A 56,220-nucleotide genomic window follows, 5' to 3' on the forward strand; every position below is an offset into this window, starting at 1 on the left:
GGCTCAACCTGATCGAGGGCTTCTTCTCCAAATTTGCTCGCTCGGTGTTGCGCCACATCCGGGTGACATCAAAACACGAGCTGAAGCAACGCATCATGGCCGGCATCGACGACGTGAACCGCCATCCGGTCATCCACACCTGGTCCTATAAACTCGCCGAGGCCGCCTGATATGATTCGAACCAAGGAAACGCTCGACTAGACGATCGTTTCCGTGAAACCTGCATCCTGGGATCAGGCTGATCGATGGAAGGGAAGGTTTATTGGCGGATTCCTCGTTTTGCGGTCGGCGAAACGAGGAGCTGTATCATGGCAGGATGGCGGCGAGCGGTCGAATTGGCAATGAGCGGTGAAGAGATTGCGACGTTGACGACGCTGTCGCGGTCGCGAACTGAGCTGGCGAGCCGGGTGTCGCGCGCGCAGATGCTGCTGGCGTATCGGGAAAATCCGTCGTTCTGCGCAGTGGGCCAAAGACTTGGGGTCCATCATCAGACGGTGCAGCGCTGTGTCGAGCGAGCATTGGTCGATGGCCCGATGGCGGCCCTCGACGATCGCCCGCGGCCAGGCAAGGAGCCTACCATCACGCCTGAGACCAAAGCCTGGTTGGTGTCGCTGGCGTGCGACAAGGCCAAGGACCACGGCTATCCGCATGAGTTGTGGACGACGCGGCTTTTGGCGCGCCATGCGCGCGAACACGGGCCGGGGGCGGGGCATGTGTGTCTGGCCAATTTGGTCCAGGGCACGATGTGCAAGATCCTCGGCCAGGAGAACATCAAGCCGCACAAGGTACGCTACTATCTTGAAAATCGTGACGCCGAGTTCGAGCAGAAGATGGCGGAGGTCCTGTGCGTCTATCGTGAAGTCGAAGTCCTGAAGAAAGCCGCCGCCAAGGGAAAGCGGCGGGGAAAGCCGGTGACGATCGTCTCCTGTGACGAGAAGCCGGGAATCCAGGCTATCGCAACGACGGCGACGGATTTGCCGCCCAAGCCTGGCGTCCACGCCACCTTTGCGCGCGACCATGAATACAAACGCCATGGCACGCTCAGCCTGCTGGCTGGGATTGATCTGCTCACGGGCCAGGTCCACGCCCTCGTCAAGGATCGCCACCGCAGTCGAGAGTTCATCGAACTCCTCAGGCTTATCGATGCCACCTATCCGCCGAACACGGCGATCAAGCTGATTCTCGACAATCATTCTGCACACATCTCGAGAGAAACAAGAGCCTGGCTCGCCACCCGACCAGCCGGGCGCTTCGAGTTCACCTTCACGCCCAAGCACGGCTCGTGGCTCAATCTCATCGAGGGGTTCTTCTCCAAGTTCGCCCGTTCAGTCCTGCGCCACATCCGGGTCGCCTCAAAACATGAACGCAAGGAGCGCATCATGGCCGGCATCGACGACGTCAATCGCCATCCCGTCATCCACAGATGGTCCTATAAGCTCGCAGAAGCCGCCTGATATTCAAACCAAGAAATCGCTAACCTAGTCTTCGTACGTTCAGGCCGGGGGTTTTGCGCCGCGAACTCAGAGCCTGCTTGCAAAGCAGGACGCGTGTCTGCTGACCGGAACACTCGAGATCACGGGTATTCTAGTTGAGAGCCACGGTAATTCTGTTTTGTCGGTGCATGCGGGGAAATGCCTTCGTCAGCTGATCGTCAGCCAGGCGGTCTATTCAAATATGCTTCGCATTCGCGCTTGGATCGGAGATGGGAATATGACGGGCATTAGCCAGCCTGGCAAATCGCACGTTGGGGCTACTCGAGCCGACGAATCGAGCAGTTCGCGCTCGGCATCAAGTCTCGCCCATGCGGAAGACAGCCAATCGTTCGCCTCCGTCGTGGAGCGGATGCGCTCTGGACCTCAAGGTAGAGCGGCGCCGGTCGCCAGACAGCTGCAAACTTCGGAAGTGGCAGTCCCCATATCTTGGACAGGCGATGAGAAGGCAACAAAGCAACAAATGGACCGCCTTTTGGCGGAGCTTGACACTTGCCGTATTGCGGCCGCGCGCGCGCAAAACCCTTCGGAGGAACAAGAGCTGATTGATCAGCTCGTCAAGGCAGGCTCAAAAGTTCTGGAGTACTACGCAAGCCTACCCCATCACGAAGCGCGCAGAAGTCTGTCCGACGACCAGGCTCGCCGCCTCCGCGACGACGTCCTCGACGCAGGGGACAAATGCAATAAGTTAGCGACCTCGACCATCTACGCCTTGGAGGAGAGCAGGAAGGGTGCGGCCGTCGTGCTCGACCGAATGGTCCAATCCGGCGCTGCCCCCGCTCAGCTGAGCCGTGCGATTTCGAGCGTAGCAAACCGCTATGCGGCCTGCTTGGAGTGGTGGGGAAAAAAGGCATTGCGCTCAGAGCACATGCAGGGCGTTTGCGCCGCCACCATCAATTTACCAAGTACATCAGCCGAGATGCGGCAGGCCGAACAAGCCGGCCTGCGGCTGCACACCGGGTGGGCACTGTTTATGAAGTGCATGCAGCTGCAATCGCGGGTCGCTCTCGCACAGGTCATGATTGAGCCGCAGGCCAGTACCTTCGAACCAGCCATGAAAGATATCGTCATGGCTGAGAATGGACGGGCACGTCTGCTGGGGACCTTCATTGAGGACGTTTTTCCGGCATTCCGCTCGACGTCCAACGCTGTTCTATACAGCAAAGGACGCGCGCTCGACGCTGCGCACTGCGCGGTTTTGGAAGGCGTCATGGAGCGGCTTTCGGAGTTTGCGTTGGGCTTGCAGGACATGGTCTCCAAGCTAAGCGGTGCCACAACAGGTGCCGACCTGCCATTGGAATTGTTGGCTCAGATTGGGGAAGACGCGTGGGTCACTGCGGATGAGATCACGCGCTTCGTGGAACTGCAGCCGAACATGTCGGCCACCATGGCATCAACGGCCGACGCTGCGGCTGCGATAGCGGCCAGCACCGCCGGCGAGGCTTTGGTGGCCGAAGCCTCCACACCGCGCAGGAAGGGGAGAGGCAAGCGCTCACCCGCCGCTGGCGCCATGAGCTCGGCGCCTGGGCGGACGCAGCGACAGGTCGCTACGGCTGAGGAGGCAGCGGCGTTAGGCGCCAAGGTTGTCGTGCTCTCGGACCTCGGTACGAGGAGGCTCGCGAGCGCGGAGGAGGCGCATGCGAGGGCGTCATCGTCGGCGAGCGCACATTTGGCGATCTGGCAAGCACCGCCGTCGTTGGAAGCACTGACGGGGCTTATCGAGCGGCTGGACAAACTCTTGCAATTCGATCTGGCTGGTCAGCAAAGAGCCGTCTCGCAGGCCCGTCAGATGAAACCCGAAGACGTCGAACACGTCGTGGACACCGTGGTCGGGCGCCTTAAAATCCAGGCCGCCGAGATGCAAGCCTGTGTGACCGCGTTGGAGGACCCTCGTCGACGGGTCCTACTCAAGCCTGCGCAAGTGCGCGAAGTGCACGACAAAATAGTCCAGCTCAAGGTGATGCGGTCTGAGGCGCAGGGATTGGCCAAGGCTCTGAACGAGCGAAAGGCCTCGACCTCAACTGATTGCATGAAGACTTACGCCTTTCCGTGCCAGAACTACCTTGAACACTTGCTTGCGGCCGAGGAGTTGGTGCCCGCGGATCTGCCCCGCGCGTTAAAGAGTGAGCCAGGGGTGCTATTTGAGATCAAGCTGCAGCCCAAGGCGCTGCGCATTGGTGTATTGCCGAGCCCGATGTGGGTGCACATCCATACAAACCGGCCGGTATATGCGCGGCAGCTGCTAACGCTCGATGACGCCGATTTCGCTGCTTGCCACGTCAAGTCCAATACGCAACGCGGCTACAATCAGCAGTGGCAGAACGCCCGGGCTGCCATGGGTCACGAAAACGTCGTGGTTCACCGCGGTAAGCTCACGCCTGCATTCTGTAAGTCCTTGTTGGCCACAGTGCATAGTGACATCCCGCGCTATCGAGTTGCAGAGGCGGATCAACAATCGACGCAGGCCGCTCGACATGGGGGCTAGCCTCGCGGCAGAGTACCGATTGTGGTGACTTCAGGCAGACCTCCGAAATCCGGACCCGGCGGTCCCTAATCAGGCTCGTGGGCCTACAGCAGCTCGTAGCCTGGAAGCTTCTAAGACGAAGCCCATTCGCTCTCGGCGCATGGCCAGTTCTGCCGGCCGGCCCAAGTCGACCAAGCTTGCGCTCAACGCAACCTTGCGCACTTATGTGGCGGAGAGACTTGCCGGCGGCGTTGTAGCCCCGAGCGGAGCTTATATTCCGGGCCCCGCCGTTCGGTGGAACGGCCGCCGGCATGGCCGGCGAAAGGATCGACGATGGGCCAAAGCATGGAGCCCTGAGCAGATTGCCCGACGCTCGCTGATCGACCTCCCGGACGACAAGACGATGCGCATCAGCCACGAAGCCATCTATCAGGCTCTCTTCGTTCAGGGCCGCGGTGTACTGCGCAGCGAGCTGATGGCCTGCTTACGAACCGGGCGCGTGTTGCGCGTGCCCAGGGGACGCGTACGCAGGCGGGGCAAGGGCTTTGTCTCGCCGGAGATCATGATCCGCGAGCGACCCGCTGAAGCAGCCGATCGAGCAGTGCCGGGACATTGGGAGGGAGACCTCATTCTCGGTCTTGGCAGCTCGGCGATCGGCACGTTGGTCGAGCGCACGACGCGCTTGACAATGCTACTGCACCTTCCCCGACTGGCGGGGCATGGCGAAGTTCCACGTAAGAAGAACGGACCTGCACTCGCGGGACACGGAGCGGAAGCCGTGCGTGACGCGATCTCGCGCACCATCATCACTTTGCCCGAAGAGCTACGTCGCACGCTGACTTGGGATCAAGGAGCGGAAATGGCTCAGCACGACCGCCTCAAGATCGATGCGGGTATCCAAGTCTACTTCTGCGATCCTCAAAGCCCTTGGCAACGCGGCACTAACGAGAACACCAACGGCTTGCTGCGGCAGTACTTCCCGAAAGGCACAGACCTGAGCATCCACAGCGCCGACGAGATATCCGCTGTAGCAGCGGTCCTGAATGCCCGGCCGAGAAAGACACTGGGCTGGAAAACGCCGGCAGAAGCGCTTGACGAATTATTATCATGAGTGAAAAATTGGGTGTTGCGACGACCGTTTGAATCCGCCGTTCTATCCAACGGAGCTGTGGAAGTTGTTCACGTACTTCGACGAACGTATCGGAGCCTGGCTCCGACGGAAGTACAAGCCGCTCAAAAGGCACCGGGGACGGGGCTTGCGGCGGCTGAACGGCATTGCGAAGCGCAACCCCTCGCTCTTCGTCCACTGGGCGCGCCTTGGTCACGCAACGGTTGGGTAACAGAGCCGGATGATGCGAGAGTATCACGTCCGGTTCTGTGAGGGGCTGAGGGTGAAACTCCCTCGGCCCACTCGACAGTTCTTCTGCGGCGAAGAGTTCTTCCAGCACCGCCTGGTGTTCGATCGCTCCTCATTGACGCGCTGGCGCCAGCGCATGGGCGAGGAGAAGCTGCAAGCCCTGCTGCAGGAGAGCCTTGCGGTCGCCACCAAGACCGAAGCGATCAAGCCGTCCGATCCCAACGGCGCCATCGTCGACACCACGGTGCAGCCCAAGAACGTGATGTTCCCAACCGACGCACGACTTCTGAACCGCGCCCGTGAGATCCTGGTGCGGCTCGCCAAGGCCGCCGGCATCACGCTGCGTCAGGCCTACGGGCGGGTCGGCAAGTTCGCGCTGATCAATCACCAGCGCTATGCCCATGCCAAGCAGTTCAAGCGCGCCAACCGGGCCTTGAAGACGCTCCGAACCTATCTGGGTCGCGTCATCCGTGACATCGGCCGCAAGCTCGGTGGCAACGCTGACCTGCTCGGTGGGATCGGGTTGGAGCGCATGCTGGCGCGGGCGCGACGGGTGCTTGAACAGAAGCAGCACCAGCGTGGACCGAAGGTCTACTCGCTGCACGCTCCGGAGGTGGAGTGCATCGGCAAGGGCAAGGCCCACCGGCCCTACGAGTTCGGGGTCAAGGTTTCCGTTGCCACCACGCTATCGCACGCCAGGGGTGGCCAGTTCGTCACCCATGTGAATGCGAATTTCACGGATCGTGAGCGTTGATTTCGGACGATCGTGAGCACTGAACTCAGACGATCGTGAGCAGCCCGCTACGGCCGATGGGGAGATAGAGTCAGGGTGACGGCTGCCCGTCAAGGGCGATGGTTTTGGCGCTGCGTTTTCGCATGCTTTCACCGGAGAGCTGGAGGCGGTGGGCGTTATGCACGAGGCGATCGAGAATGGCGTCGGCGACCGTGGGGTCCCCGATGGCTCCATGCCAGGTGTCTACGGGGAGCTGACTTGTGACGATTGTGGGTGCGCGGCCATGGCGGTCCTCGAGGATCTCGAGCAGGTCGCGGCGTTCGGCGGCAGTGAGCACGGACAAGCCCCAATCGTCCAAGATCAACAGCTGAGCGCGGCCGAGACTTTTGAGGAGCCGGGGGTAACGTCCGTCCCCGCGAGCGAGCGCGAGGGCTTCGAAGAGCCTCGGGACGCGATGATAGAGAACGGAGCGATTGTCGCGGCAGGCCTTGTGGCCGAGAGCACCGGCTAACCAACTTTTGCCCAGGCCGGTGGCGCCGGTGACGAGCAGGTTCTCGTGGCGATCGATCCAGCGGCCTTCGACGAGCTTGGCGAAAACGGCGCGATCGATGCCACGCGGGGTACGCAGATCAACGTCTTCGACGCAAGCATTCTGGCGCAACGCGGCGATCTTGAGGCGCATGGTGAGCCGCCTGGTGTCGCGTTCGGCGGCTTCGCGGTCGACCAACAGGCCGATCCGATCTTCGAACGGCATGGCTTCGAGATCGGGTAATCGGCGCTGCTCCTCGAAGGCCTTGGCCATTCCGCTGAGGCCGAGCTCGATCAGCCGTTCGTGGGTTGGGTGGTTGAGCATGCATGGTCTCCTTTGCTTCAGTGGAAGTAGTCGCGGCCGCGGATGTTGCCGTGGCGCAGGGGTTGGTGCTCGAAAGGCTCGTCGTCGAAGAGAGAGCGATCGAGACCGTTCTGGAGAATCGATCGGATGGAGGCGACGGAGCGCGCCTTGATGAGGATGCCGCGCCGGCAGGCCGCGTCGACGCGTTCGGCGCCGTAGCTTTTGGCCAGCGCCAGAATGCCGAGGCAGGTTCGAAAGCCCTGTTCTGGATGAGGCCGGGCTTCGATCACGGCCTGGAAGAACGCTGCAGTCGAAGGGCCGATTCGCTCGCCGGCGGCGATCACCGCGGCGGGGGTCCATTTGCCGTAGCGGCGATGCGCGCTGGGCATGTGGTCGGCGATGGTGGTGTGTCCGCGCCGGTTGGGGGCGCAGGCATGGCTGGCGATGCGCCGAGGATTTTCGCGCGGTAGCCGACCGGGTGGAGCAGACGCTCGGTCTTACCGACCAGCCGCGCGCCATCGTCATCCATGAGAAAGATGGGCGAAGGCACGCCCATGTTGTCTGGTCCCGCATCGACGCAGACATGATGCGGGCGATTAATCTGCCATTTTACAAGACAAAGCTCATGGAGCTCTCGAAGGAGCTCTTTCTCGAAAACGGCTGGGAGCTGCCCAACGGCTATCGGGTGGACAAAGGGAAGAACCCCCTTAACTTCACACTCGCGGAGTGGCAGCAGGCCAAGCGCCTCGGGATCGATCCCCGCGAAGTGAAACAGACGCTCCAAGGCGCCTGGCAGGCCTCCGACAATTTGCAGGCGTTTCAGCACGCGCTCGAAGAGCGCGGCTACTTCCTTGCTCGGGGCGACCGACGTGGCTTCGTCGTCATCGACCTGGAGAACAAGGTCTATTCCCTCTCGCGCTATGCCGGAGTGAAGAACAAGGACCTTAAGTCGAAGCTGAGCGAGCCCGAACGTCTGCCCGATGTCGGGCAGACGCAAAGGCTCGTGTATCAGCGCGTGAGCAGACAGCTACGCGCCTACATCGCGCAGAAGAAAGCCGAGCTCAAAAAGGAAATGGAGCCGTTGCGGACGCAGGCGATGGATATCTCCCGGCGCCAGCGCGTAGATCGCAAAGTGACGGAGCTCAAGCTTCGCGAGCGCGAAAGAAACGAGGTGAAAGAACGCGCCGGACGTTTCCGGCGCGGACTCGGTATGATTTTCGACGTGTTGACCGGGCGGTTGTTCAAGCTGCGCCGCCAGAACGAGCAGGAAGCCGCCAAGGCTTACCTGCGCGACAAGGCGCACCGCGAACAGTCAAGCAACACGCAGCTCAGAGAGCGTCAGAAGATTCAGCTCAAAATCGATGCCCTGAAAAGCCAGCATCGCGACGCACGCGTCGCGCTGGCGCGTCAGGTCGGCCAGACCTTGCAGGATCTTCGCCGCAATGAGCATGAGCGCGAGCATGGCCGCGAGCGCGAAGGACCCGAGCTCGAAATGTAAAGGAGGCGTCAGATGAATTCTCTCGTTCCGTTAGCGAACCCCTCCAGTCTGCCCGCGCCTGTGCCTCTCGGCACGGCAGCGTGGCAGTCACCCGCGCAAGTGTCTTCCCATGAACCGGGCGCGGTCTGGATGGGCCTGCTGCCCGGTGACCGCCCGGCGGGGTGGCGCGACGACACGCATGTGAACGTCATAGCCACCAACCGCAGCGGCAAAGGCGTATCGATTCTCATCCCCAACCTTATCCTGTGGCCCGGCTCGGCCTTCGTTCTCGACCCGAAGGGAGAGAACGCGCTTGTAACGGCACGCCGCCGCGCGAGCGGTTCGGCGTATTGCGAAGGCCTCGGTCAGAAGGTGCACATTCTCGACCCGTTTGACGAGGTGCGCCGACATGACGATGCGTTTGCCGACCTCAAGGCGCAGTTCAATCCACTCGACTTGCTCAACCCCTCCAATCCAGAAGCGGTTCAGACGGCAGCCGCCATTGCGGACAGTCTCATTGTCGTCGAGAACGCAGGTGACCCATTCTGGGCGGAAACGGCCCGGGCTCTGCTTTCGGGGCTGATGCTCCACGTGGCGTCCAGCTCGTCCTTTAAATCGTCCGAGCGCCATCTCGGCCTTGTGCGGCGCCTTATCATGGAGGGCGATGCTCAGGCACGGAAACTCGCGGCGCTGGCAGCGCCTGACAAGAAGGCGCCAAGCGGCATCACGTTCCTTGCAACTGCCATGGAGCGCAATCCAGCCTTTGGCGGAGTCGTGTCGCAAACCGGTGCCATGCTGACCGACCTCTCGAGCTCGCCGCGCACGCTCACCGGCGTTCTCGCGTCTGCTCGCACCGCCACTGACTTCCTGGCCGATGAGCAGATGCAGCGTTGCGTCTCAAAATCCACCTTCGCGCTATCGGACTTGAAGACAACCGCCAAAGGCATGACGCTGTACGTCTGCCTGCCGCAGCGGATGATGGAAACGCATTACCGCTGGCTGCGGATGATGACCACGCTGTTCACCCGGGAGATGGAACGCACGCGGGGACAGCCTGCCGCAGGTTATCCGGTGCTTGCCGTGCTCGACGAGTTTCCGCTCCTGCGCCGAATGCGTTCGCTTGAGAACGCGGCGGCGCAGATTGCGGGATACGGCGTAAAGCTGATGTTCGTCTCCCAGACGCTCGCCCAGCTCAAAGACCTTTACAAGGATAATTGGGAAACGCTTGTCGCCAATGCCGGTACGAAGCTGTTCTTCTGCAATGACGACCATTTCTCGCGGGACTATGTCTCGAAGCTCGTCGGCGAGTGCGAGGTCATTCGCCAGATTCGCTCGGACAACAACGCCGAGAGCCTGACATCGACCATGACCGACACGACGGGGTTTAGTCAAAGCACCGGACTTTCGGTTGGGACGGGCTTGTCGATAACCAACAATCCCAACGGCACCACGGGCACATCCTCAAGCAATTGGGGCGAGACTCAGGGCCACGCCCATTCCACCTCGACCAGCGAGAGCTCGGCGACGAGCCGCTCGCGCACTCAGGGTGTTTCGGAGAGCATTCAGAAGCGGCCCCTGATCACGCCCGATGAAGTGGGCCGCCTGTTCGGCAACCCCAAGTCCATGCGCGGCCTTGGGCTGCTGCCGGGCATGCAGCCGCTGGCGGTCGCGTGCGTCGCGTATTTTCGCTTCGAGCTATTCCGGGGCTTGTTCGATCCGCATCCGGACCATCCCCGGCCTCCAACGCTTAAGCAGCTTGTCGTGGTGCGGCGCCAGGAAGAGCGGCAGCGGGCAATGGCGATCTGGCGGAATCAGAAGGAGGACGAGAAGCGCGCCGCCGAGGGCTACCGCCGTGCGCGCCTGTCTTATCTTGAGGAAGTGGCGAAGGAACGCCGTCAGGCAGAAGAGGCGCATTTGGCCGTGATGGTGGAAGAGAAGGCACGGCGCAAAGCTGCGCGGCGTGCGTCCATCGAGGAAAACCTCATTATCGCGGCGACTGCAATTGTGGGCGGACTTGCCCTGTTCGGCGTGTGCTATGGGGTGCTCTGTTGGTTGCGATGGATGTATCCGAGCAATGGATTCTGCCACCACGAAGTCACGGCATGGGCAAGGTTCTGGTGCTACGAACTGATGCCTCGATAAGGGTGTCGCGCTTAATCGGCTGCTTCGCGCTCCACATCCGTGCCGCGATTTCGCGTTCTTCCTCGCCCATCACGTCGAGGTAGATGGCGGTGGTTTTGATATCCGCATGGCCAAGCCAGCGCTGGACAAGGTTCAGCGGCACGCCGCTGCGGATGGCATGTATCCCGAAGCTGTGCCGCAGGCCTTTAGCCGTTGCATGCGGGCCGCCGGTAATGCCGGCGGCCTTCATCACGTCTTTGACCAGCGTCCATGCGCGGCTGCGCGACCATGGCCAAAGCCGGTCCTCTGGCTCCGCTGCATGATGCACCTCGGCAATACGCGCGAATAATTCGGGAGGCAATGGAATCTCGCGGACGACGATCTTCTTGCGCTTTTTGAGCGAGCGGACGGCAACGTATCCGGTCTCGCGCTCCACTGCGGACGCAATGACGGAAAGGGCCTCCGAGATCCTGCACCCGGCATTTGCGAGAAGGAGACAGAACGTCCCGACCTCCGGACGGGGCCAGGTCGCGGCGCGCTCGATGAATCGAGCGCGTTCGGACGGTGTCAGGTACTTCCGTCCCCCGGACCGGGTGTAGAGACTGCCGTCATAAGGCGATGAACTGCGCATGGTGGCTCCCGCGTCGGCAGAACGACGTGGAGCGACAGTTTTGCCTATTCTGTTGAGTGGCCCGGAAGCGCCCGATTTTACGAGCGTTTCAGCGATTTAATGCTCGCATTGTTAACATCACGATCCGATTTAGGCAACGATAAGACAGGCCCATCCTTGCAGACAGGACACTTTAGGCAATTCTGTCTTGCGGCTCCCAAGCGTCTGAACAAGCCTCACGGAATCCGCCGGAGGCGTTTTTGATTCTTGTTTGTTCAATCAAGGGAGCTGCAAGTGACTGACCCGGAACACGTCCGCTCTGTGGCGGAGGAGAACTACCGGCGCAACCAGCAAACGCCGATGGCAAGCGAGCAGGCCATTCCTGACGCCATCACCCGCAACACTTACAACGCCGAACTTGCCCGCCAGCGGGCGAATGACGGCAAGTGAACCATCTGGGGCGCTGCTTTCGGGCAGCGCCCTTTTCATTCATGGGGATGATACGATGACACGCGCATGGATTGCGGCGCTGGCGCTCGCGGCGTTGTGGCCGCTGGAGACAAGTGCCCAGCAAATCGAATGGAAACAGGTCCTGAACACGCCAAAAGGCCTAAACTTGCCCAGGGACCGCAAGGTGGACATCCTCGGCATTGCGCCGGGAGATACCTACGACGAAGCCAAGACAAAGCTCAACGCATTGCTGGCGGAAGATGCCAAGCTCGCGGGGCCAGCGGCTCCGAAGAGCGGTGACGCGGTCACCCAAATGGAGCGTGCCGCGTCCGGCCAGATGTTCGGCGTGGCGAGGCGTGGGCCGCTCATGGAGTCGCGACGGCAATTCCGCATCCCGGTGGACAATACCTCCGTCACGGTCAGCTACATTGCCGTTCTCAACCTTCAACGCGAGTATCCGGGCTCGGGCAAAGACAAAATCCGGGAAGAAATCATCGTGGTGGTGAGCGCCCCGTCGTCCGGCTCACAGGTGCTCGGCGTGAAACGCCAGATTCGCTATGAGCAGCAGGACCAGCCGCGCGTCTCGGAGCTCATGCGGGCTCTCGGCGACAAGCTCGGCGGCCCACCGCAGGTCTATGTGCCGGTCTACCGCTTCCAGTTTGACAACGGGCGTCTGGTGACGCCGCCCGGCGCGAACATCAATTCCTGTCAGACCTCGTATGCGACCGAAGGGGAAAACGCGGCGCGAGACATCAATCACACGGGCCAGTGCGACGTGGTGATGGACGTGCTCATAGGAACCGGCATATCTGCGGACCATGCCCGCACGGTGACGTTCACCTTGAGCGCAACGAATGCACCAAGCTCAATCTGGGTGCTGATTTCGGGTACTTCCGAAGCTACGTGAACGAGGTGCAGCGCCGCCAGACCGGGGCGCAGCCCAAACTGTAGTGGACACGGGAGGGGCGCGGAAAGCAGCCGGGCCCCTCCCTCGCGCACCTTTAATATTCCTGCGGCAGGAGGATGACCCGGTCGGTGCACCACAAGGTGATGCCGGGCTCAGGGAAGTCGGTGAAAGCAATGTCCTTGCTGTGAACCACGGTGCCGTTGCCGTCTTCACAGGTCAACACGGCCGTACTGCCGGACACTGCAAGCTTCCAGCACTGGAATGGCTCACCACTCACCTTCGGCTCGAAACGCTGGGCCAGCGCGATTTCGTCCAATAGCCAATAAGCGCCTGCCGTGTCGGCCACGTATTTGGCGCCATCGGTGTAGGTCACCTGGCTGTTGAGCGGATGCCGGTACCAGTGCTCCGTCCCGGTGTAGTGTCCAATCTCCTTGAATATCTCTGCATTCATATCTGCTCTCTTTCTTCAGCTCTGGTTGGATTGCGCTGATGCAACCCTGGCCCTCGCCGAGAGCGGGGTGTGCAAGTGGCCAGCAGAATCTGCGGAAGGCTTGGTGCGGGCTGGAGCGCAGTGACGACACGGCCCGCTGATTGTGCTGGCCGCGCGCCGATGGGGCGGCGCCCCTAAGCCTTAGGCAAGCGGAGCGGGAGACATGCAGCCGCAAGACCGCCACTTAAGGGCGCGGGACCGACTGTGGCCGCGAGACCGGTTAAAAAGGCACCCGTGCCGAAGGGCAGTGATAGCGACGCCGGGACGGCGGGACCGAGGCCGAGTGCGTCCGGCGAGAGGTTCAATATGCCTTTTCGCGAGGGATCGTCACCGAATGGCCAAGACAAACGTTCCGCCTTCCGCGCGGCAACGGCTTGGCTTGGTGAGCCGTCAGGCGAATAGAGCCCGGCCCAACCGCAGCGCGGGCGCGCCAAAGCGATGAAATTCATCTAGTCTGCGCGACATCCAGCCATGGCTTTGTCCAAACGGAGCTGCCGTGATGTCGTTTACGGGACCGCGCTTGCAGGACCTGCACGGGGCCACGCTGTTGATTGGCAGTGGACTGTCGGGAGAAGCGTCCAACGGTCTTCCGGCCGGGGGCATCGTCGCCGCCGCAATCTTCGAGCGCCTGTTTGCCTATTCAGGGCGCCAGGACGGCCAGACGATTTGGAGACGATGGGCGTGGTCCACGCCATTCGAGCAGCTTCTCAACGGCCACCCCGATCCGGACATGCTCGATGAGGTCTTCAGGCTTTCCTATGGGGGCACCACCCTCAACGAATGGCAGATTAAGCTCGCGCATCTGGTCCGGGAAGGGCATGTCGGCGCGATCATTACCACCAACTACGACTGCTGTCTTGAAGCGGCACTGGCACAGGCCGATGTCGATTACCTTGCCGTCGTTTTGGAGCAGGACAAGCCGCGCCCCGAACAGCTGCCTTTCTTTAAGATTCATGGATCCGTCGATCGCAGGGAAGAACCGCTTGTTTTAAGTCTTCGCCAGGAGGGCATGCTCGCTCCGTGGAAGGAAGAATTGTTTCGCGCCCTATGCAGGGACAAACCCGTCTATGTGATCGGCTATTCGGGTCGGGATTTTGATATCTGTCCGGTTCTGCTCGATACGGCTTATCGGGACCTTTATTGGCTTGATCTCCCGGACCGGACGCCCACCCCTGATGTGCACGAACTGAGCGCCAATCTTCGCTTTGCGGTCGAGCACCCCGAGAAGGTCAAACGCTTCAGTCGCGTGCGCGGCACCTTCAGCGACCTTCTCGACATCAAGAACGAATTCATCCCGGCGCGGGACGGACAATCGGTTGTCGATCGCGTCTTTGCGCAGTCCAGCCGCGACGCGTTTGCGTATGGCCTGTGGGCCGCCGAACTCTTTCAGGCGATTTCCTGCCGCTCGGTCGCGCAGGATGTCTTCGACCGCCTGGAGCCGCCCGATGCGGCGGGCCGGGCACGCGTCTTACAACTTCGCTCTGATCTCGAAGAGCGCCGGGGCGCCTATCGGACATCCGCCGCCACCCTCTCGCGCGTTGCCAAAGAGTACGAGGCGCTTGAAGACTGGAATGAGGCGATACGCGCCAGCGTTCAGATTGCGTGGCGCATGTACACCGGGCTTTGGCTCGGAAAATTCCTGATGGCCTGCTGGAGAGCCAGCCGCTACGTCGCCTTCGTGCGGAAAAAGCGCTGCCCCGCGCTGGATGAAACGCTCGCGGAAAGCCGGTTGGCATACCTGATGGTTCTCCGGTACGCGGCGCTAAAACAGCTTCCGGTCATCCGCAAGCTCGTGCGGTTACCCGCTGTGCGCAGACGCATTCTCGCGCGCGCTTCGCCCGGGCTGGCGGCGTTTCGCGCGAGAGGGCTCTGGCAGGAACATTATCTGCTCGCCAAGCAGCTGGAGGGTCTTCGGCTGGCTGATGACGCCGCAACCAGGCACAGATTGCTCCCCTCTACTTTGGGATTCGGGCAGCTCGGCAATCTGGTCGGTGACGCGTCCGCCTACCGCAATGGCGTCGCGCGGACGTCGTCACGCTCCGAAGCCTTGCTGGATGGCCTGAGCGTCTACGGCCTCGATCCGGAATACTGGAAATTCCATTCGGAGGTGCGTCAAGATCTAACGCCAGAAGCCCGCCACATCCATACCGCAACAAAGGCACTTGAGGCTTATGGCCGCTGCCAGTTGGGCATTTCCGCCTATATCCTCAATGCTGGGAAACTCTGTCGCCTGTATATCGCGGAGTTACGGTCGCGCTATGCCGCCGGCAAGATGAGATAAATCTTTCCACCCATGCCTTTGGATGTATCGAGGCAATTAGTGACTATCGTGGCGCCGCGGGCTGCCGGGCGGACCCCGTCACGGTCGGAGACTGGGCTGGATGGCCTTGCCGCTTATGATCTCGAACCGGAATACTGGAAGTTCTGTGCCACCGTGCGTGGTGATCTGGCGCCCGCGTGCACGCGGCACTCAAACACCTGCCGATGCTTTGCTAGCCTACGGAGACTGTCAGCTCGGTCTTATTGCCCGCGTGTTGAATGCCCGGAAGCTCTTGGCGCTTGTTTCTCGAAACTTCTAAGCCCGACGGCCGACAGAAGCGATTTGCAGGCTCTATGGCCAGGCTTGGAAGAAAGGCGAAAGCCAATTGGGCTTAACGCTTCGCGGGTGCAACTTGTTGGATACTTACCTGGGCGTCGACGGCCTGCAGGACGAGGTCGATCCGGAGAACGCGGTGTTACCCGGCGCATCTTTGGGTGGATCATTCGCAAGAACGACAATTCCAATCGTGGCAGCGTAGAATGCGAGCGCGAAAGCGCTTATCCGGTAGAATCCCGGCGTCAGGCCGAGATGAAAATTCATGGTCGGTGTCATCGTTCGTGCGGCTTCAGTATAAGTTTTCAGGTAACAGGCTTCGCATTTTGCCAAACACGCTCGAAATGCTCAATATAAATCCGGTAAAGCTCTGTTTTCGCAGACAATTCGTAACATGGCGCATTGACGGCATCCGTTTTTGCCAGAAACATTCCGACAAGAGCAACATCCTCCGTGGCGTAAAGGCAGATGCCGGGTGCAGCGTTGTAAAGCTTGATTTTTAGGGTTCCCGGGCCGGTGTTTTCCCTGAGGATATTTTTTAGCCGTTCAATGTTCGATTCGATTCCTGCGACATAGCTGTCTTTAGTCTCGTGCAACTCCGGAAACCGGACATCCACAAACGGCGATGCTGGATCGACCAGTGCGATACGGACTGAAGCGCCATGCTTATCGCCGATACGATCGGTTGCCGGCGATGCTTTCGCGCGAGGGATAGTCACCGAATGGCCGGGACAGACGTTCCGCTCTCTCGCGGCAATCGGCGTGACGCCCGCGCTACATCTTGGGTTGACGGGGGACTACCGGCTTAGATTTGGCGGCGCGTTCCCTGGCGAGTTTGCGACCCAGCTTGATGATTGTCTCAAATCTTCCGGCCAGTCCTTGCCGCACGACCGATGATAGTTGCGGATGGCACCCGGCAGGCGCGGGTCCACTTCGCGCAGGTATCGTTCTGTCAAAAGATGCAGATAAGGCTTCCAGATTCGCCGAAAGAAATCGGCCAAATCCTCCTCCGTATGACATACGCCGGGCCAGAGCTCGGGAGCTTCCTTGGGAAGCGTAATGGCTTTTTTCCGCTTGGATCTAGTACCGGTCATCCGGCCCAATCTAAACAATGCGGTAAATTGATACCATAAGTTTTTTGAAGTGTAAGTATCGAGCAGGCCAAGTGCGCGTTTTTCGCCGGAGAAAAAGGGCTAATCGGCTGGGCGCGGCCATTAGTTCTTGATACGTTCCAGCCATGGTTGCAGACTCAGTTCTTGGGAGACTCACCATGAAATTCCGAAATCTAGAGCAGCTAAGCACCGGAAAGAGCGGAAACACCATGAACCTAGCGGTGCCGCTGCCGCGCACGCCGGATGGCCGGGTGTATCGCTACTCACCGAACGAGCAGGCGCATCCGAGGCATTTTGTCCTTGGCGATTACAACGCGGACCACGTCGCGTCTGAAGAGTCGCGCAAGAGGATGAAGCTCTCGCCGCGATCGAAGCAGACCGTATGCCCATATAGCGGCGTCGTCGGCGACGATCGGGAATTTCTGCATCCGGATGACGCAAAGGCGGCTCTGGCAACGGTCAAACACGCCGCCTTCTCCGATGTGGAAGCGGAATTCTCCCGTATCATTGAAGGCTTCAACCGCAAGATGGGATCCAACAGCTTTCTGAAGATCACAGCGAAGGTCGAAAAGAAATACCGGCCAAAGCCGCGATTTTCACGCCGAGACCTGATGCGTGAATTGGTGTGCGAGCATTGCAGCCGGGATTACGGTGTCTATGCCATCGCGCTGTTCTGCCCCGATTGCGGCGCGCCCAATCTGCGGCTGCACTTCGCGCGCGAAGGCGTGCTGGTCGGCTCGCAGGTCGATCTCGCGGACTCACTCGCGGCCGAACAGGAAGAACTTGCCTACCGGCTGCTCGGTAACGCGCATGAAGATGTGCTGACCGCCTTCGAGGCCACGCTCAAGGCTGTCTACCTCCACGGGATGACGCAAAGCGGACAGACTCCCAAGCCCGTGAAAAACGACTTCCAGAACATGGAGTACGCGCAGCGCCGGTTTCAGGAAATCCAACTCGATCCCTTCGCCGATTTGAGCGATGCCGAACTCGAAGCCTTGCGCCTCAACATTCAAAAGCGCCACATCATCGGGCACAATCTCGGCGTGGTGGACGATAAATTTGCTGTCCATGCGCAGGACGCGCAGGTCGGCCAGACCGTTCACCTGGTCGGCGCCGATATCCGGGAATTCGCGGCGATCTGCCGGAAGGTCATCGACCGGCTGGACGATTGGCTGGCCGGTCAGGCCAGCCAGGGGGTGCATCAAGGACGCGCCCTGCCCCCTCCGCAGAAAACGCAATCCGAGCCAACCGATCCGCTCGACAAGCTCGATACCTCGTTATCGAAGCTGGCGCGACGGGCGGGCTTGTGGATGGCGCAGAACTGCGGCGATGAGTGGGATTCCTTCATCGACAGCGAAGTATTTGCGCAAGCTTTCTCAGAAAGCCAGCTGCGCGACATTCAGGATGCGCTTGCGGAGCTGGAAGCGGAGGGGATGATCGCCTGTTCGCATACCTTATCCGATTTGCCGCGCGTCCGGCCACAGGTCGAACTGTTCGCCATGTTCGACCCGCTGGCGCACGGTCACGATCCGGTGGCCGATGCCGCCGAGCTCGCCCACAAGGCACTCGAAGAAAACGAAGCCGTCGATGTCGGTGAACTGCACGCCGCCACGGGCTGGCCCCTGCGCCGGTTCAATCCGGCGATAGCCATCGTCATCAGCCATGTCGGAGAAGGACGCGTGAGCGGGGAAACGTACAGCGAATATCCATCGCGTCATTTCCATCTGATTGCGCAGGACCGCGTGGCACTCAAGCAGTTCATCGCCCGCTTGAAACAGTAACGCCGCACGCAATCTCGTGGGGCGGAAACTAAGCGTTACTGCTGCAAAAATATGCGGTGCTCATACCGCTTAACATCGGCGAGATCCTTCAGGCCGAATTTGTTCCCTAAGTAACCTTGCGTCTCAAAATCCCTAACACGTCGAATGTCATTTGACGCGCTGGCGCAAATAGGCGGCATGAAGCCGGTCAGCATCATCGGCGATCACATGGCCTACGCGCTCAAGGGCAAGCAATAACGTTTCGGTCTCGTCCAGCGTGATGTGATTATCAGAGGCGCGCAAAAGCATTCGCAAGCCGATCAGACTCGGTCTCCCGGTAAGTAACGCCATGCTGCTGTGCGAGCGCGACAATAATGGCGTTGGCGCTTTCAGTGGCTTGGTCGGACTTGGATTCACTCATAAGGGCATCCTAGCAGAAATGGCCTGGACATGCACGAACTCATCGCTCGGTTCATGCTGTCCAAGGCCATTGTCTTGATCTGAAAGTAGAGCCCGGCGGCGTTTGCCGACGCGCCCGAAAATTCTCAGAAGTCAGCCAATCGGCAAAAGGACCTGATTTGGAGATGGACAGACTGCACGACTGATCAATTGTCACTGCGCGCCTGCGAGCGCGTAGCTCGTGCTTCTCCCTCCGCCCTCTTCTTTGACGAGGATACCCATATCGATAAGTTCGTTGATATCGCGTAGCGCTGTGTCTGGAGAGCACTTCTCGATGATTGCATATTTGGTTGATGTCAGCTTGCCAAAAAATCCATCGAGAAGCCGATTGAGCATGTCGCGCTGGCGCGCGTTGATCTTGGCCTGCGCATGCTTTTTCCAAAATTCTGCGCGAACAAATATGTCCTGTAGGATTTTGTCCGCGCCATCAAGAGCGCGATCGAGGCACCCCAAGAACCAGGACAACCATGCAGTCACGTCGAGATGTGCGGCTTTTTGCGTGCGCTCTAGCACATTATAATAGTCGTTACGTTCGGCACGGATCTGCGCCGACATACTATAAAAGCGCTGCTTGCTGTTTTCTGCCCGCGCGAGCGCCATGTCCGCGATGGCGCGCGCAATCCGGCCGTTCCCGTCGTCGAACGGATGGATCGTAACGAACCAAAGATGAGCCAGCGCCGCGCGGATGATCTTGTCTGTTTTGTCCTCAGTCTCGAACCATTTCAGGAACGCGGCCATCTCGTTTGCCAATTTGTTCGCAGCCGGAGCTTCATAGTGAACGCGCGGCCTGCCCTCCGGGCCTGAGACAACTTGCATGGGCCCAGTCGCATCATCGCGCCAAGAGCCAACGACGATTTTGCGCATATGGCTGCGTCCCGTAGGAAACAGCGAAGCATGCCATCCAAACAGCCGTTCGTCGGTCAGGGGCTTGCTGTAGTTCTGGGTGGCGTCCAGCATCATCTCCACGACGCCTTCGACATTGCGGTCGGCGGGTGCGAGTGCGCCTGCATCGATTCCAAGACGCCTTGCGATGGATGAGCGGACTTGTTCGTGATCGAGGTTCTCCCCTTCGATCTCGCTGGATTTAATGACGTCTTCCGTCAGTGTCTTGAGGACAGCGGCTTCCTGAAGCGGAAAGCCAAGGGACAGCATACGTCCGACAAGCCGACCCTGCTTTTGCCAGACCGTTGCAAGCGGCTGCGCCAGTTCGTCGGCGTCCCATGTGAAATTGGGCCACTCCGGCCTGTGATGGATATAGGTCGTCATTCTCCGCACTCCTTGCGGAAATTATGCGGGCTAATCTCCGCACATGCAAGGCTGTTCTCCGTATTCTGTGCGGGGATTACCGGGCCTATTCTCCGCATTTTGCCAGACCTGACATTGTAAAGCGAGAGATAGATAGTATATTTGACAAAGTTCGTTTCGCCCGTTAGGGTAGAATCATGCGCGACGACATCCACAAGAAGGTACCAAGGCCGCCGAAAGTGCAGCGTTGGGTTCGCCTGTCCGTCAACGACGCTGATCGGCTCGCCGGTCGCGGATTCGACGGATTTCAGGATGCGATGCACGACGCCTGCCGCCGTGACCTCGGCGCCGGCTTCATTGCTGAGCTCAAAAAGGCGCTAAACGGTCCAGGTGGACTCTTCGGCCACCTGTCTGATGCCGCCTCTCCGCGCGATCTGCGCGGACGCGGAGGCCCGGCGGAATGGGAAGTCCTGACGGAGGCCAAGCGGCTGGTTGCCACGGGCGTATCACCACAAACCATCGCGCAGCGCGCGGTCGAAACGGTCATGAAAAACCGGGCGGATGCGGATATCCGCGTTACGGCCGCCGTGCTTCCTCGCTACGACAAGAAGACCGCCGTGTTGCTTGAGAGCATGAAATCGGATGCCCGGCGCATGGATTATAAGGCGCTCGCCGCATCCGTGTGCAGCGGGCAAATTTACGAACGGTCCAATCGCAGCGCCGGGGCTCTGGATCTTGACGGAGATCTGCGTGGAGGAGGTAATCGATGAACGACGATATCGCCCATGTAAACATCCGCTGGCCGGGCATGAAAAAGGCGCGCGGCACACAGATGGATTGCGTCATCACCAAAGACATCCGGCTCTCGCCCAGCGCCCTTCAGGACTACAGCGCGAAGTTACTCTCGGGCAAAGAACAGGATCTTGTCATTGTGGCAGGAGCCGTCGCGTACGCCGATCGCATGGTTCGACGCAAGCGCGCCAGAGGCTGGGCGCGGCACATTGAGCTTACGATTCCTGTGAGCATGCCTGCGTTCTGGAACAAACCGGAAACCATGACGCCCCTGCTCGATGCACTTGAGTATGTGAGCGGTGACCAGTGGACGATTCATTTCGTTCAAGGCCCGGGGGATACGCTCGCAAAAACGCAAACGAGTCTCGACTTCACGCTGGATAACTATGTAGTTCTGCCCTTCAGCGATGGTCTCGACAGCTTCCTGCAATGGCAGCTCCTCAAAAAGGAGACGCCCGAATTCAACATTCTGCGTGTCCATACGTCTTCCCGCGCAAGCAATAACGCGCGTAATGCGCTTATCGATGGCCACGGCGACAAGTCCGACCAGCGCCTTGCCATGCCGATTTCGCTTGCCGTCGGCGCGCATCCGGAACCGACCTATCGCACCCGCACGTTTTTATTCTTCGTGATGGCCGCGCTTGCCGCGCACAAGTTCAAGGCCAAGAAGGTGGTTATTGGCGAGAACGGCGTCGGCATGCTCGGGCCCGCCATGATTCCATTTGGTGACGAGTGTCCGCACCGTACGACCCACCCCGCCTTCACGCGGCGGCTGGCTGCTTTCATCAGCCGCGTTCTCGGCAGCCGCATCGAGTTTGATCACCCGCAGTTGTTCAGGACCAAGGGGCAGGTCCTCGCCCATGCAGTCCGCTACGGTGTCTCCGGCTGGCAAAAGACTCATTCATGCACGCGAGGCCCCCGTACTGAACTGGACGGCATGCCATGCGGGGTTTGCGGCGGTTGCCTTCTGCGGCGTACGGCGGTTCATGCTGCCGGTCAGCCCGATGGCCAGTATTTCTGGAACGACTTATCGGGCGAGACCCTCGATGACTGCCGCGCAAACGCGTCATCACGTGAGATGCGTCCTTCGGATATCGACATCGGCGTGCATGGGATCGCCGATATGTCGTGCTTTGCCGAACTGGCATTGCCAGAAACGCCTTCCGATATATTTGAGCGTGCTGCTTGGGAGCTCATCGGCAAAGCCGACGCCTCCCTTGCCGACGCCGCCAAACAGATTAAAACGCTTGCGACCACGCATGCGAACGAATGGAGCGCATTTCGTGCGAAATTCAGTAAGAACGGCTTTGTGAATGCCTGCTAGGAAGTGTGACTGATGGCGCGTCTTGAAGACATGGATGCAACGGAAATAGGAGATCGCCTGCGTATCGCTCGCAGTGAGGCGAAGCTCAACCAGGAGGATGCTGCCAAGGCCCTTTCCGTCTCAAGACCAACGATTATCGCCATCGAGAAAGGCCAGCGGAAGGTCAAGCTGGACGAACTTGATCAGCTGGCCGACCTTTACAGGGTTCCACTGAATCGCCTTCTGGCTCGCGATGCCGTGCAACTGGACTTGCAAGGCCGCTTCCGCCGTGTGGACGTAAACGAGAAGGACGCTGCGCAAGTTATCGGCCAGCTCAACAAACTTGCCAGCGCGTCGGTCGAGCTGGAGCGGCTGCTTGGTTTGAAGCCTTCGCAGCTTTACCTGCCTGAACAACCCATTGGACCGGGATCGGTTGAGCGGCAGGCCGAAGAGGCGGCAGCTGAGTTGCGCCATCGCCTCGGCCTTGGCCTTGCACCCATTCCGGACATCGTCTCTTTGCTGGAGAATGAACTCAGCATCCGGGTCTTCGTGCGCGGATTACCCTCAGAAACGGCGGGTGTGTTCGCATTCGATCCCGCCGTCGGCGCATGCATCCTGCTCAATGCCAAGCACCCGTGGGAGCGCCGCGCTATGACGGCAGCGCATGAGCTTGGGCATTTTCTGACCAATCGTTCCGCGGTCGATATGGTCGAGGTTGATGAGGCTCTCAGCGGCCCTGACGAGCGCTTTGCGAATGCGTTTGCCTACGCATTCCTGCTGCCTCCCTCCGGCCTTCGCCGCAAATTTCAGGAAATCGTTGAGGCCGATAACAAATTCACTGCCCGCCATCTTATCCTGCTCGCCCACACGTTCCACGTTTCGGTTGAAGCGGTCTGCCGTCAACTGGAGCGCCTTGAACTCCTGCCGCAGGGCTCATTCGAAAGCCTCAAACGTCGCGGCCTGAACAAGGAGTCGGTACGCGGCGTGCTTGGCGATCTTGCTCCTACGGATGACCGGACGCCAAAGAACCCGCGTCTGGCCCATCTCGTTGCGTCGGCCTACAATCGTGGCGTCGTCTCGGAGGGACAACTGGCCCAAATGTTGGGCATGGATAGAGTCGAGGTTCGCGAACTCATTGATGTGTTCGGCGATGCCGAGGGAGACGAGCTGGTTATCGATGTCTCCTGAACAAGCGGACTCGCTGATATTCGACGCGAGCGTCACCATCAATTTTCTGGGAACGGGCATTGCCGGGCGACTCGTAGAGTTGCTTGGGCAGCCCATCGTCATGGCGGACCGTACGTTCCGGGAGATCCAGCGACACCCCATCAGGGGCCGCGATCATGCTGCAGAGCTCGATGAGCTCGTTCGCACCGGCTTTCTCCGCATCGAAACGTTAAACAGCGATGCGAAGGAATTGTTTTTCGAGCTGACTGGCGACAACCTGGTCGGCGGCCTCGACGACGGTGAGGCTGCCGCTATTGCGCTTGCCACCTTTAAACCCCAGTCAGCCCTTGTGATCACCGATGACCGCAAGGCGAGAAATGTGGTGAGCCAGCGTTGGCCGCAGCAAGGCCTTGCATACAGCATTGATCTTCTCGTTCGACCAAATATCGAGAGCACCTTGAGCCGTCCCGTGCTGGCTGACGCCGTCTATTCAGCTTTAAAGCATGCGCGGATGCGTGTTCCCGCGATCAATCGCGATTGGGCCGTTAAGCTGATTGGGGAAAACCGCGCGACCGAATGTCCATCACTTGGGTCTGGCCGATAGCAACATTTACCTTCCAGCCCCTCTCAAACGTTCCGCTTCGCTGTAACGGCTTGGCGCGATACCTCCGAAGGTTTGATGGTCTGAAAAACGGACCTGAGACGATGGAGAGCGACGGACGGCCGGCGGAGCCAAAAGGCGAAAGCTAAAAAGAAAAACATTCAAGAATTACGGCATGGTTTCGGGGCGGTACGGGATATTCATGTAGAATTGTCCGTCTTCCATCGGAGAAACGAATACGCCGCCATCTGCCAACACGTCTTCGACCAAATCTCCGATGGCTTCAAACAACGTCGCGTCGTTCCACTTGCCGTACTTTTCGAATAGAGCCTGACAGGCCTCGTTGAGCCTCTCAAAATGAGGCTCAAACCAATGGCCAGCAATCGCTTCCTTAGTCCTTGGCAAGTCGTCGAGCGTGAGTCCAAGTCCAGCCATGTTGCCGAGATGACAAGAGGCGAACTTCATTAACTCGCCGTAGGTGCCGTAGACCTCTGCCGCGATCTGACCAACATTCCCATGAAGCCGGAACGCTTTTATCAACTCATTTGCCCGATCACGGGTCTGCTGAAGGGAGGCGATAAATGTTTCTTCGTATCCCTCGGTAGCTTGCTTTCCAAACTGTGCGCAGATCCGCGTTACCGCATATTCGTCCCAACATGCGCGTATAACATCCCAGCGGAGGGCGGTCCGGTGATCTGAATATTTCTTCTGAAGTATCGTACCAGGAAACGCCCGATCTATCCGCTCGGTGACTTCAACATGGGCGCATTCATGAGCAAGGGTATGGATCGCCTGTTGATAGTCTTCGCTATTCTCGTCTTCGAGGGGCAGTAAAACGCCTGCGTGGAAAAGCATATGGCTTTTGACCACCCCAGCTCGCATCACAGCGGGGGTCATCGCGACACCTAACGCTATCCCTTCTGACGGCGTGAGCTTGCGGCTGGTCTCATAGCCATGATCGATGTCGAGCAGCGCCTGATTGTAATCGAATGCAATGGTTATTCCATCTAATGCGGCCAGATCGATATAGCGGCTCAAGGCCCTCGTATAATCTGCTACAAGGTTTCCAAACGCGCGTGCGTGCTCCTCAGTGTCAAAGCCTTTGAGGCTGACGGGTATGCACTCGGGCGCAGTCGCTTGTGGCGTTTCCGCCGCGAGGATAGTCTCATCGTCTCTTGACGGTTCGGCTTCATCCATACGGTGACTCTAAGGGGATTCGTTAGGTATTTCAGGAAATTTCGTGCCTTACATTGCGCGTGTCGATGCAGGCTAGGGATATAAATATCCCGCATCCTTTTTAGCACGGTTGTCTCGCGAGCGCCGGCGCCGTTTTCGCTGAACTCGTGCGGTAGGCCAAGAGCAGACCAACTGAAACCTTAAGGCTCTGAACCGACGGGCCTTTATTCGTCGTCGTCCTTTTCTCCAGGCTTACGGCGCTTCGCCAAAAACTCCGCCTTTTTGGGCGAGCGCCTTCAGGACAGGGGCGTTTGCCTGATCCATGGGAATGATCGGCGGGTCATCCAGATCTAGAGCGCAGCTGTCGGGATCGTTTTCCCCGACGGTCCATGCGGGACGAACAACCAGATGGGATTTCTCCAGCCGAAATCCCCGATGGGATCTGGCGGCTCGGTTTCGCTTCTCATGTGCGCTGGCGCGAGCATGAACCGGCCGATACGGCGGTTCTCACTCAGGAACATATCGAGATTTCTCGACGAAGCTGGCGTCATGATATTCCGCCGTGCCACGAAACCAACAATGTCTGTTGAGACCGACCTGATTTTGTCCATGTTGGGGCCAACGACGACCGCATAGGCATGCGGGTTAGAAATATTGACTCCAGTGACAATTGCGAGCCGCAAACGATCTTCCGGGTCGCTATCGCCGAACCGCTCGCGCCACGCCTCGAAAATGCCTGCCGCAGGCTCAGCATTTTCAAACGTGAGCCCGAGTATCGGAATCATGCGTGACCCAGGCGAACACATATAGAATGTCCCGCGCCAAACGGCGGCATCCCATTTCTTTGCATCAATCGGACTGACGACTCGATAATCAGTGTGCCGCATTCTCTCGAGATCGAACATGCCTTCTGGCGCTTGCCCCTCGCCATATTTTACAGGCCCCGGGCGCTCCTTCTCGTCGGGAAGCTTCGGCGACCACGCAGCCGTTCGGGTGAGTGCGACCGGCTCGTCGCCGTCCTCACTCCAGTCATCGATCGAGATTTTCTCCTTTCCACCAAAAATGACGCCATACATTGTCGGCACATTCGAAAACGTGATCGCGCGCGAGAACCCGCTCTCGTCGTCTAGGACCGCAGCGCCCCAAGCGTCGGAATCTGCGGGCACGGCGAACGTAACAAATATCCGCATAACCGACTGTGCGAGCCAGTCATAGAACTCGGCTGCTTCTTTCCGGTTCGCATACGTCAACCGTGGACGGTGGGTCACAACCGCAATAGTCGATCCCTTTTCTTCAATGAAGCTCAGCACCGGAGTAAGCGGCGCGTCATCGCTTTGGACAAACCGGATTTCCAAATGATCCAAGTTGGGCAGCGTCGTCAGATTCAGGCTGGTTGCGAGCAAGGACTCCAACGCGCCCAACAGGCCTTCGCCGATGCCAATCGATGTAAGGGAGTTTTGGCAATTTGCGACAATGCCGCACCCAAGGACGCGTGATCGCAGGTGCACTTGGTCAGCCAGTAAATATTCTGGCCTAACAAATTCGGCATCTCTGCCTGCGACCGCCATCATGTTGAAAAATGATTCAATCATCTCCGGCGTTTCTGTCTTCGGAAGGCCGTCCTCGCCGCGCAGTGCTTCATCGCCGCCAAGCAAGAAAAGCAACACTGTGCTGACCTGCAGAAGACCGAGGCGATCGAGCGCAGCCGGAAGTTTCGTCAGCGCGGGTAGATCACCAAATTCGGTTGCTATCATGAACGCCGCAAGTCGGTGGCCTTGCTCAATACGCATTTTTTTCCGCAAATTCCTTTTGCTCGTCCGTCCGCGAGCGCCCATGTCGGATGTTCGCTCCCAGCTCATACGCTGTTAGTGCAAAGGGAACGCGACCCAATTGTAGTTCACACTCGAACCAGTGCGTGAATATCGATGGGTCGATGCCTTCGACACTCCCGGACTGCTCGAATTTGCGGCATTCGCCCGTAACGGCTGCGAGTGCGTAATTGCGTCCGGCCCAGTAAAGACCAGCCTCCATATACGCAATGCTGCAACCGCGCAGGGCTTCCACCAATTCGTCTTCGTATTCTGCTTTGACAAGAAGACCAACGGCACGCCCGAACCAGCGGATCGCGTCATAGTGCAGACCTTTTTCCAGCTTCGGATAGCCGCGCTTGCTATTTAGAGTCGCCGCAGCGCCCTCCTTCTTCCAAACTGACGGCCGGCAGCCCCAGTTCGACTAGATTTGCGGTCAGCCATTCTGACGTCGGTCCTGCCTCAAGGCCCACCCGTTCAACTTGACCAGCCCATGGTTCGAGGTACTGCACAATCGATGGCGCGTCTGCCAAGGTGGTTCCCTCCCGGATAAGCTTTCCGGTCTCGTCCACCGCACATACCGCAACGGAATTCAGCGGAACATCGAGGCCGACGTAGATCATGACTTTTCTCCTTCGGATGGAGTTGGTCCATGATCGTCAGCCCAAACGTGCCGCGCAGCAAATCGGTCAGGCGATCGGGACCGAATACCCCATCTCTTCCGAAAAGCGGCTGCGCTTCATGCTCTGGTCCTTGTCTTTGAACCCGGAAAATTCCAGCTCTGGCTGGCCTAGTTTTGGGGAGCGTTTCACAAAACCCCGAGACTCTAACTGCCGCTGGATGAAAATCCAGTGGCAGGTCACCGCGTCCACAGCCATTACGTGCGACGCTTATCCGATCTGCCGTGGCAGGGTCGGGTTGTCGAGATCCGGCTTCACGCGCGACGGTTTCGATGCGCGAATTCGCAATGCTCGCGTCGCATATTTACTGAGCGGTTGCCAGAAACGGTGCGGCCGAAAGCGAGACGCACGTCCCGGCTCAGCGAAAGCCAACTGGCGATCGGCTTCGCGGTCGGCGGGGAGCCGGATGCGCGTCTGTCGCGCAGGCTGGCCATGCCGGCCAGCGGCGACACGCTGCTGCGGATGATCCGCGCAGCCGAGTTCAGTTCGCCAGGAGCGCCGCGTGTAATCGGCATCGACGACTGGGCCTGGCGCAAGGGGCTGCGCTACGGGACCATCATCTGCGATCTGGAACGCAATCGCGTCATTGATGTTTTGCCGGACCGAAATGCCGATACGGTCGCGTCTTGGCTGGGACGCCATCCAGGCATTGAGGTGATCGCGCGCGATCGTGCCGGCATTCATTCTGAAGGTGCCCGTCGCGGTGCTCCCGATGCAATCCAGGTCGCCGACCGTTTTCACCTTCTCCAAAATTTGGGTGAAGCGCTGCGTCTGGTGTTGGCCGTCATCGCAAGGCGGTCGGTGCTGCAGGAAAAGCCATGATTGCCGAGATGGTCGAAAACGACAAAGCCAAGCCGGAACCAGAGCCTGCAACGAAACTTGAGGCCCTGCGCCGCTCGCGGCGCAGCCACCGCAGTTCACTCTATGTCGAAATCCTCGATTTGCGCGCCGCCGGCCTGTCGGATCGCGCCGCGGATCGGCATGAGCGTGAGAACGGTCGAACGGTGGCTTGCTGCGGGCGGTGAGCCTGAGCACCGGCGGCCACCCGCGGACTCTGTCCTCATTGATCCTTTTCGAGATTATCTGGAAAAGCGCTGGGAGGAAGGTGAACGGCGCGGTTTGCAATTGTGGACCAAAATCAAGCTCCGCAGCTTTGAAGGCAGCAAGGCGACCGTCTACCGGTGGACTGCTGCCCGTCAGCAGGGTTCATCGACGGCTGCGCCAAATGTGCGGTGGCGACTGCCCTCGCGCCGCAACTGTGCATGGCTCCTGAGCAAAGAGCCTACATCGCTCGATGAGCAGACCGAGCGGTTCCTTCATCATCTCTATGAGAATGCGCCGGAGCTTTCGAATGCCGGTGAGCTCGCTCGACGGCTCGCGGCATTGATACGGGGCGACGATGACGCGGGTCTCGATCAATGGATCGAGGATGCTTCGACCAGCGAACTGGCCTCGCTTGCACAAGGCATCGGCCGCGACATTGCAGCTGTCCGCGCAGCCATCACCCAGCCCTGGAGCACCAGCCCCGTCGAGGGACAAATCAATCGTCTCAAGACGATCAAGCGCCAAATGTATGGGCGTTCAGGATATGCACTGCTCAGAAACAGGCTGCTTGCAGCCGTCTGACGATGCATAATGTGCACGATGAAAGGCAAAGGGACCTGCACCAAATATGCGGAAGAACCCCTGATCGACGCTCCACTTCCATCCTGTTCGCCGCGCGACATCGAAGAGAAACTTGGCAACAAACCGCAGTTCAACGGCCGATTAAGATCCCGCTGCGCGGGAACGCTCGAGCGGTCGGCCGGAATTCTGAGCAACAGCCTTTGCGCCACCGGCTGAAGCAGAAAGCCGCGGAATGCCGATCGGTGCAGGCCGCGTCGACGCTGAAGCGCCCGCATGAGGCGCCCGAGGTGAGGCGTTCGTCAAACACCCGCGCGATGATCATTCATCCTGGTCTCATCGCGCTTTGAGTAGCTTCACAGCTCGACCGCGTGGTCCCGGAGCACTCGTTGCAACAGCGCGCCCTTGATTTCGCAGGCGATCTCGTCACGGATTATCGGTCCGAACTGCAACTCGGCATCGGTATTTCCGATCAGGTCGTGAGCGGCGAGCTGTTGTTCGAGGCGGCTCTGGAACTCCTCGCCCATCGCCGCGATCAGCCGGTCCCGCGTCTGTGCATGGGCTGCGGGGGCAATCCGGCCCACCACCGTCTCCCAGGGTTGCCAGCGAGTCGCCAGATAATCGGCGAACCCCGCCGCCTCCTCATTCCGCACCTGCGTCTCGGCCGCGATGAGGTCGTACTCAGTGACGTAGGAGACATCAAAGAATCGCATATCCGGAGCGATGAGCTGTAGGTCCAGCCGCTCGCGCAGCTTGACCTGATAGGCGAGATAGACCTCGATCTCGTCGACGAATTGAAGGGAGCCGACCTTCTGACGAGCGATACGCTCGAGTGCGCTCAGGCGGAACATGATCCGCGCCTGGTGGACGAGCTCGCCGAGACGATTGTCATAGGCTCCCTCCTCGACATCAGCGTTCAGGCGTGCCGTCTGCATGCCGTTCCAAGTTAGGGTGATGCGATCTTGGCAGGTCTCGCTCGCCCCAAACGCCAGCTGGAAATACTGCTGGCGTACGTGCGGCCTGATCGCTGCTTGCCGCAGATCCTCGGCTACCGCTTTTCGAAACTCGGGATTGCCATAGTTCACGGTGCTCCGCAGCCTGTCGAGGAAAATCGCATATTCCGACGCCCCCGCCTCGTCGGCGAAGTTTTGCCAGGCCGCGATCAGCTCCGGCTCGCCCTCCATCCAGTCCGCTACCATCTCGCTCACGGGTCGCGCTGAACCGACAGCCGTTCCCTCACTCATCGAGAAGAAGACGCGTGGACCGCCATAGCCCGGGGCATTCAGGGCTCCCGCCAGATTCGTCCGCACCCGCTCGGACAGCGGATTGTCCTCTACATAAACCATGCACCCAGAACCCAGCTGAGTTAACAGCGTCTCCGGCAGGCTGGTCAGCCGGTTACCTCGTGCCTCGAGCACTTGGAGCGCGGCCGGCAGGGTCTCAGGCAAGCTCGTCAGCCTGTTGCCGCCGACGTGGAGTCTCTGAAGCTCAGGCGGGAGGGTGTCAGGCAGGTTGTTCAGGTCGTTGTCGCAGGCGTAGAGCAGCCGGAGCTCGGCAGGGAGGGTGATGGGCAGGCTGGTCAGCCGGTTGCCGTCGGCTTCGAGCTCCTGGAGGTCGGGCGGCAGGGTCTCGGGTAAGCTAGTCAGCCGGTTGCCGCCAACCGCAAGTGTCCGAAGTCCGGTCGGGAGTGCGTTGGGCAGGCTGGTCAGCAGGTTACCACGGACATCGAGGTCCTGGAGCCCGGCCGGCAGTGTGTCGGGCAGGCTGGTCAGCCGGCAGCTGCCGATAGCGAGCGTAGAAAGGCTTTCTGGAAGAGCTTCGGGCAGTCCAGTCAGCTGGTTGTTGCCGATTTCGAGTGACTGCAGCCCCGCCGGGAACGTGTCGGGCAGGCTGGCCAATCGGTTGTCGCTGGCGCCGAGCCACCGCAGGCCAGTCGGGAGCGTGTCGGGCAGGTGCACCAAATCGTTGTTGCTCACGTCGAGCGACTGGAGTACGGGCGGAAAGGCCGCAGGCAATGTTGTTAAGCCTAGGTATGTCAGCTCCAGCCGTGCATAGACGTAGCCCGCTTCTGCCCAGGCTCTTATTCGTCTTATGGCCTCGCGCCGGTCCTCGTTTTCCGTCTGCGCTGCCTCGCCAGCCCATGTGTCCAGGATCTGGTCAAGCCGCGCTTCGCTGAGGACGGGGTCTTCAAGGCCCGTCAGATTGCTGGCCGAGCCAGAGGTCGAGAAGCCTGTGCCGTGCAAGGCTCCGGTCAACCGCGCCGGGGCTCGGGCGAGCCGGGGATCTCCTCTTGAAGCGTTGCCGTCGACCGGCCAGGATTGTCGGCTTGGGATCGATGCCGCGAGAATCACGCCGAACGTCGGCCACTCCGTCACCACATCATCATCGGCCTCAGCCCACGGATGCTCCTCCTGATCGACACTATGTGTGGGCCAATCGGCAGCTACATCCATCACGTGCCGGTAATCTGTCAGGCCGAAACTGTCGGCCGGCAACTGCCCACTGTGAGCCACATTCTGATCGCCCCCTTGTTCAGAGGCCGGATCCGGGGACGACCGCGAGGTGCTCCGCCCGACGCGATCCCCATGCTGCATGCTCAACTGCTCTGCATCTGTGTTCGACACAAGATAGGCCTGGCCGAGGCTGGCTGAATTGGGAGATCGGCGCTGGTGCGATTGAAACTCGTTCAGGTGCTGCTGAAAGCCCGTTTGGTCCGCCTGCTGCGTTTGCAGCGCGTCGTCATGCGTCCGCTCGACGCCCGACACCACGAAGGGGTTGAGGTTGTCAAGCGGATCCATCCCATTCTCCTGGCAGATCTAAGCGGTTGACACCGGATCTCGATATAAACACGTCCTCGCTAATAGGTTTAGCTTTCGAGAAGCTGACGAGAAATCAGCATGATCGTGGCCGCCCAAAGTTAGAACGGGACCCATGATCGACGATCTGCGGACCGCGGCCCCGACTTTGTTGGGCCGTTCACCGTCTTTGCTATCTGACCCCGCCGCATCTGCGAATGTTACCGTGATGGCGCCATTGCCCGATGACGATCCGATGTCGATTAATCGGTCGCGCCAGACGGCTTTCCCGGCTTGCTCGACGAGAGGGGCTGTGGTCAGGTCGGGCCCTACATAGCCCGAGCCGCCCACAACCCCGCGCAATGGGGCAGCGGTCGCGGCGTCGTCGAGCGGGCCCTGGGCGACCAACCGTTCGGTAGCTCTCCGTCTGAGCGCCCTCAGCAGACGTTGCACAATCGAATGCTGTCTCTTTCCGAACTCCTCGGGGGATTTCTCGCGCAGCCGGCCGACAATTGCGAGCGCCGTCAGCTGCGGCTGCTCTGCGAGCCACGCTTCGATCGCGGCAATATGCGGGTCGAGCTTGGACGGCATGCGAACTCTGGTCCTACAGGGCCGACGAGTTCGCCCGTGCGTGGCACGCGGCTCGCCGACCGTCGCGGTCTTGCCGAGCGTCTTCGCGAACGTCGCCGCGGTCGCTGGCAGGATGCTAGTGTGAGCGGTTGCGGGCCGCGCGCCTGTCCGGCACGACGATCGACGCGATTGCCTAATTCCTCTTGGGCCGCGCAAATCTCCGCAAACAGCGCGACCGGACCGAGCGATACTGATCGCGTAGCCGTTTCTTCACGGCCGCGGTCACCTTGGGATGCGCCAAGGCACGCTCATAGGGCGTCGATGGGAGATGATAGCGCTTGATCACTTTCGCCCCTTCGCGACGCTTCTCTTTCAGCTTGAACGAAGGCTGGAAGAAGTTGACGTAGAGCCGTGCCGCCGCCCATCATACGCGCCGTCTCGACGCCATCGAAGCGGCCATAGCCCATGAGGCGGCGGACGACGGCACCATTCTTCTGCTCGACAAACGCCTGATCGTTCTTCTTCGCGCGAGGGAGTGACTTCGAGCTTCTGTTCACGACACCATGGCACGACGACATCGTTCATGAAGGCGCTATCGTTGTCGAAGTCAACGCCGCGCAACAACCAGGGGAACAGGCTCTGTGCGCGGTTGATCGCCTCGACGACGAGCGAACCTTCCCGCGTCAGCAACGGCAGGCACTCCGCCCAGCCGGTGCCGACATCGACCATCGTGAGGGTTCGGATGAACGAGCCAGCCACCGAGTGCCGCCATGGGCGACCATGTCAACCTCGCAGAAGCCGGGCACCGGGCTGTTTCAGTCATTGAACGTGCGGATCGGGACCTCGCGCTGGATTGCCGAATAGAACCCGGCACGGCGCCGCCTGCCGCCGCTCGCCGCGATCTTCACATCGACGAGCAGGCGATCGATGGTGGCAGCGCAGATAGCCAGAACACGATCACGGTCTGACTGGCCAAGCTGCAATCGGCCATGTTGCTAAGGGCAGGCAGCAAGGTCGGGATCATCACCTTGAGCCGCTTGCCGCACACCCGATCCGACGCCTCCCACAGCGCAGTCAGCGCGTCCTTGATCGTCGCGCCATATCTGTCTTCGCTTTCTTGTTGCCTCGACCTCGCCCGGTCCAACCGCCTCGCGTCGCCGCAGCGCGCGCACCGCATGCTTGCGATGCCAGTTTGCAGTCTGGCTGCGCTGCCTCATCAGCATCTCTCGCGTTCGCAAAATCATGCTGGTTGCTTGTTGTTGGGCAGTCTTCACCGGGACGAACCGCATTGTCGGGCGGGTAACCGCCTCACAAATGGCTTCAGCATCCGTCACGTCGGTCTTGTTTCGTTTGACGTAAGGCTTCACGTAGGCTGGCGGCTTCATACGGACAGCGTGGCCCAGTGCCGCGATCTCGCGCGCCCCGTGATGGGCACTCGCACAGGCCTGGATACCTACCAAGCAAGTTGGAAGGTTCCGAAAGAAGGGCAGAACCTGCGATCGCCGCAATGTGCGGCGAATCAAGACTTTCCCCTTTTTCAGCGATGCCGTGAACTTGGAAGATCGACTTGGCCAAATCCAAACCCAATGTGATAATCTTCTCCACGGAACGGTCCTCCCTTTGTGGCGCCTCTCTACGGACCACGTTAGGCACTTTTGATGCCAGTTCGAAGGGCCGTTCCACACCATCACTTTCGATGCAGTTTGGGAGATGTCTGTCGCGTTGATTACCGTAATCAGCGCCATGCAGCGAGCACTCCATTGCTCTAGTCTGGTGCCGCGTGGGTTTGTTGTAGAAGAGTGCTTACTACGAAGGCGATAAGGCCCTTATTCTGGCCGAGCTCTCCGGGAGTGTCGGTCTGTGTCCATCGTGCGCAACGGTTTGGCTGAGCTTTTCGGCGCAGGGGACTGGCTCTCCATCGGCGCGCCGCACGGCGAGGCTGGAGTCTATCGTTCATCACCTCGGCTCGGCCTTGGCGGTCGGCCGTGCCAGTGAGAAAGTATACTCTCCTGCGCGTCGTCGGACGCCGTTACCGTCCCCATCTGACCCGCTCAAGGTTATCGGCGTTGATGATTGGGCGTGGCGGCGCGATCACCCGATGCGCCACCATGACCTGAAAAGCGTCGGATCGTTACCCTGCTGCCAGATCGTGAGCCGTCGACAACCCAAGCCTAGCTCGCCGCTCACCCCACGATCGCTATCGTCGCTCGCGATCGGGCGGGGAATATGGCGAAGCTGCGGCAAGGCCCTCCCACACGCGATACATGTCGCAGATAATTGGCATTTGATGGATAAGCCAGTCGGGCCTGCCTCCATGTCATCCGCAAATTGATGCGCGAGATCAGAGCTCGATCGGGGCGACAACAATCGATTCCAACTGCTCAGCGCGGCCGAGCGCCCGCAGTAAGAACCGTCGCGAAGACCAATGCGACGATCTTGGCGCTGTCAAAAAGCGGACGATTAAGCAGATCGTGGTTCAGACTAAACATAGCGGGAAGCTGGTTCGTCAGGTGATCCGCGGCGAACGCCACGATGTCTTCCGGACCCGACATAGTTCGCTCGATAAACACCTGCCGGCTCGACGACCAGTGGGTCGCCGGGTGGCGGAACGGTGCTGAATTTTGGCGGCGCCCAAGGCGCGCAGCTCCCGAGGCTCCCTTCGTGTCGTCGCAGAATGGACAACACGCAGGCGGCGGGGCGGAGAGGCCGACGCACAAAATCGTCGCCGTCTCCCGTCGGCGAAAACGATCGCTCGTCTCATGACGATTGGACGTGATAGGCCAACCACGGCATCAGAGGCGATGCTCGATGCTCGAGGATTCTGTTTTTCGACGCGCCGCACCGAAGCATAAGAGTGTTGCTACATCCATTTACGATTGCCAGTGTGGACGGAATAGCAATTGCTAGACGCGTTCGAGTTACACCGAAGCCAGGCCTCGTTCGGCAATCTTACACTCCCGGCGCGCCTTACTCCATGCATCGCGCTACGATCTATTCGCGAGTTGGATACCTATCATAAATAAAATAGATTTTGCTGATCTTACCTGAAGCCTCATAAGTCATGGTCCGTTCATTAGAAGGAGCAATCAGGACTCGTGCGAATCTCTCTTCAGTCACCTCCTCGCCAACTCGGCCTGCTCGAGCACGCGGTGGGTACACCGGAGTTCGTTGTCGATCGTCATTCGCTTGGGTCTTAGCGCAGTCTTTCGATAGGCGATGAAATGCGAATTCTCCTGGTAGATCGCGATGCGGCCTTTGTGCGAGCCGCCAAGGAAACGCTGTTGGTTTGCGGCTTTGCCGTCGATGTAATCCACACTCTTGACGAAGCGGAGACCGCGCTTGGTTGCGCCAGCTATCACATTCTCCTGCTCGAATTGGTTCTGCCGGATGGAAATGGCCTGGACTGGCTCAAACAGTTGAGGCGCGAAGGATGTTCGATGCCCGCCATGATGATGAGCAATCTCAACGATCTCGGCACCCGGATTGCGATATTCAATGGTGGTGCCGACGATTTCCTGCCTAAGCCGGTGTCTCTTGATGAGCTCATTGCTCGCATGCGCGCCATTTTGCGACGATCGACGCAAATGACGGCACCCGTCGTTACCTTCGGCAACTTACATTTCGATCCTATCGGCCGGCAAGTCTCAGTTGGCGGTCGGGCATTAAGAATGGCGCGTCGCGAAGTCTGCATTCTTGAACATTTGCTCAGCCGGGCAGGCCGTACCGTGCCGCGAGCGTCGCTGGAGGAGGGTCTCTATGCGTTTGACGACGAAGTCTCGACCAATGCCTTAGAAGTGGGGATCTATCGATTGCGCACACATTTGAGCAAGTCGGACGCGACGCTACGGATCAAAACCGCACGTGGCGTCGGCTACGCGCTTGAGCTGAAGAACGATTCTCCGCCTTGCCGATCAAACTTGAAAACGACGCTGCCTTGAAGTTCGCCCTCGATCCTCGCGGCAGTCGACGGCCGAGCGCAGTCACGGCCGCGATCCTCCGCTGCCTTCTATATGCCGTCTGCACGCTCGTGCCGCTCTCCCCTTCCGCAGCTCAGACAAAGCGCGACACTAATCAGGGGGCGCCACGCGCGACGGTCGACAGCCTTAGCGGAACCTTGAATCTTTCCTCCTCTCAGGGCAAGACCGTTCGTCTTCCGGCGGCGGCGGCCAGTATATTTGTTGCCGACCCGACGATAGCCGATTACCAGGCGCCATCGAACACGACCATCTTCGTCTTTGGAAAAAAATCGGGCCGGACTAGCTTGTTCGCTTTGAACGACAAGGGAGAGGCGTTAGCCGAGTTTCGTGTTGTTGTTACCCAGCCTGTGGAGGATCTGCGTGCCGCGCTGAGGGCCGAGCTCGGGGACTATCCGATCCAAGTCACCTATACGCCACGCGGCGCTATTCTTAGCGGGACGGCGCCCAGTGCCGACGTCGTTGAGCGCGCCAAGAAGATCACCGAGCAGTTTCTCGGTGCGGGCGCGCTGGTCGTCAACAAGGTCCAGGTGGCCGGCTCATTACAGGTGAATTTGAGCGTGCGCGTGGCCGAGGTCTCGCGCAGCGCCATGAAGGAGTTTGGCATCAACCTCTCTGCATCGGGTCAAAACGGCGCGATCGCCTTTGGATTTAGCAGTGGCAAATCTGGGGCGAGCCGGGGCGGCGGCACGGCAAGTATCGGAGTCGGCGTTGGCAGCACGAACATCAGTGCTGTTCTTGACGCGCTCGCCAACGAGCACCTCGCGTCAGTACTGGCGGAACCAAATCTTACTGCGATGTCTGGCGAATCAGCAAGTTTCCTGGCTGGCGGCGAATTTCCAATTCCGGTCATGCAGGACAATCGTCAAGTCTCAGTTCAATTCCGCCAATTCGGCATCAGCCTGGAGTTTGTTCCCACCGTTCTCAGCAACAATCAGATCAATATCCACGTGAAGCCTGAAGTCAGCGAGTTATCGAAAGAAGGCGAAGTCAATATCAACGGAATGTCTCTGCCCGGCCTCTCCACGCGACGTGCCAGTACTGTCGTCGAGCTTGCCAGCGGTCAAAGCTTTGCAATCGGCGGGCTCATTAGGCGCAATTTCAACACCGACATCAGCACGTTTCCTGGGTTAGGCGATGTCCCGATCCTTGGCGCGCTGTTTCGGTCCTCCTCATTCCAGAAGCAGGAGACGGAGCTTGTCATCGTCGTTACCCCGTACATCGTGCGGCCAGCATCGTATGCCGCCAAGATACGCGCGCCGACTGACCGCCTCCGGCCGCCATCAGACGCGGGGCGCATTTTGACGAATACGTTGGCGAGTTCCCCACGAAGCCGCGACGCTCCCCGCACTGAACCACAGGCGACCGGCGGAGCCGGGTTTATTATCGAATGAGGACCGCGAATGACCGTACGAAACCTGGGCCTCTTGATCGCTGTGGCGGCAACCGTAAGCGGATGCACAGCTGCGATATATTCTAGGCCGACTGAGCAAGCGATCCAAGTTGAGCAAAAGACTAGTATCTTGCGACTACAGAGCCTTCGTCGCTCTGAGAGGTCTGGTCTGCGAAATTTTATTGCGAACGCCAGCCACGGTCGGCGGGATGCACTTCATCTGGACGTCAATGGTTCACCCCGGCTCGTTGCGCAGGTGGCTCATGAGGCCCGGGCGATGGGTGTTCCTGCCTATAATATCCGCCTGTCCGCTTCCCCCGTAGATCTGCCCAGCCATTTCGGCGTTCAAATCGAGGCGATCATGTACGAAGCACGTCCTCCGCTCTGTCCATCTCTTTCAATCATCGGCCCTTCAGTAGACGACAATTCCTTCGATCCAACGCTTGGCTGTTCGATCCGCAATAACCTCGCTGTCACGGTCAACGATCCAGGCGACCTACTAGAGAACAGAGCTGTCTTGCCAACCAGTGGTGACCGTGCGGTGCTTCCCCTTACCGCACGCGGAAGTACCGCTGCGGGCAACAAGGGCAACTCGGAAGGTGGCACTCAAAATAGCGTTCCTTCAGAATCCCAATGAACACTCTTGCAGCAAGAGCCTTGGCGATATTGTGGCCAACATCTGCAGAAGCTGCGATCTGCTTCCGCCGTTTCTCACGACGTCACACAGATATCAGGTTGCGTCATGGCGTCTTTGACTAGAGCCCCCGAACGCATTGCTTTGGCGCGCCGAGCTAGACGAGGCCGGCGGCAAAGACTGCCTTTGCAACCCCCTCGAAACAGTCCATCGGAACGGCCTTTCCCAATATTCCCTTTCGGATTAACTGACGCGCCAAGCTAGGCTCCTGAATAATGTTCAGATGCAGAGCTTTCGCCTGATCAAGCAGCTGTGAAGCAAATTCGTCCTCGCCGCGGCACACCATTACGGGGGCTCCGGTCTGCCCACGAACGTAACGAAGTCCAATCAGCATCGCGGGGCCCGTTACTATCAATGTCGCCCGCTTGATCCCGAGCGGCGGCTCACTCGCCGAGTCCCGACGAAGCCGGCGGCGTTCGCCCTTTACCTGTGGATTGCCGTCCTGTTCCTTAGACTCGCGCTTCGCTTCACTCTCCGTCATGCGCATGTCGCGCAAAAACAACCATCGCTGAATTAGCAGATCGGCCAAGCCGCCGATCAGAAACGCAAGAGCAGCAATTTCGATTAGATACTTGAGCTCTTTGAATACAAAGCTAGAACAACCCAAACCGCAGACAGGCAGGTACACCAGCGCCTTCCAACTTGCGACTGAGGTGAAAACCAACGTTACGCCGAGAACGAACACTTTGATCAGCGACTTACCAAGCTCGACAATAGACTTCTGAGAGACAATCCGTTTCAGCCCTTTGATGGGATTCAATTTCTCAAGGCTTGGTTTCAGCGGCTCCATGGAGAACGTCAGCCCGCCAGCAGCCAAGAAACTGGCTAGAATGGCTGCAGCCACGGCCGCTGCGATGATTGGGGCAACGCTCGTTAACGAAAGTTCGATCAATCCGACGAGTGCCTGCCGAACTGCACCATTGAAGGGCTGCCCCTGGAGCTTGTCGACGAGCTGCACCCCTTCACGCCATACGTCCTCGATAGCGCTCGCTTGGAAACATAGGCAGCCGAACGCGGCGCACATGCTGAGCGCGGTCACAAAATCGGTGCTGCGCGGAATTTGTCCTTTCTCACGCCCCTGACGTAGCTTCTTAGGAGTTGGTGGAAGCTTCTTCTCTTCGCTCGAGTCGTTCATTTCAAGAATTTCCCGAGCCGCTCCAGCACCCCGCCGAACTGGATAATCTCCGTTCCCATGTATTCAATGAGGAAGACGGTGTAACTCACCATGATGATGCCAAAGGCGGCGTTCTTGATGGTCGGAGAGAGGTCGTTCAGCTTAATTTGCGGCGCAAACCGCCCGAGCAACATGAGGGATACCTCAATCAGGAGCAGCAGTGCCAGCACGGGTCCGGAGACTATCAGGGCCGTATGCATGATATGATCGAGAAGCGCTACAAATTCCATTGCCCCTTGCATTGTTAGGGGAGGTAGTAGCCGGTACACGGGCCAGATCAGATAGCTGCCATAGAGGCACCGAACCATCGTCTGTAGACCTCCAGACACAACGAAAATAGTAACCGCGGCAGTTCCGAGAAAAAGACCCGTGGCGGAGGCTTGGCTGCGCGTCGCAGGATCGTCCAGTTGGCTTGAAACACTCCGCTGCGTGTCAATGATGTCGCCAACTGCCTGGATGCTCCATAGCGGTATACTTAGTAACATCCCGAACAGCAGCCCGATGAATATCTCTTTGAGACCGAGAAACGCGACCGCGGCCAGACGGGTGGCCGGATCCAGGGTCTGCAGACCGGCCTTGACATGCGCAAGGCATGGCAGTCCGATCACGATCGTCAAGCTTGCGCGGATCATCCCGCTAATCTGCGGCCGCGTGAATACGGGAAGCACCAACATGATGCCTAGGGCCCGGGCGGCACTAAGGCCCGCTGCAACGACGAACTCGACAGCAGTCTGGATCAGAGCTTGCGTCTCGGTGGGTGACAAAGCATGCATTCGCGGTGCCCGTTGTTCGCTTCAACTGATCTAACCGGCTCCGCTCGCCGTGCCTTAATGTTCGGTGCCAGAAGGCCGCAGATAGTCGGCGGCGTTCGTTTTATGAGCGCTCAACGAGAGCACCGGCCGAACTGCGATCCTGCACGGTAGGCCGACGATCCCCATACTCTCATGCTCGCTCGGTAAGCTGGCGCACTTTGGTAATTCAAGGGTGATGCCGATGGGCGGTTTTGTTCTCACAAACTCGGCCTTTCAGTTCCGAACTAATACCTCGATGTGAGAGAGGGGAACTCAGTGAAGATATGCTGGGCTTGTTCGATAAGCGGCGCGCTCAGTACCGGAGAAAACAGAACGAGGACGGCGACGACGACGAGGAGCTTCACGGTTAGCGGCAAGGTTTGATCCTGGAGCTGCGTTGCCGCCTGTATGATGCCAACAAGCAATCCGGCCACGAGAGCTGCTAGGAGCGGTGGCAGAACCCAGATCATGAAGAGGACGAGCGATCGGGTCAAATGCGTGAGGATGCTGGCCTCGTCCATATTAACCTCCGGGCGCGGCGTAACTTAACACCAACCCGTGCATGAGCCGCGACCATCCGTCGATCGTGACGAACAGAAAGAGCTTAAAAGGAACAGATATCATTGTGGGCGATACCATTGACATGCCCATGGCCATCAGAATCGTCGTTACAATCAGGTCAATCGTGATGAATGGAAGATAGAGAAGAAAGCCGATCTCAAAGGCACGCTTTAATTCCGAGATTAGAAAGGACGGTACAAGAATCGCAAAATCATCCGCTGTAGCGTTTCCCCGCATCTCCTCTGACCAAACATGTTCTGTGGATGACAGGAAGAACGTGCGCTGCTCCTCATTGGTGAACTTTTTTAGGTGAGCGCGCAGCGGCTCGCTTCCCTCCTTAGCGGCTGTCGCCCAGTCATCGAGCGTTTGGTAGTGAAGTTGCGGGGCGGTAACGCGGTTGTAGATCTGCTCCAGCACTGGAGCACCAATGAAGACCGTAAGGATCAATGCGGCGCCATATAGAACGATGTTCGGGGGTATGGATTGGGTCCCGAGCGCGTTACGCACGAGGAAGAGAACGACGGAAACTTTTATGAATGCCGTGGTCGAGACGACTGCGAAAGCCAGCAGACCGAGGCCGACCGTCACTGCGAGAAGCGCAAGGATGCCTGGCTGAATGTCAGTCATTGACCGCCAACCCACCACGTAGCCTGATGGCCAATTCCTCCCCGACACGCACGATGTCGCCGTGGCCGATCAATCGACCATTGGCAATAATGTCAACCGGACGGTCAACGGGACGGCGAAGTTCGAAGACATGCCCTTCGTTGACGGTTCTCAACGTACCCAGCGGGAGAGGCCAGCGGCCGCATTCGAATACGAGCGTAATCTCAATACTGTCGATGTCGGTTTCAGAGGGCAAGGCCGATGGCTGGGTCTGGGGTCGTGTCATCATATATGCACTCTTTAGAGGGTGGGGTTGCAGGCGGAAGGGGCCCCGCAAGATCAGTCTGTCGCCAGCAAACTCAGCCGGCGCCCACAATTTGTCCGCAGTCAGGATGATCTGACCGCCCGCAAAGGGAATGACGTCCGGCACCAGCGCATCGCCAGTTTGTGCTTGGCGAACAAGCCCGACGGACACGCGCAGCGAGCCAATCTCGCTGGCAACCATGATGGGCAACTCAGGGGAAAGCTTGCGCATTTCTCGGGGCAATTGGCGAATCACCTCGCCTAACTGACAGAACGCAGCCGGAACCGAACCGTCCAGACACGAGAATAGGAACAGCCGCGCCGTGCCCGCGAGCGTGCCGTAGACGATGTCGAGTTCCAGATAAGGGCCTTGCGTCGTTGCTTCGTCGATGCGGATAATTTGCAAATCCCGCGCTAGCAGATCCTCAAGTCGAGTGAGCCATGATTCAAACGCAAGTTCGAGGACGAGCGAGCGGGTTGGGTCCGAAGGCAAAGTAAGGCCATGCTGCACTGTCGAAATCAATGCCTCCGCCAGCGGGCGCGGCACCGACAAGACGGCCATTTCGGGCCCGACGCGAAATGTACAGTCAAGCATCGGCGCAGTCGATGGCTGCGCCTGCCACACAAGCCGGTTAATACATATCGAGACCGGCGTATCGCCAAGGCGGCTCTTCAGAACCGTTCGCCGAAGGGCCATCTCATTGAGGCACGAGACCGCGCTATGCGACAATCTTAGCGGTGGCACGAATCGTGCTGGTTCACCGATCGCATTTTCCGCGCTCATGTTCACGGGATCGGAAGTTCGCGCCGACATAAGAGAAGCAGCCATTAAATCGAAACGCCAGCAGCCTGGCTCCGCGAGCCAGTCTGATACCGGAGCAAGACCTCATCGTCCGTTTCGACTTCAGCTGCAAACTCCGAACGAGCGTTGGTCGTGCGCTGAACATCGCACTCAATCTGCTGCCATTTCTGGCTCGCCGCCGAACGCTTGGCCCACGCGAACCGCGCCTCAACAACCGCCGCCTGGGCCTGCTCTTGAGCGATGCGCGCTTGCTCAAGCGCCTGGAGTGCAGATGCGATCTCAGCTGTGAGTCGTCCAATGACGAGATGGCACCGACGGTCGAGTTCGGTGACGCTCATCGTATCAGACGATGCGAGTTTCAGATAAAGTTCAGCTTCGAGGCTTGCGCGGCGTTTCTCGGCGCTGGCAACCTTCTTGGAAGCTTGCTCCACCGCTTCAACCGCAATTTGGCATTTGGCTTGCATGTTGGATAATTGACGAAGCGCACTTCGCTCCCTCATGTCCTTCACCAGCCGCAATTTCGACGCTTGGATGGGATTCAGGCGGTCAGACGCGACATCCACGTGACGGCCTCCTCAAAAGTGGACGGCTCATCCTGCCCCTGGCGCAAGAAATTTCGCAACTCCTCGATCGACGCGATTGCTCGGTCAGTCAGCGGATCGCCCCCTGGCTTGTACTCACCGACCTTGATCAAAAATTCGGCCTCATCATAGCGCGAAAGAAGATCTCGAAAGAAAGAGGCGGCCTTTCGATGTGACACTGAGACGACCGCATCCATCACGCGACTTCGGCTCGACAACACGTCGATGGCAGGAAAATGCTCTCGCGATGCGAGAGCGCGTGAGAGAATGATATGACCATCGAGAATCCCGCGCGACTCTTCGGCGATTGGATCGCCTGTGCCGTCACCTTCGACGAGCACGGTATAGAAGGCCGTGATCGAGCCCTGCTCGCCCATACCGGCACGTTCCAACAGACCCGGCAGAAGTGCAAAGACGGAGGGCGGAAAGCCGCGCCGCGTTGGAGGTTCTCCCGCGGCAAGGCCGATTTCACGCATCGCGCGGCTGAAGCGCGTCAATGAATCCATCATGAGAACGACACGCAATCCTTGATCACGAAAGTACTCGGCGAGTGCCGTCGCCGTATGAGCACATTGCGCGCGCTCCATTGCCGACCGGTCGGAGGTCTCCACGATAGCGATGGTACGATCGATGGCATCGCCAATGTGGCGCTCGATGAATTCACGCACCTCACGTCCGCGCTCCCCTATAAGCGCAACGACGGTGACGTCAGCATCCGCGCCTTTAACAATTTGCGACATCAGCGTCGACTTGCCGCAACCGGCATCTCCATAAATTCCGATCCGTTGGCCTTCGCCACAGGTCAGAAGTCCGTCGAGCACGCGGACGCCGAGCGGAAAAGGCTGCTCGATACCGCGCCGCCTCATTGGGTTGGGTGCCCTGCCGCGGAGGGGGCGAGTGTGGGTCGTCTTTATTGGACCCTTTCCGTCGAGCGGACGGCCGAAGCTATCGATGACGCGGCCCAGCAAATCGGGACCGACTGGAACTTCCTGCATCCGCCCGGTCGGAACCACTTCCGCGCGGTTAGACATGCCTATCATGTCGCCGATTGGCGTGAGTAACACCCCATCCGGCAGCAGACCGATCACCTCCGCCTCAAGTGACCATCCTGTATTGTGATCCTGCAATAGGCACAGTTCCCCAACGCGGGCCCCTGGCAGCACGGCGTGGACCAAGGTGCCGACGGCTCGGGTGATCCGTCCACGCACGGCACACGTATCGACATGCTTTGCTATAGATTTCAGAGATGATAACGCCGCGTGCACAGCGCCTTCATCAGCCGCATCGTCATAGCTTGGCCTTTGGGAAGTCATGGTTCGCCCTCTTGAGAAGGCGGGGCAAGGGCGAGACGCAATGTACGGAGCTGCGCGGTAAGTCCTAGATCGACATTACCAAACTCACTCCACAAGACGCATTGGTCCGGCGTCAGAGCCGGGTCCGGTTCAATTCTGACCTTAGGCCGCCCATGCGTTCCCTCGAATGGCGCGAACTCGCATATCAGGGCATCGATGTTCACGGGAGACACATGAAGGCACAATTCCGCGCTGCCATATCTTTGCTCGATGGCGTGACGAACCGTCCTCACTAACATCTCGCCCGGGTCGAAGGAGCCGACCAAGTCATTCAAGATCTCAATGACGAGCTGTGGCAGCTCCTGTTCTAGTACGGCTTTTCGTCGCGCCAGCTCGGAAGCAGCTCGAGCCACCAGCCGCGCCATTTCGTCCGAGCCTGTCTTCAGGCCTTCGGAGTGCCCGCGCGCCTGCTCGCGCTGATAAGCGTTCCTTGCCCAGTTGCGAACCTGCTGTAGATACCGCTCTGCCAGCGCGCGCGTCTGTACCGCATCGTACCAGATCCCAAGTTCCGAGGCTGGTATGAGTGGACCCACCGGACGTATCTGCGGGCGTTCTGGCAATGCTGGCTCACCCGCGGTCATGCCGGCCGTGTCTCCGAGGCCAAATGGGTCATCACCAAAGACATCAATTGGCCCGCGGCTTTGTGGTGTTCGGCGGCTGGGCTCTCCGCGGCGGTCCCGACAGGTAAGCAGAGAAGCACGCGCGTACGGTCGAGCTCTGAGGCTTCCTTGAGCCAAGCGCCAAGGCAGGCATATCCGTCATGTTTAATCCGCTGCGAAAGTGCCTCCGGATTGACAATCAATTGGGTCTCGACGGCACTGGATACATGTCGGATAGCGAAAGCATGTGCTTCCGCACCGATATTTCCGATCAGTAGCGCAAGATCATGCTTTGACACCAGCTTCAAGACCGAACGGGCGTGCCAAGTACCGCCAGCGAGCAGTGCCGCACGATGCGGATCATGCCCAAGCAGAGCGCCCCTTCCCCAGCGACTTCCCCTCGAGACCAGTTCACTGCCTAGCAGCAGTTCGGCTAGTCTTTCCTGCAGTCTGGGAGTTTTCTGCAGTTGCAGCACTGTAGAAGCCGCCAGCGACGCATCAAGCCGTTCAGCAAAACGGCTTGGATGGATTAAAGCAGTAAGCTCGCGCGCCCGATCGGAATTTCGGTTGAGCGAATGATTTGGTTCGGTGGATGTCATCGTTGCGGACATTGCATTCCGCCTATCTCGCATCGGAGTTCAGCCTTTTGCCGGCGGCTTGGACGGCGGGCATACCCGCCGCTTTGCCAATATTCGCCCCTTTCCGCCAGAACTGACCGAGCTGGCGCGCACGTGTGCTCAGCAGGACGTAAGATAGAATGCCGAACGCGGCGCCGGCACCTCCGACCACGACCGCAAGAAGGGAGGATGACATGGACTTGGTTGGCTGGATCGAGGCAACTGCTGGTGCAGAGGAAATCTCATGCTGCGCCCGCTCAACCGGCACGAAAACGACGGCCACCTTGTCGTAAGATAGTCCTTCAATGCTGTTGGCGACGAGCATCTTGATCTGGGGCAACAAGGCCGAGAGCTTCGCATTGGAGCCATGTCGAATGAAGACTGACGCTGAAGACGGGGTCGCATCCTGTCGCAAAAGGTCATTCTTCGGCAAGACAACATGAACCCGAGCGGAGAGAACCCCATCGATATCGTTGATCGTGCGCGACAATTCTTCGCTTAGGGCATAAACGTAACGAGCGCGCTCCTCAACCGGGGACGCAACCAGACCCGATCCCTTGAACACCTCCCCAAGATTCTTGAACACTTGGCGCGGCAAGCCCTGGTCATTCAGCAGTTCTATCGAAACGGCCAGTTGCTTTTCTTCGACCTGAATCGTGCTGGTACCATCCTTAGCGACAACACGGACTGCATCGACACCCTTACTGAGGAGAAGCGCAAGCATCTCGTTGGCTTCACGCTCATGAACTTTTGTATAGAGATCGGCCTTGCAGCCAGCTAGCAACAGCACAAGCGGCAACAGCAGAAAAGCATGGAGCTGCCTTCCCGCAGGCGCGCCGCGGCCGATCTTTCTTTGCGCGAACAGAGCCATCACCGCCGCTCAGCCCGCTGATAACAATTTGTTCAGAGATGAACCGACGGCGCCGGTACTCTTGGAGATGAGCGAAACCTGAATAACACCATTGTAAACATCCCGCAGATTCTGCAACGTCGACTCGAAATTGTCCGCACCTTCTGGTTTGCCGACGGGATGGACATCGACTCCGTCCGAGCGCGCGATAGGCTGCGCGGCAGGCCCAAGCTGGACGCTCTTCGAAGGTGCCGGCTCGCCGATCGAAGGAAGGGCAGTCGAAGGATATGGTTTGCCTAGGTGCACTGCAGAAAGATTCTGAAGGATGCGATCGCCCGGCGGACCGGTCTGCGCGACTGTACGCTGAACCTCTGGTACAGGCGGCGCCAACGCGCTGTCGGCCACCAAAGAGGCGACACCCTGCTTCGATGCCGCCTTTGCAAGATGCTCATGAAAGTTGCCCGGCGCCGATGAACACCCGTCGGTGAGACACTCGCCGAGGTTGGCAGAGATCGTGATAGCGCCAAACTTCACGGAAGAAATCATTGCTCTCGCGTCTATTAGCTGTCGTTGCCGTGAACGGCTCAGCACCCTAGCGAGGCGAGCTGACCAAAACCTGACGTGGATCAGGAGCTACGTCATCCAAAAATCACGATTAGCTTCCAATTTGCGACGAATTTCGTCTTCCAACTCTGGATGAATTCCAGCGCATGACCGCCAGGAATACTCATCCAAACTACGAGGCTGCACACGTTGAAGAACATTCTGATTGTTGGTGTTTTCATCTCCTTGAGTGTCGTTAGGGCGCTCGGCGCCCCCCTAGAGCTGCCATCCACGCCTTATACTTACACGGTTCTGGATCAGGATCTCGCGGCCGCACTGCAGGAGTTCGGCAACAACTTGAAAATTCGGATCAATGTCAGCCCCCAGGTAAAGGGGCGGATTCGCGGGCGCATGCCGGATCTCGCGCCGCGAGATTTCCTCGAACGCGTGACCAATCTTTATAATCTTCAGTGGTACTACGACGGGCTGGTGCTGTACGTATCCGACGCGCACGAGGCGGAAAGTCGCCTGCTTGTCTTAAATCCGATCACTTTCGATGCATTCAAGGCGGCACTTGATGCACTCAGAATTTCCGATGAACGCTACGTCGTAAGAGCTGCACCGGAAGATGGACTGGTCTTCGCTTCTGGCCCGCCTCGCTTCATCGCGCTTGTCGACCAAACGCTCAAAGGCCTAGTGGCGGAGGTCCAAGCGCGACGAAATCTTACGACAGCCGCAAAGCCGCCGCCCGAGTCGGTCTTGATGTTGTTTCGGGGCTCCTCAAGTACGGTCGTTCGTGATGGACGAGCGGAGGGACCTGTTTCGCCCGAGGCGCCGCATCAAGACAACGTGGCTCACGCGCCTGGCCCAAGCCGGAGATGAATTGACAGCAAGAGTAGCTTACAAGGGAACTCAATGCGGTCGCGGCATTCTTTGTGAGCATTTCGAAAGCTGATGCTGTCGGCATGAGAGCCCGAGGCCAGACGGTGATGCACCGATTGGCGCACGGATGCCTTCAACTGGACGGCTGGGCGGCGTCATTCTTGGGGTGACTACGCCTTTAGCTCCACTCAACAATCGACGATTGCCTATGAACAATAGGACTCTCTCCCTCAACTGTTTGAGCACATTTGCCGGCAACGGTGTCCGATCCATGATGCTTCACGGCGCTGATGGAGCAGGCCCTAACCGTCTCGTAGCGGAGCGGTAAGCGCGGCCACTCGCCACCGCATTCTCTACGAGACGCGGCCGTATCATTTAGACCTGTTGCACGAACCCGCGCGATCTTCCGCGAATTCGCAGGCCCGAGTTCCCATTTTTGCCATCTGCCGCGTCAGGACGCGACGGAGTGGCAGAAAATTCTGGGTGGATGCGGGTATTGTAAATACGCTGCAACTTTGCGCAACACCCATCCATGTCCCTTCGCGCATTCCTCTGAGCGCCGTCAGCTTCTCGAAAGCTAACTCCCGCTACTATAAGGCGGTCAATATCTAGCAGGCAATGAGCCTCTTGATCGCACGGACCTGAGCACCGGACGCCCACTCAGTCGCCGGGAGCAGCCGCCAGGAGTTGTGGGATCCGCCCATCAACACTTTGGTGTTTGTCGCGAACTCGGGCTGCACGATGTGACAGGACTGCGGCGCAATCTCACAGCACAGGATGCATAATGTCAGTAAACAACCTATCTCTAGCTGCCAACTCGAACGTGGCTTTGTCCGGGATTGCTCCCGGGCTGACGCCGGCGCAGGAGCTGTCAAGTTTCGAGGCGATGCTAGCGAGCTACGCCTTAAAGAACACGACTGGCGATCATTCCGCACCACAAGATGTGACCTCGCAGTTGACCAAAGACCTGACGGAGGAGCTCATACAGCTGACGGGCAATATCTTGCCACCTGAGATTAGGGCTGCATTGGATGCTGATGCGTATGGCCAGCCCCCGCAGTCAACCTCTGCTGCGGGCTCCACTGCGATTGCAGCCGCGCCAGTACCCAGCTCACGGATCACATGGAACAGTGGCACCCTGACCGGCACTGAGTTGCAGATTGTGTCGGTGCTGAACCGTCATAAAGATAAATGCCCTCTCGATTGGAAGTCGCTCGGAGATTTGGCGAACGACCCCTCCACACCGCCGGATCTGAAGGCGGCGATCGAGGCATTGCAGCAGGATCCGGAGCTCTTCTATGCGATAGGCTCACAAGGCGACGGCCGCTGCGGCGGGAAAATCAAGGCAGGTGATCTCTCCGGCTTCTCCGATCATCACTCACAAGTGGCAGCATTCCAGGAGCAGCAGGCGCGGAGCTACGAGCATAACTACGTTCCGTCGGACGGAACCGGAAGTGGCCAGCCGTGCGTTATGACCCAGACCGACGCATTGCGTGAGCTCTATCGCTATTCTGAGAACTTGCCCAAGAACCTGAGCCTCGCGGATTTCAGGCAGATCGTTGATGGCGAGGCTAAAACCGGCAAATGCCCACCTCAGGTTCTCGCAGCCGCTCAATACTTCCTCAATCATCCGGAGGAATGGAAACAGTTGTATGGCGGCTCGGTAGATAAGGTTCACAAAGAGGACTTCTTGCAGGCGGCTTCATCATCAATGAGCCTCACGCATGCCGAGTTGGATACGCTGGGTACAATCAACAAGAACCAGGGCGCGTTTTTCGGGAAGGGTGACCTGACCCGGGAGAAGCTCGCGAGTATTGTCGATGACAAGAGTCTCGGGCCCGACGTGCGAAAGGCGGCCTCCCAGCTGCTTTCGGATCCTCTCCTGTTCGGATTGCTGAACAACTCGATCACAGGCTACAAGACCCACCACAAGTTCTTCGACTTCGGCGGCGGCCACACGGTCGATTCCGGCGAGATCAGCAATAACGACTTCACCCATTTCTTCAACAACATGTCCGCTGCGAACCGCACCGCTCACCAATTGAAGACGCACAGCGCTCAGACTGCTGCCGATCAGGCCGCCGTCGCGGACATGATGATGGGCGTGGCAGACCAGCCGGACATCAAGTCACCCAAGAAGAACGGAGGCGCCTTCATGCACACCCTTGATGACGTGCTCAAGGTGGGCTCCAAGGTGCTCGACTGGGCTGCGACGGCAGTTGGTGTACTCGGCTTCATTCCAGGTTTGGGCGAATTGGCCGATCTCGCGTCAATGGTACTCGAGAGCGAGGCGCAAGCAGCAAATCTTCTGCACACAGCCATCACGGGCGGCAACATAAAGCAGGCACTGGAAGAAGCGGGACTCAGTCTTGCGGCACAGGCGGTGGGTTGTATCGGTGGTCCTGAGGTCAAACTCGCCATGCGCGAAGGCTTGATGAAGCAGGCAATTCAAGAAGCCGCGACGACCGGCGTCAACCTTCCGGTTTCGATGGCACAGTCTTACGCGGAGGACTATTTGAACTCCCTAAAGGAGCGGATTGAGTCTGAGGCCATGCAAGCTGCAAGCGTTTACAGCTAGTCAGAGCGACTTGGGGCTCTCAGATCACAACTGAGTAGCTAGGCGAGCTTGCGCGGCCTCCGTGCGGTGGGGTCCCACCGGCAAACCGGTAGGACGCGCAAGCTTTGCCAGCGTGTTGGAGCTCCTTAGCCACATCCGACGACTTTGCGTCGTTGGTTTTCATCAAGGCCCAATTTATGTTCGGCTGTACTCGTCCAGCCGGGTCGGCAGCGGCCGCAAATGCCGTATGTCGGCGCCAACAGTTCGATAGGCGGCCATCCAGCTCCAAAAGCCGACGCTGAACTTGTCAAGATTTTCAACTTAACACCGCGACTGAACCAGATGAGGTCGACGAGAATGCTTACACCGCAGTGAGATGCGGGCAGAGCGGATGTGCCAGCTGCTACCGCACGAGGCGTGGCCTTTGCCCGCTGAGCGGGGAACCGCTCGACGACGCTGAGGCCTTGGCAGGTTGAAGGATTTGCCTTCGCGCTCTAATCGTCTCAGCACGCTTAACATTCCCGGTCGTGTTTGGTCCGATCTGGGCACATCGCCGCCTGCGCCTGGAAGGAAGCAAACGTGTCGCCGGCGACTGTGAGCGGGATGCTATAGCATCTGGACCTCAAAGCTTGATGATCAACAAAATCGCCCGATCAAACGGCTTCATAACATGATGGTCCTTCTTGGTGCCAAGTATCCGATCTCCACACGTGACCGATGCACCAATCACGTTGAATTCGTTAATCCGCCAAAACCGGTGCTGAATTTCCTGGATCCGTCAGCTTGTCGAAAGCTAATGCTTGCACAGTGAGGAAAGCCACTGCGGCAGGATCGAGTTGACATAGGAGAAGCCGATGCGCATTCCGAGTTCGAGCGCCACTGCGCGCGTGGATTCCGACCTCCATGCCGCTCGTGGTGACAAGAAAGGCTCGCGCACACCCGACGCCCATGACGATCACGGTCAATCGCCCGGTGCAAGCAGCCCTGTAAGTGGCACGTCAAATCCGGACGGTAGTTCGCAAGAGGCCGCGTGGAACCAAGCATTTAACGCCGCTCTCGGAGCTGCGGCCTTCCAAATGGCAAATAATGCAATAGCTCGTTTCCATGAGACCATTAGCGAGGAGGATTCCTGATGTCGGATGTTGCGACGTCAGGAAATAGGAGCCGCCAGTAGCGGCAACACCCGAACAAACAGGAGAAAACTATGCCTAATAAAGTAGGCGCGACTAATGCCTCGACTGCAGGTGGGGCGGCTGGCACTGGTATTGCTGCAGCTGGTACTGGAGCTGCTGAAGCTGCCGGAGAGGCCGCCTGGCAGAGGCAAATCGGCGCTCTGGTTAGCGAAACCACCAAGGTGACCGAGAGGGACTTGCAACTTCGCGTCGTTTCAACAGAGCTAACGAGCATCAAGAAAGTCGCCGACGAGCGGGTGCAGTAACGGATGAGGTGGGACGACGTCGTCGTCCCACCTTTCCTTGGCATAGCGTAAGCTGCAAAGCTCGCAACGAGCCGTACGGCTCCCTCGCTGTTCAAGAGACCGTCGATCGTGAATGAATTAAACTCCCTGCATTTCGAGGTGCTGTCGGGGCTTTACACGGGGCTGGCCGGCAAATTTGGCTCGGGATCGACCCTGATCGGTAGCGACCTGGATGCTGACTTGGTCTTCATCGAACAAGGACTCGAACGCCATCACCTTCGTATCACCCCACATTGCAATTCGATCCAAATCGAGCCTCTGGCTAGGGAAGTCAGGATCGAGGGACACGAGCAAAGTCCCCCGAACGAGCGCGTTATTGTTCCTCTTCCCGTCGTCATACATGCGGGCGAGATGTCCATCCGTTGTTCCATAGAGGATTCTAAACAAGCTGGCTCCATCGGTCGCTGGCTCGGATCGACCGCCGTACTCGTCTCGGTCCTGATCAGCTCTGTCGCGGTCGGCGCAGTCTCAACCAGTTTCGTCCAGACGGACAGCGCTGTTGCCGTGACCGCCGACTTGCCCCGGGCCGTCGGAGTCGCACCTAAGCTGGCGCCCAACGCTCCCGATGCTCCGACCACCGACGCAGCTGCCGCACGGCTGCAAGAGCAAGTTGATAGAGCGGGCCTTTTCAACATCAAAGTCAGATCTGAGCCGGGTGTTGTCGCTGCTGACGGTACCGTGACGCCCGCCTCTCTCCCAAAATGGCGGGAAGTCCAAGAACGGTTCGATCACGAAAGAAATGGCGCATATGTTCTCGTCAATGCAGTAGCCATCAAGGAGGAGAAGACGCCGTCCTCGATTTCTGTCGAGGCCGTTTGGCGCGGAAGTGAGCCATATCTGGTCATCGCTGGTCAAAAGCATTTCGTGGGCGCGCTGCTGAATAACGGATGGACCGTCAATGGGATCGATGAGCGACGTGTGCTGCTGAGCCGGAACGGCCGGCTTGTAGCCGTGCCCTATTAAAGCTTCCGCCCGCAGTTAAGAAGGAAAGTCTCATGACTAGGCTCCCTCAGCATTCGCTAGAGCCTGGAGCCTCTTTTCAGCGGCTCAATGTCGACGACCCCCCACCTGCTATCACGCCGACGACTGCTAGAGCCGAGGAAGCCGAAATCGAGAGAACTCATGCAAATGGTGGCAAGAGCTTTGCAATTCTCGAGGATGGGCCCCCGCAAGATCTGCCTGTTGTCTCTGCGATCGAGACCTCATTCGAGCTTGGCCCGATTGATCCCGTTTCGCCCATCAAAGCCAACGAGGCGCGCGTCCAGATTGGTAAGTTCGAGCCAGGATCAGAATTTGCTTGGCTTAATGGTCCCAGTCTCGCGGACAACCTGCTCGCCTTTGTCACGCCGCGCCTATGTCATTCGGATGTTCTGCGCCCAGAAAAACAAGGCATTCTTCTCGAGCGTTTGGCTGACACCCTCTCGGCCGCGCCAGAGAGTTCAGTGTCTCGTGAAAACTTCGCGATTCTTCAGTCGGAGCTGCGACGGTTAATTCTGCTCCGGCAGAATCACAACGGCTTAATCAAAGGCTAGCAATGGCCGAGCCTGACCGAAAGCAACACCTCACACCTGGTCCGCCGGCACACTTATCAAGTGTCGGTGAGGGTTTACACGTCTCAAAAAGAGAGCGTGATTTGCTCTGCGCGCTATCCTATGTCCATCTTGCCTGCGGTCAGAGCGCACAGAGCCTGGCTCTGTTGCAAATTGTAGCTAACGAACATTCTCACGACGTCGAGCTGCTCCGCATTCTGGTCTACGCTCTCATCTCGGAAGGCCTCGGTGACGAAGCACTGGTGGCATTGGATAGGCTTGACAAACTCGACGACGACCCGTCTTCGCGTCTGCCTTTGATGGTCTTGCGCAGTCACGCGCTGCGTCAGGCCGGCCGCATGGCCGAGGCACGCGCAATCTTCAAGAGCTATGTTTCATTGAGGAGCAACGCGGCTCCATCCGAACAATAATAGGCTCCTCATGGCCAATTTCCTACGTAGCCTCATCGTGCGCGCGCCATCCAATCCAGATTTGATGGTTGCATTGATGCTTCTTCTCGCGATCGGAATGATGATCATGCCGGTCCCGATCGTCGTGATCGACATGCTGATCGGCTTCAATCTCGGCTTTGCCATACTGCTGCTGATGGTGGCCCTGTATCTTAAGACCCCCCTTGACTTTTCGTCGTTGCCGGGCGTCATTCTGATCTCTACCGTCTTTCGTCTGGCTCTTACCATCGCAACGACGCGGTTGATTCTTGCTGAAGGAGATGCCGGCAGCATCATACATACATTCGGTGATTTCGTCATATCAGGCAATATCGCTGTCGGCATCGTCATATTCCTCATTGTGACCATGGTACAGTTCATGGTCCTCGCGAAGGGGGCCGAACGGGTCGCAGAAGTGTCGGCGCGCTTCACGCTCGACGCGCTGCCCGGCAAGCAGATGGCAATCGACGCGGAACTGCGCAACGGGCACATCGATCAGAACGAAGCTCGCGATCGGCGATCGGCACTGGAGCAAGAAAGCCAACTTCACGGCGCCATGGACGGCGCTATGAAATTCGTGAAGGGCGACGCCATCGCCGGGCTCATAGTTATCTGCATTAACATGCTGGGTGGCATCACAATCGGCTTGCTCTCCAAGGGCATGCCGCTGGAGGAGGCGCTGCATCAATATACGATCCTCACCATAGGTGATGCGCTAATTTCGCAGATTCCGGCGCTACTGCTGTCGATTACAGCAGCAACCATTGTCACTCGTGTCAATGGTCCTTCGCGACTCAATCTGGGTGCCGACATCGTCAGCCAACTTACCGCCAGCACACAAGCGCTGCGGTTGGCCGCCGGCGTCCTCATTGTGATGGGGCTCGTTCCGGGTTTCCCTTTGCCTCCGTTCATCATACTGGCCGTACTCTTCGGAGCGGCGAGCTTTGTCAATGTTGGCGTGCAGCGCGGCAAGACGGCCGCCAAGAAGGAGGTCAGTAATACCGGTACGCCTCAAAGTCCATTACAGGGTCAGAAGCGAACCTTGCCTGCAGAGGCCCTTCCAATCGCCCTCTTCCTCGCACCAAACCTTGCAGCTGCAATCGACGAAGAGGAACTCGAGGGGGTAATCGGGCGAGTTTCGGCCCTGGTCTCATCTGATCTTGGGATCACAATCCCGCGCATACCAACCAAGGTCGACCAGAACTTACCTGAATCGCAGTTCAGGATCGACGTTGAGGGAGTGCCCGTTGGGCGAGATTTTGTGGACCCGACGCAACTTATGCTCAATGACGACGTAGCGAACATTGAGTTGAGCGGTATCCCCTTTCGGCAAGAAGTAGAGACAGATCGGATCTGGGTCGAACAAGCTCATGCGCCTGCTCTCAAAGCAGCCGGAATAGGGCATCATCGTCCGAGCGAAGTTGTCGCCTCGCGCGTTCAGTCCACATTGACGCGCTACGCGCAACGTCTGGTGGGCATTCAGGAGACCCGGCAATTGCTGGGCCGAATGGAGCAGGAATATGCCGATTTGGTGAAGGAGGTGCTGCGCACAACGCCGGTTCCCCGAGTCGCCGACGTCCTGCGCCGCTTACTGGACGAGGGTATTCCCATTCGCAACACTCGCTTAGTTCTGGAGGCGTTGGCCGAATGGAGTGAGCGCGAACAAAGTGTCGTATTGCTTACCGAGTATGTTCGCTCCGGTCTGAAGCGGCAGATCTGTTATCGCTATGCCAACGCACACCGTGTTGTAGCTGCCGTTATCATAGAGCGCCAAACTGAGGATATCGTGCGCGGTGCGGTGCGCGACACCGCTGTGGGTCCTTATCTCGTTTTGGAGGATCGCGAGAGCGAAATGCTGCTTTCGCAATTCC

General features: G+C 58.9%; 53 protein-coding genes and 4 pseudogenes (1 of these 57 only partly in view). 28 read left to right on the forward strand and 29 right to left on the reverse strand.

Going from position 1 to position 56,220, the window contains the following annotated elements:
• Nucleotides 1-308: 308 nt before the first annotated feature.
• The 4 genes and pseudogenes from P0R31_RS33595 to P0R31_RS33610 form a co-directional block, all read left to right on the forward strand.
• Nucleotides 309-1,454, forward strand: a complete 1,146-nt coding sequence (locus P0R31_RS33595) for an IS630 family transposase (RefSeq protein WP_275518957.1) — start codon at nt 309-311, stop codon at nt 1,452-1,454.
• 256 nt (nt 1,455-1,710) lie between these two features.
• Nucleotides 1,711-3,975: a hypothetical protein gene (locus tag P0R31_RS33600; protein ID WP_275518959.1), complete on the forward strand. Its 2,265-nt coding sequence runs from the start codon at nt 1,711-1,713 to the stop codon at nt 3,973-3,975.
• A gap of 139 nt (nt 3,976-4,114) precedes the next feature.
• Nucleotides 4,115-5,097 (forward strand): annotated as a pseudogene (locus tag P0R31_RS33605) (IS30 family transposase).
• Between the two features lie 263 nt (nt 5,098-5,360).
• Nucleotides 5,361-6,041, forward strand: a pseudogene (locus P0R31_RS33610) (IS5/IS1182 family transposase); the annotation flags it as partial.
• A 94-nt stretch (nt 6,042-6,135) separates the two neighbouring features.
• On the opposite strand, the gene istB reads toward P0R31_RS33610, so the two are convergent.
• Nucleotides 6,136-6,897 carry an IS21-like element ISFK1 family helper ATPase IstB gene (istB, locus tag P0R31_RS33615; protein ID WP_275518961.1) on the reverse strand — a complete coding sequence of 254 codons (762 nt, stop codon included), beginning with the start codon at nt 6,895-6,897 and terminating at the stop codon, nt 6,136-6,138.
• Between the two features lie 17 nt (nt 6,898-6,914).
• Nucleotides 6,915-7,328, reverse strand: a pseudogene (locus P0R31_RS33620) (IS21 family transposase); the annotation flags it as partial.
• Nucleotides 7,329-7,354: 26 nt separating this feature from the next.
• Here P0R31_RS33620 and P0R31_RS33625 point away from each other — a divergent pair.
• Both P0R31_RS33625 and P0R31_RS33630 read left to right on the forward strand, forming a co-directional pair.
• A complete protein-coding gene (locus P0R31_RS33625; RefSeq protein WP_275518963.1) occupies nt 7,355-8,374 on the forward strand; it encodes a relaxase/mobilization nuclease domain-containing protein in 1,020 nt (339 codons plus the stop codon).
• Between the two features lie 12 nt (nt 8,375-8,386).
• Nucleotides 8,387-10,495, forward strand: coding sequence for a type IV secretory system conjugative DNA transfer family protein (locus tag P0R31_RS33630; RefSeq protein ID WP_275518965.1), 2,109 nt, complete (start codon nt 8,387-8,389; stop codon nt 10,493-10,495).
• Here the strand turns inward: P0R31_RS33630 and P0R31_RS33635 are convergent.
• On the reverse strand, nt 10,449-11,105 hold the full coding sequence (locus P0R31_RS33635; RefSeq protein WP_275518967.1) for a tyrosine-type recombinase/integrase: 657 nt from the start codon (nt 11,103-11,105) through the stop codon (nt 10,449-10,451). The two genes, P0R31_RS33630 and P0R31_RS33635, sit on opposite strands and share 47 nt — an antisense overlap.
• 273 nt (nt 11,106-11,378) lie before the next feature.
• Here P0R31_RS33635 and P0R31_RS33640 point away from each other — a divergent pair, with 273 nt between their 5' ends.
• Together P0R31_RS33640 and P0R31_RS33645 are read left to right on the forward strand one after the other, a co-directional pair.
• A complete protein-coding gene (locus tag P0R31_RS33640) occupies nt 11,379-11,534 on the forward strand; it encodes a hypothetical protein (RefSeq protein WP_157287709.1) in 156 nt (51 codons plus the stop codon).
• The gene (locus tag P0R31_RS33645; protein ID WP_275518969.1) at nt 11,521-12,441 is read left to right on the forward strand and encodes a hypothetical protein; all 921 of its coding nucleotides are present in this window, start codon (nt 11,521-11,523) and stop codon (nt 12,439-12,441) included. The genes P0R31_RS33640 and P0R31_RS33645 overlap by 14 nt, the downstream gene beginning before the upstream one ends.
• Nucleotides 12,442-12,535: 94 nt before the next feature.
• Here P0R31_RS33645 and P0R31_RS33650 read toward each other — a convergent pair whose 3' ends face one another.
• Nucleotides 12,536-12,892: a DUF6876 family protein gene (locus P0R31_RS33650; protein WP_157287705.1), complete on the reverse strand. Its 357-nt coding sequence runs from the start codon at nt 12,890-12,892 to the stop codon at nt 12,536-12,538.
• 538 nt (nt 12,893-13,430) lie between these two features.
• On the opposite strand from P0R31_RS33650, the gene P0R31_RS33655 reads away from it, so the two are divergent.
• A complete protein-coding gene (locus tag P0R31_RS33655; RefSeq protein WP_275518971.1) occupies nt 13,431-15,212 on the forward strand; it encodes an SIR2 family protein in 1,782 nt (593 codons plus the stop codon).
• 617 nt (nt 15,213-15,829) lie between these two features.
• On the opposite strand, the gene P0R31_RS33660 is transcribed toward P0R31_RS33655, so the two are convergent.
• Nucleotides 15,830-16,243 (reverse strand): DUF5919 domain-containing protein, encoded by a 414-nt coding sequence (locus P0R31_RS33660; RefSeq protein WP_157287700.1) that lies wholly within the window; start codon nt 16,241-16,243, stop codon nt 15,830-15,832.
• Between the two features lie 551 nt (nt 16,244-16,794).
• Between P0R31_RS33660 and P0R31_RS33665 the strand changes: the two genes are divergently transcribed.
• Nucleotides 16,795-18,417: a hypothetical protein gene (locus tag P0R31_RS33665; RefSeq protein ID WP_275518973.1), complete on the forward strand. Its 1,623-nt coding sequence runs from the start codon at nt 16,795-16,797 to the stop codon at nt 18,415-18,417.
• Nucleotides 18,418-18,564: 147 nt separating this feature from the next.
• Here P0R31_RS33665 and P0R31_RS33670 read toward each other — a convergent pair whose 3' ends face one another.
• The 3 genes from P0R31_RS33670 to P0R31_RS33680 all read right to left on the reverse strand — a co-directional run bounded on the left by P0R31_RS33670 (nt 18,565) and on the right by P0R31_RS33680 (nt 20,121).
• On the reverse strand, nt 18,565-18,705 hold the full coding sequence (locus P0R31_RS33670; RefSeq protein ID WP_198400028.1) for a hypothetical protein: 141 nt from the start codon (nt 18,703-18,705) through the stop codon (nt 18,565-18,567).
• Entirely contained in the window at nt 18,686-18,817 is a 132-nt protein-coding gene (locus P0R31_RS33675; RefSeq protein WP_275518975.1) for a hypothetical protein, read from the reverse strand. The genes P0R31_RS33670 and P0R31_RS33675 overlap by 20 nt, the downstream gene beginning before the upstream one ends.
• 191 nt (nt 18,818-19,008) lie before the next feature.
• Entirely contained in the window at nt 19,009-20,121 is a 1,113-nt protein-coding gene (locus P0R31_RS33680) for a Fic family protein (protein ID WP_157287692.1), read from the reverse strand.
• Nucleotides 20,122-20,297: 176 nt separating this feature from the next.
• On the opposite strand from P0R31_RS33680, the gene P0R31_RS33685 reads away from it, so the two are divergent.
• Genes P0R31_RS33685 through P0R31_RS33700 form a run of 4 tightly spaced genes read left to right on the forward strand, consistent with a single transcriptional unit; the run spans nt 20,298 to nt 23,966 of the window.
• Nucleotides 20,298-20,870: a hypothetical protein gene (locus P0R31_RS33685; RefSeq protein ID WP_157287690.1), complete on the forward strand. Its 573-nt coding sequence runs from the start codon at nt 20,298-20,300 to the stop codon at nt 20,868-20,870.
• Nucleotides 20,867-22,216 carry a 7-cyano-7-deazaguanine synthase gene (locus P0R31_RS33690; RefSeq protein ID WP_275518977.1) on the forward strand — a complete coding sequence of 450 codons (1,350 nt, stop codon included), beginning with the start codon at nt 20,867-20,869 and terminating at the stop codon, nt 22,214-22,216. The genes P0R31_RS33685 and P0R31_RS33690 overlap by 4 nt, the downstream gene beginning before the upstream one ends.
• 12 nt (nt 22,217-22,228) lie before the next feature.
• A complete protein-coding gene (locus P0R31_RS33695; RefSeq protein WP_275518979.1) occupies nt 22,229-23,383 on the forward strand; it encodes an XRE family transcriptional regulator in 1,155 nt (384 codons plus the stop codon).
• Nucleotides 23,373-23,966 (forward strand): hypothetical protein, encoded by a 594-nt coding sequence (locus tag P0R31_RS33700; RefSeq protein ID WP_157287684.1) that lies wholly within the window; start codon nt 23,373-23,375, stop codon nt 23,964-23,966. The genes P0R31_RS33695 and P0R31_RS33700 overlap by 11 nt, the downstream gene beginning before the upstream one ends.
• A gap of 165 nt (nt 23,967-24,131) precedes the next feature.
• Here the strand turns inward: P0R31_RS33700 and P0R31_RS33705 are convergent, their stop codons facing one another.
• The 5 genes from P0R31_RS33705 to P0R31_RS33725 form a co-directional block, all read right to left on the reverse strand.
• The gene (locus tag P0R31_RS33705) at nt 24,132-25,160 is read right to left on the reverse strand and encodes a hypothetical protein (RefSeq protein ID WP_275518981.1); all 1,029 of its coding nucleotides are present in this window, start codon (nt 25,158-25,160) and stop codon (nt 24,132-24,134) included.
• A gap of 329 nt (nt 25,161-25,489) precedes the next feature.
• A complete protein-coding gene (locus P0R31_RS33710) occupies nt 25,490-26,929 on the reverse strand; it encodes a hypothetical protein (RefSeq protein ID WP_275518983.1) in 1,440 nt (479 codons plus the stop codon).
• The gene (locus tag P0R31_RS33715; RefSeq protein WP_275518985.1) at nt 26,919-27,206 is read right to left on the reverse strand and encodes a hypothetical protein; all 288 of its coding nucleotides are present in this window, start codon (nt 27,204-27,206) and stop codon (nt 26,919-26,921) included. Before P0R31_RS33715 ends, P0R31_RS33710 begins: the two co-directional genes overlap by 11 nt.
• A gap of 103 nt (nt 27,207-27,309) precedes the next feature.
• Nucleotides 27,310-27,570 (reverse strand): hypothetical protein, encoded by a 261-nt coding sequence (locus P0R31_RS33720; protein WP_275518987.1) that lies wholly within the window; start codon nt 27,568-27,570, stop codon nt 27,310-27,312.
• Between the two features lie 66 nt (nt 27,571-27,636).
• Nucleotides 27,637-27,825: a hypothetical protein gene (locus P0R31_RS33725; RefSeq protein WP_157287680.1), complete on the reverse strand. Its 189-nt coding sequence runs from the start codon at nt 27,823-27,825 to the stop codon at nt 27,637-27,639.
• Between the two features lie 3 nt (nt 27,826-27,828).
• On the opposite strand from P0R31_RS33725, the gene P0R31_RS33730 reads away from it, so the two are divergent.
• Genes P0R31_RS33730 through P0R31_RS33745 form a run of 4 tightly spaced genes read left to right on the forward strand, consistent with a single transcriptional unit; the run spans nt 27,829 to nt 29,469 of the window.
• The gene (locus P0R31_RS33730; RefSeq protein WP_275519016.1) at nt 27,829-28,449 is read left to right on the forward strand and encodes an ISL3 family transposase; all 621 of its coding nucleotides are present in this window, start codon (nt 27,829-27,831) and stop codon (nt 28,447-28,449) included.
• A complete protein-coding gene (locus tag P0R31_RS33735; RefSeq protein WP_210253367.1) occupies nt 28,446-28,652 on the forward strand; it encodes a hypothetical protein in 207 nt (68 codons plus the stop codon). The genes P0R31_RS33730 and P0R31_RS33735 overlap by 4 nt, the downstream gene beginning before the upstream one ends.
• A complete protein-coding gene (locus P0R31_RS33740) occupies nt 28,609-29,253 on the forward strand; it encodes a transposase (protein ID WP_275518988.1) in 645 nt (214 codons plus the stop codon). The genes P0R31_RS33735 and P0R31_RS33740 overlap by 44 nt, the downstream gene beginning before the upstream one ends.
• A 9-nt stretch (nt 29,254-29,262) precedes the next feature.
• Entirely contained in the window at nt 29,263-29,469 is a 207-nt protein-coding gene (locus P0R31_RS33745) for a hypothetical protein (protein ID WP_275518990.1), read from the forward strand.
• A gap of 137 nt (nt 29,470-29,606) precedes the next feature.
• On the opposite strand, the gene P0R31_RS33750 is transcribed toward P0R31_RS33745, so the two are convergent.
• The 3 genes from P0R31_RS33750 to P0R31_RS33760 all read right to left on the reverse strand — a co-directional run bounded on the left by P0R31_RS33750 (nt 29,607) and on the right by P0R31_RS33760 (nt 33,374).
• The gene (locus P0R31_RS33750; protein WP_275518992.1) at nt 29,607-32,048 is read right to left on the reverse strand and encodes an NEL-type E3 ubiquitin ligase domain-containing protein; all 2,442 of its coding nucleotides are present in this window, start codon (nt 32,046-32,048) and stop codon (nt 29,607-29,609) included.
• A gap of 18 nt (nt 32,049-32,066) precedes the next feature.
• Nucleotides 32,067-32,636, reverse strand: a complete 570-nt coding sequence (locus tag P0R31_RS33755; protein WP_275518994.1) for a hypothetical protein — start codon at nt 32,634-32,636, stop codon at nt 32,067-32,069.
• Between the two features lie 351 nt (nt 32,637-32,987).
• Nucleotides 32,988-33,374: a hypothetical protein gene (locus P0R31_RS33760; protein WP_275518996.1), complete on the reverse strand. Its 387-nt coding sequence runs from the start codon at nt 33,372-33,374 to the stop codon at nt 32,988-32,990.
• A gap of 11 nt (nt 33,375-33,385) precedes the next feature.
• Between P0R31_RS33760 and P0R31_RS33765 the strand changes: the two genes are divergently transcribed.
• A complete protein-coding gene (locus P0R31_RS33765; RefSeq protein WP_157287677.1) occupies nt 33,386-33,583 on the forward strand; it encodes a hypothetical protein in 198 nt (65 codons plus the stop codon).
• A gap of 213 nt (nt 33,584-33,796) precedes the next feature.
• Here P0R31_RS33765 and P0R31_RS33770 read toward each other — a convergent pair.
• Both P0R31_RS33770 and P0R31_RS33775 read right to left on the reverse strand, forming a co-directional pair.
• A pseudogene (locus P0R31_RS33770) lies at nt 33,797-34,220 on the reverse strand (IS110 family transposase); the annotation flags it as partial.
• Between the two features lie 776 nt (nt 34,221-34,996).
• Nucleotides 34,997-35,167, reverse strand: a complete 171-nt coding sequence (locus tag P0R31_RS33775; protein ID WP_275519000.1) for a hypothetical protein — start codon at nt 35,165-35,167, stop codon at nt 34,997-34,999.
• A gap of 669 nt (nt 35,168-35,836) precedes the next feature.
• Here P0R31_RS33775 and P0R31_RS33780 point away from each other — a divergent pair.
• From P0R31_RS33780 to P0R31_RS33790, 3 genes are read left to right on the forward strand one after another with little or no spacing between them, the layout of a single operon-like run.
• Nucleotides 35,837-36,553, forward strand: coding sequence for a winged helix-turn-helix domain-containing protein (locus P0R31_RS33780; protein ID WP_157287338.1), 717 nt, complete (start codon nt 35,837-35,839; stop codon nt 36,551-36,553).
• Nucleotides 36,550-37,983 carry a type II and III secretion system protein family protein gene (locus P0R31_RS33785; protein ID WP_430516881.1) on the forward strand — a complete coding sequence of 478 codons (1,434 nt, stop codon included), beginning with the start codon at nt 36,550-36,552 and terminating at the stop codon, nt 37,981-37,983. Before P0R31_RS33780 ends, P0R31_RS33785 begins: the two co-directional genes overlap by 4 nt.
• A 9-nt stretch (nt 37,984-37,992) precedes the next feature.
• The gene (locus P0R31_RS33790) at nt 37,993-38,619 is read left to right on the forward strand and encodes a CpaD family pilus assembly lipoprotein (RefSeq protein WP_157287337.1); all 627 of its coding nucleotides are present in this window, start codon (nt 37,993-37,995) and stop codon (nt 38,617-38,619) included.
• Between the two features lie 154 nt (nt 38,620-38,773).
• Here the strand turns inward: P0R31_RS33790 and P0R31_RS33795 are convergent, their stop codons facing one another.
• The 11 genes from P0R31_RS33795 to P0R31_RS33845 all read right to left on the reverse strand — a co-directional run bounded on the left by P0R31_RS33795 (nt 38,774) and on the right by P0R31_RS33845 (nt 47,458).
• Nucleotides 38,774-39,811 (reverse strand): EscU/YscU/HrcU family type III secretion system export apparatus switch protein, encoded by a 1,038-nt coding sequence (locus P0R31_RS33795; protein WP_157287336.1) that lies wholly within the window; start codon nt 39,809-39,811, stop codon nt 38,774-38,776.
• Nucleotides 39,808-40,623 carry a type III secretion system export apparatus subunit SctT gene (sctT, locus tag P0R31_RS33800; protein WP_275519002.1) on the reverse strand — a complete coding sequence of 272 codons (816 nt, stop codon included), beginning with the start codon at nt 40,621-40,623 and terminating at the stop codon, nt 39,808-39,810. Before sctT ends, P0R31_RS33795 begins: the two co-directional genes overlap by 4 nt.
• Before the next feature lie 263 nt (nt 40,624-40,886).
• Complete coding sequence (locus tag P0R31_RS33805) at nt 40,887-41,162, reverse strand: flagellar biosynthetic protein FliQ (RefSeq protein WP_157287334.1); 276 nt, start codon at nt 41,160-41,162, stop codon at nt 40,887-40,889.
• A 1-nt stretch (nt 41,163) separates the two neighbouring features.
• The gene (gene sctR / locus P0R31_RS33810; RefSeq protein ID WP_157287333.1) at nt 41,164-41,829 is read right to left on the reverse strand and encodes a type III secretion system export apparatus subunit SctR; all 666 of its coding nucleotides are present in this window, start codon (nt 41,827-41,829) and stop codon (nt 41,164-41,166) included.
• Nucleotides 41,822-42,895: a type III secretion system cytoplasmic ring protein SctQ gene (sctQ, locus tag P0R31_RS33815; protein WP_157287332.1), complete on the reverse strand. Its 1,074-nt coding sequence runs from the start codon at nt 42,893-42,895 to the stop codon at nt 41,822-41,824. Before sctQ ends, sctR begins: the two co-directional genes overlap by 8 nt.
• Before the next feature lie 44 nt (nt 42,896-42,939).
• The gene (locus P0R31_RS33820; protein WP_275519004.1) at nt 42,940-43,476 is read right to left on the reverse strand and encodes a hypothetical protein; all 537 of its coding nucleotides are present in this window, start codon (nt 43,474-43,476) and stop codon (nt 42,940-42,942) included.
• Nucleotides 43,452-44,807 carry a type III secretion system ATPase SctN gene (gene sctN, locus P0R31_RS33825; RefSeq protein ID WP_157287331.1) on the reverse strand — a complete coding sequence of 452 codons (1,356 nt, stop codon included), beginning with the start codon at nt 44,805-44,807 and terminating at the stop codon, nt 43,452-43,454. The genes P0R31_RS33820 and sctN overlap by 25 nt, the downstream gene beginning before the upstream one ends.
• Nucleotides 44,804-45,427 (reverse strand): type III secretion system stator protein SctL, encoded by a 624-nt coding sequence (gene sctL / locus P0R31_RS33830; RefSeq protein ID WP_157287330.1) that lies wholly within the window; start codon nt 45,425-45,427, stop codon nt 44,804-44,806. Before sctL ends, sctN begins: the two co-directional genes overlap by 4 nt.
• Nucleotides 45,424-46,056 carry a nodulation protein NolU gene (locus P0R31_RS33835; protein WP_198400005.1) on the reverse strand — a complete coding sequence of 211 codons (633 nt, stop codon included), beginning with the start codon at nt 46,054-46,056 and terminating at the stop codon, nt 45,424-45,426. Before P0R31_RS33835 ends, sctL begins: the two co-directional genes overlap by 4 nt.
• 10 nt (nt 46,057-46,066) lie before the next feature.
• On the reverse strand, nt 46,067-46,933 hold the full coding sequence (gene sctJ, locus P0R31_RS33840; protein WP_157287329.1) for a type III secretion system inner membrane ring lipoprotein SctJ: 867 nt from the start codon (nt 46,931-46,933) through the stop codon (nt 46,067-46,069).
• A gap of 9 nt (nt 46,934-46,942) precedes the next feature.
• The gene (locus P0R31_RS33845) at nt 46,943-47,458 is read right to left on the reverse strand and encodes a nodulation protein NolB (RefSeq protein WP_198400004.1); all 516 of its coding nucleotides are present in this window, start codon (nt 47,456-47,458) and stop codon (nt 46,943-46,945) included.
• A gap of 207 nt (nt 47,459-47,665) precedes the next feature.
• Here P0R31_RS33845 and P0R31_RS33850 point away from each other — a divergent pair, with 207 nt between their 5' ends.
• From P0R31_RS33850 to sctV, 6 genes are all read left to right on the forward strand, one after another.
• Nucleotides 47,666-48,337 (forward strand): nodulation protein NolW, encoded by a 672-nt coding sequence (locus tag P0R31_RS33850; RefSeq protein ID WP_157287328.1) that lies wholly within the window; start codon nt 47,666-47,668, stop codon nt 48,335-48,337.
• Nucleotides 48,338-49,121: 784 nt separating this feature from the next.
• The gene (locus P0R31_RS33855) at nt 49,122-50,915 is read left to right on the forward strand and encodes an HrpF/NolX family T3SS translocon protein (RefSeq protein WP_157287327.1); all 1,794 of its coding nucleotides are present in this window, start codon (nt 49,122-49,124) and stop codon (nt 50,913-50,915) included.
• Between the two features lie 1,525 nt (nt 50,916-52,440).
• On the forward strand, nt 52,441-53,334 hold the full coding sequence (locus P0R31_RS33860) for a SctD/MshK family protein (RefSeq protein WP_275519006.1): 894 nt from the start codon (nt 52,441-52,443) through the stop codon (nt 53,332-53,334).
• Nucleotides 53,335-53,366: 32 nt separating this feature from the next.
• Nucleotides 53,367-53,903 (forward strand): hypothetical protein, encoded by a 537-nt coding sequence (locus tag P0R31_RS33865; protein WP_157287325.1) that lies wholly within the window; start codon nt 53,367-53,369, stop codon nt 53,901-53,903.
• 2 nt (nt 53,904-53,905) lie between these two features.
• Nucleotides 53,906-54,331 carry a histidine kinase gene (locus P0R31_RS33870; RefSeq protein ID WP_157287324.1) on the forward strand — a complete coding sequence of 142 codons (426 nt, stop codon included), beginning with the start codon at nt 53,906-53,908 and terminating at the stop codon, nt 54,329-54,331.
• Nucleotides 54,332-54,341: 10 nt separating this feature from the next.
• A protein-coding gene (gene sctV, locus P0R31_RS33875; RefSeq protein ID WP_157287323.1) for a type III secretion system export apparatus subunit SctV crosses the window boundary here: on the forward strand, nt 54,342-56,220 show its 5' portion. Its footprint extends 239 nt past the window's final position; only the first 1,879 of its 2,118 coding nucleotides appear in the window; its start codon is at nt 54,342-54,344; its stop codon lies beyond the right edge, outside the window.

Source organism: Bradyrhizobium yuanmingense, from assembly GCF_029167105.1.
Taxonomy (GTDB): domain Bacteria; phylum Pseudomonadota; class Alphaproteobacteria; order Rhizobiales; family Xanthobacteraceae; genus Bradyrhizobium; species Bradyrhizobium yuanmingense_A.

What these genes read in the sequence shown, in the direction of transcription:
- P0R31_RS33595 (WP_275518957.1), top strand. Translation starts at nt 309, where the DNA reads ATGGCAGGATGGCGGCGAGCGGTCGAATTGGCAATGAGCGGTGAAGAG.
- P0R31_RS33600 (WP_275518959.1), top strand. Translation starts at nt 1,711, where the DNA reads ATGACGGGCATTAGCCAGCCTGGCAAATCGCACGTTGGGGCTACTCGA.
- istB (WP_275518961.1), bottom strand. Translation starts at nt 6,897, where the DNA reads ATGCTCAACCACCCAACCCACGAACGGCTGATCGAGCTCGGCCTCAGC.
- P0R31_RS33630 (WP_275518965.1), top strand. Translation starts at nt 8,387, where the DNA reads ATGAATTCTCTCGTTCCGTTAGCGAACCCCTCCAGTCTGCCCGCGCCT.
- P0R31_RS33635 (WP_275518967.1), bottom strand. Translation starts at nt 11,105, where the DNA reads ATGCGCAGTTCATCGCCTTATGACGGCAGTCTCTACACCCGGTCCGGG.
- P0R31_RS33645 (WP_275518969.1), top strand. Translation starts at nt 11,521, where the DNA reads ATGACGGCAAGTGAACCATCTGGGGCGCTGCTTTCGGGCAGCGCCCTT.
- P0R31_RS33650 (WP_157287705.1), bottom strand. Translation starts at nt 12,892, where the DNA reads ATGAATGCAGAGATATTCAAGGAGATTGGACACTACACCGGGACGGAG.
- P0R31_RS33655 (WP_275518971.1), top strand. Translation starts at nt 13,431, where the DNA reads ATGTCGTTTACGGGACCGCGCTTGCAGGACCTGCACGGGGCCACGCTG.
- P0R31_RS33665 (WP_275518973.1), top strand. Translation starts at nt 16,795, where the DNA reads ATGAAATTCCGAAATCTAGAGCAGCTAAGCACCGGAAAGAGCGGAAAC.
- P0R31_RS33670 (WP_198400028.1), bottom strand. Translation starts at nt 18,705, where the DNA reads ATGCTTTTGCGCGCCTCTGATAATCACATCACGCTGGACGAGACCGAA.
- P0R31_RS33675 (WP_275518975.1), bottom strand. Translation starts at nt 18,817, where the DNA reads ATGAGTGAATCCAAGTCCGACCAAGCCACTGAAAGCGCCAACGCCATT.
- P0R31_RS33680 (WP_157287692.1), bottom strand. Translation starts at nt 20,121, where the DNA reads ATGACGACCTATATCCATCACAGGCCGGAGTGGCCCAATTTCACATGG.
- P0R31_RS33685 (WP_157287690.1), top strand. Translation starts at nt 20,298, where the DNA reads ATGCGCGACGACATCCACAAGAAGGTACCAAGGCCGCCGAAAGTGCAG.
- P0R31_RS33690 (WP_275518977.1), top strand. Translation starts at nt 20,867, where the DNA reads ATGAACGACGATATCGCCCATGTAAACATCCGCTGGCCGGGCATGAAA.
- P0R31_RS33695 (WP_275518979.1), top strand. Translation starts at nt 22,229, where the DNA reads ATGGCGCGTCTTGAAGACATGGATGCAACGGAAATAGGAGATCGCCTG.
- P0R31_RS33700 (WP_157287684.1), top strand. Translation starts at nt 23,373, where the DNA reads ATGTCTCCTGAACAAGCGGACTCGCTGATATTCGACGCGAGCGTCACC.
- P0R31_RS33705 (WP_275518981.1), bottom strand. Translation starts at nt 25,160, where the DNA reads ATGGATGAAGCCGAACCGTCAAGAGACGATGAGACTATCCTCGCGGCG.
- P0R31_RS33710 (WP_275518983.1), bottom strand. Translation starts at nt 26,929, where the DNA reads ATGCGTATTGAGCAAGGCCACCGACTTGCGGCGTTCATGATAGCAACC.
- P0R31_RS33720 (WP_275518987.1), bottom strand. Translation starts at nt 27,570, where the DNA reads ATGATCTACGTCGGCCTCGATGTTCCGCTGAATTCCGTTGCGGTATGT.
- P0R31_RS33725 (WP_157287680.1), bottom strand. Translation starts at nt 27,825, where the DNA reads ATGGCTGTGGACGCGGTGACCTGCCACTGGATTTTCATCCAGCGGCAG.
- P0R31_RS33735 (WP_210253367.1), top strand. Translation starts at nt 28,446, where the DNA reads ATGATTGCCGAGATGGTCGAAAACGACAAAGCCAAGCCGGAACCAGAG.
- P0R31_RS33740 (WP_275518988.1), top strand. Translation starts at nt 28,609, where the DNA reads ATGAGCGTGAGAACGGTCGAACGGTGGCTTGCTGCGGGCGGTGAGCCT.
- P0R31_RS33745 (WP_275518990.1), top strand. Translation starts at nt 29,263, where the DNA reads ATGTGCACGATGAAAGGCAAAGGGACCTGCACCAAATATGCGGAAGAA.
- P0R31_RS33750 (WP_275518992.1), bottom strand. Translation starts at nt 32,048, where the DNA reads ATGGATCCGCTTGACAACCTCAACCCCTTCGTGGTGTCGGGCGTCGAG.
- P0R31_RS33755 (WP_275518994.1), bottom strand. Translation starts at nt 32,636, where the DNA reads ATGCCGTCCAAGCTCGACCCGCATATTGCCGCGATCGAAGCGTGGCTC.
- P0R31_RS33765 (WP_157287677.1), top strand. Translation starts at nt 33,386, where the DNA reads ATGGGCGACCATGTCAACCTCGCAGAAGCCGGGCACCGGGCTGTTTCA.
- P0R31_RS33775 (WP_275519000.1), bottom strand. Translation starts at nt 35,167, where the DNA reads ATGTCGGGTCCGGAAGACATCGTGGCGTTCGCCGCGGATCACCTGACG.
- P0R31_RS33780 (WP_157287338.1), top strand. Translation starts at nt 35,837, where the DNA reads ATGCGAATTCTCCTGGTAGATCGCGATGCGGCCTTTGTGCGAGCCGCC.
- P0R31_RS33790 (WP_157287337.1), top strand. Translation starts at nt 37,993, where the DNA reads ATGACCGTACGAAACCTGGGCCTCTTGATCGCTGTGGCGGCAACCGTA.
- P0R31_RS33795 (WP_157287336.1), bottom strand. Translation starts at nt 39,811, where the DNA reads ATGAACGACTCGAGCGAAGAGAAGAAGCTTCCACCAACTCCTAAGAAG.
- sctT (WP_275519002.1), bottom strand. Translation starts at nt 40,623, where the DNA reads ATGCATGCTTTGTCACCCACCGAGACGCAAGCTCTGATCCAGACTGCT.
- P0R31_RS33805 (WP_157287334.1), bottom strand. Translation starts at nt 41,162, where the DNA reads ATGGACGAGGCCAGCATCCTCACGCATTTGACCCGATCGCTCGTCCTC.
- sctR (WP_157287333.1), bottom strand. Translation starts at nt 41,829, where the DNA reads ATGACTGACATTCAGCCAGGCATCCTTGCGCTTCTCGCAGTGACGGTC.
- sctQ (WP_157287332.1), bottom strand. Translation starts at nt 42,895, where the DNA reads ATGAGCGCGGAAAATGCGATCGGTGAACCAGCACGATTCGTGCCACCG.
- sctN (WP_157287331.1), bottom strand. Translation starts at nt 44,807, where the DNA reads ATGACTTCCCAAAGGCCAAGCTATGACGATGCGGCTGATGAAGGCGCT.
- sctL (WP_157287330.1), bottom strand. Translation starts at nt 45,427, where the DNA reads ATGACCGCGGGTGAGCCAGCATTGCCAGAACGCCCGCAGATACGTCCG.
- P0R31_RS33835 (WP_198400005.1), bottom strand. Translation starts at nt 46,056, where the DNA reads ATGTCCGCAACGATGACATCCACCGAACCAAATCATTCGCTCAACCGA.
- sctJ (WP_157287329.1), bottom strand. Translation starts at nt 46,933, where the DNA reads ATGGCTCTGTTCGCGCAAAGAAAGATCGGCCGCGGCGCGCCTGCGGGA.
- P0R31_RS33845 (WP_198400004.1), bottom strand. Translation starts at nt 47,458, where the DNA reads ATGATTTCTTCCGTGAAGTTTGGCGCTATCACGATCTCTGCCAACCTC.
- P0R31_RS33855 (WP_157287327.1), top strand. Translation starts at nt 49,122, where the DNA reads ATGTCAGTAAACAACCTATCTCTAGCTGCCAACTCGAACGTGGCTTTG.
- P0R31_RS33865 (WP_157287325.1), top strand. Translation starts at nt 53,367, where the DNA reads ATGACTAGGCTCCCTCAGCATTCGCTAGAGCCTGGAGCCTCTTTTCAG.
- P0R31_RS33870 (WP_157287324.1), top strand. Translation starts at nt 53,906, where the DNA reads ATGGCCGAGCCTGACCGAAAGCAACACCTCACACCTGGTCCGCCGGCA.